Source organism: Pseudomonas sp. SDO5591_S426, assembly GCF_054070755.1.
In genome coordinates this window covers 1-47,450 of record NZ_JBSVXD010000025.1, presented here as the reverse complement: position 1 = coordinate 47,450, position 47,450 = coordinate 1, and the positions used below count along the sequence as shown (strand labels likewise).

Sequence of the window (47,450 nt, the reverse complement as noted above, 5' to 3'; positions counted from 1 at the left end):
CGGCCTACCTGACAAACCGAGGTGTCTGCATCGCTGGCAAGCCAGCTCCCACAGTGTTTTGTGGTGCAGCAAACACTGCATTCAGCCGCGACAAATTGACCCGATAGACAAAAGGCTGACCTGCAACCGTGCCTTTTGCGTCCGGCTCTGAGAAAATGCCCGCACTTTTTTTCCGGATGCCGACATGACTGCCCTGAAGAACGACCGTTTCCTTCGCGCCCTGCTCAAGCAACCCGTAGACGTCACCCCCGTGTGGATGATGCGTCAGGCCGGTCGCTACCTGCCGGAATACCGCGCCAGCCGCGCCAAGGCCGGCGACTTCATGAGCCTGTGCATGAACCCGGAGTTCGCTTGCGAAGTCACGATGCAACCGCTCGATCGCTACCCGCAGCTGGACGCGGCGATCCTCTTCTCCGACATCCTGACCATCCCCGATGCCATGGGCCAGGGTCTGTACTTCGAAACCGGTGAAGGTCCGCGCTTCAAGAAAGTCGTCAGCACCCTGGCCGACATCGAAGCCCTGCCGATTCCTGATCCACACAAAGACCTCGGCTACGTGATGGACGCGGTCAGCACCATTCGCCGTGAACTGAACGGTCGTGTACCGCTGATCGGCTTTGCCGGCAGCCCATGGACCCTGGCGACCTACATGGTCGAAGGCGGCTCGTCGAAGGACTACCGCAAGACCAAAACCATGCTCTACGACAACCCGCAAGCCTTGCACCTGCTGCTGGACAAGCTCGCGCAGACGGTCACCAGCTACCTCAACGGCCAGATCATGGCCGGCGCGCAAGCGGTGCAGATCTTCGACAGCTGGGGCGGCAGCCTCTCGGCGGCGGCGTACCAGGAATTCTCCCTGGCCTACATGAAGAAAATCGTCAGCGGCCTGATCCGCGAGCACGAAGGCCGCAAGGTTCCGGTGATCCTGTTCACCAAGAACGGCGGGCTGTGGCTGGAAAGCATCGCCGACGCTGGCGCGGATGCTCTGGGCCTGGACTGGACCTGCGACATCGGCAGCGCCCGCACCCGTGTCGGCGACAAGGTCGCCCTGCAAGGCAACATGGACCCGACCGTGCTCTACGCGAAACCAGAAGCGATTCGCACCGAGGTCGGTCGCATCCTCGCCAGCTACGGCAAAGGCAGCGGCCACGTGTTCAACCTGGGTCACGGCATCACTCCGGAAGTCGATCCGGAACATGCGGGTGCGTTCTTGCGCGCCGTGCATGAGTTGTCGGCGCAATATCACGAGTAACAGATTTCTGATGTTGCCAAAGCCTGTCCGGCATGACGCTGGACAGGCTTTTTTTATGCTCTTTTTTCTTGTTTAGGGGTGGCGCCACAGCTTGTAAGAATTCTCTCATCCATTGTCGGAGAAAGAGCTGAAGAGACTGTTCCTGCGGTCAGCAGAGACTTTCCCTACATAGAAAATTCATTCATCCACGTAAGGTTCGGACCCTTGCTCAGCCAGTCGCTGAGCAATATCGCAAACATCGGCGCCAGCGATGCGCGCCTTAAATTTCGATAAGAAGTCTGGAACTCATTTGATGAAAAATACTTCGTACAAGGGAAGTGCGTTTGCTGCGTGCACTTCTTCAATGATCCTGTTATCGGCAATGCTGGCGTCCCAAAGTGCTTCAGCTCATGGCTTCCTGGAAGTGCCACCGTCGCGTGCACTGCTCTGTCAGAAAGGCTTGAACACCAACTGTGGCGGTGCGCAATACGAGCCACAAAGTGTTGGCGAAACCTTCAAGGGCTTTCCCGCCGGTGTCGGTGGCGCTCCGTTGCAGGGGCCGGTCGATGGCAAGATTGCAAGTGGCGGTCACTCGCTGTTCTCGGCACTGGACGCCCAGTCCGCCACCCGTTGGCACCTGACGGAAATCCACAATCGCACTCTGGATTTCCAATGGCACTACACGGCCGTTCATCCAGCCACCAAACATGAATACTTCATCACCCGCAACGGCTGGAACCCGAACGAAGCGCTCAAACGCGCTACCTTCGAGAGCACACCGTTCTGCACCATCGACGGTGGCAATCAGAAGCCGTCCAACAGCGACAAGCACAACTGCACCATTCCCGCCGACAAATCCGGGCATCACGTCATCCTGGGGGTCTGGACGGTTGGTGACACCGACGCCGCGTTCTACAACCCGGCGGACGTGAACATCCTGGCTGAGCCGGAACTGCCGGGTGGCTGGTCCTCCGTCGGCAGCATTGCGCCTTCGACCACATTGCTGGTTGGTGACAAGGTCAAGGCTCGCGCGTTTTCCGCCAACGGCGAAAGCCCGGATTACAGTGTTGAAATTTCTATCAACACGGCCGAAGAAGGCGCACCCAACAATTGGTCGTTCAAGTTGGCAGAGGCGATCAACAAGGCCCATACACTCATCCGCGCGGGCGTCCGTGACGAAGACGGTACGGTCGAGCCGGTCAAGGGCAACAACCGTTTGTACGCGCAAAAAGCGAGCGGTGTAACGCGCTACGAAGTGCAATTGAACATGCAGGAAGATGCCGCGGCTCGCCTGTCGGTGGCATCCCAGCAAGCTGAATATGTGCTGGAAAAAGGCTTGGCCAAGGTTGATTTCGGCATTTTGTCCAACCGCAAAATGAACGTCGAAGCGACCCTGTTCAACGAGAACAACAAGCCCGTCGGCTCCACCTCTGCACAAGTGGACAGCGGCTCGAATTGGCTGGCGATCGATGTGCGCGGCAATCCTGGTGCACATACGCTGACCCTGGTCGGCACCACACTCGATGGCCGCACTACTCGCCAGGATACCCAGACCACGCAACTGACGGGTGAAGGCGCTGGCGCTGACTACGAGTTTGTGTTCCCGGAAGGCATCAGTGGCTACATCGCTGGTACCAGAGTGCTGCAACCGAAGATCAACAAGGTCTTCGAGTGCAAGCCATTCCCGGAGTCGGGCTACTGCAAGCAATACAGCCCGACTGCCAACGGATTCGAACCTGGCGTCGGTGCGCATTCGCACATGGCGTGGAACGAACTCTAAGTCCTCCCGCAGCACTTCAGGCGACCTGAGAAGGGTCGTCTGAAGACGGGGCCTTTCCGTTGAGAATCGAGTGAACCCATCGTGAAACTTTCACTGAAGGTGCTGACCTGTTTCGGCCTGCGCCGGATCACGGCAGGCCTGCTGATTTTGCCGGTGGGCTGCGCCGTTTTTGTCGTGTGGCAGGAGCGGATTTTTCGTGAACAGTTCACCCGGGCATTACCGGCGATGGTCGCTGTTATCCCCGAGCCTGCCCGCGTGCCACTGGATGCGACGGCGTTGGCAACGGTATTTGGACTGGCCACAGACGACACCCCTCGAACCAGCGCCGAGCCCTTGACCTTGCAGGCCAGTTTTGTCGTCAGCAATGGTTTGTCCAGAGCATTGCTGGCCGATGCACAAGGTTCACGTTTGTACCAGGTCGGCGAACGGTTGCCCGGCGGCAGCGTTCTGCGTCGCGTCGAGACCAACCAAGTGATGCTGTGGAACAAGGGGCGCGAAGAACTATTGACCCTGCAAACACCTGCCGCGCGTTTTCTGCGCCGATTCGAATCTCCAACCGAGCCTCGAACTCCCGTTGTATCAGTGCGTTATCTACGCCCGTTTTCCGGGCCGTCAGAGTGATCAGACCATGAACAGCTTCACTGGCGCGCAGGCCTTGCGCTCCATGCTTCTTCTTGCCGTTCTGGTGACGGCAAGCCTTCCGACTGTGCTGTCTGCCGCAGAAGAAAAATGGCAGTTGGCGATGAACAATGCCGAGCTGCGCGACATTGTCGAGGAAATTTCCAGCATTCTCGGGACCACCGTGGTGCTCGATCCCAGAGTCTCCGGGCGCATCACGGTCATGTCTCGGCAAGCCCTCGATCGAGAGGGTGTTCGTCGTTTGTTTTACTCAGTGCTCGACGCCCATAACTTCACGGTGATCGACGAAGGTGACCGGATTCTGATCACGCCGGTGACCGAAGCCAAAACCCGCGCCGGCAACGGTCCGGCAAAAAACGCCACGCCTTCGCAGTTCGTCACCCGGGTCATCGAGCTGAATACCAGCAGCGCCACTGATATTGGCGGGCTGGTCAGGCCGTTGGTATCGGTTAATGGCTATGTCGGCCCGTCGGTGTCGGCCAATGCGCTGGTGGTCACCGACACGGCGGCTAATGTGCAACGAATCACTCAGGTGGTGCGCCAGCTGGATTCGGGGCAGGGCAACATGCACGCCGTGGTTCAACTGCGCCACGCCCAGGCCAGCGATGTGGCCCCGGTGATGGAAGCCTCACTGGGCAAACGCAATGCCGACACCACCATCCAGGTGCTGGCCGACAGCAGGACCAACCGCTTGATCCTCATCGGCCCGCCCGCGGTTCGCCAACGCCTGGCCGAACTGGCTCGCGGCCTCGATATCCCGACCACGGTGACATCTGACAATGCCCGCGTAATCCGCCTGCGTCACAGCGATGCCAAGCAGTTGGCTGAGATTCTGGAAAGCATGGGGCAGGGCAGAAAAGTATCGCCCGCCATTGGCACCAGCAAAGACACAGCGGCCGGCGCTACCTTCATGATCAAGGCCGACGAAAGCCAGAATGCGCTGGTGCTGATCGCCGAGCCGGCGCAGGTGCGAACCATCGAAAGTATCGTGCGTCAGTTGGACCAGCCTCGTGCGCAAGTGCTGATCCATGCCGCCATCGTCGAGATTTCCGGGGACATCGCCGAAGCCGTTGGTGTGCAATGGGGCCTGAACACCGGCGACGCGAAAGGCTTCATCAACTTCCCCGGCACCGACATCCCGATCGTCGGCGGCCTGACATTTGACGAGAACAAGTCGGCGCCGGAAGGCGCACTGCTACGGCTGGGCAGTGACCGTTTCGGCGCATTGATTTCGGCGCTGGCCAGCAACACCCACAGCAACCTGCTGTCCACGCCGAGCCTGTTGACCCTCGATAATCAAGAAGCGGAAATCATCGTCGGCCAGAACGTGCCGTTCAAAACCGGTTCTTACGCGACCAACAGCAGCGGTGCGGACAATCCGTTCACCACGGTCGAGCGCAAGGACGTCGGCATCAGCCTCAAGATCAAGCCCTACATCAATGAAGGCTCGACGTTGCGACTGGAGGTCGAGCAGGAAGTCTCGGACATTGCGCCGTCGGTTTCCGGTATCGATTCCTCCGACCTGATCACCAACAAGCGCGCGCTCAAGAGCACCATTCTGGCCGACGACGGCGAAATCATCGTCATCGGCGGTTTGATCCGGGACAGCGTGCGCACGCAAAAAAGCGGCGTGCCGTTGCTGCGCGATATTCCCTACCTCGGCGCGCTGTTTCGCTGGACCCGCGACACCCAAACGAAAAGCAATCTGATGGTGTTCTTGAGGCCGACCATCGTGCGCAGCAAGGAAGACCTGGTCGACGTCAGCCAGCAGCGTTACAACGCGCTGCGCGATTTGAGTCAGCAGGGCGCGGCGGGCAACAATTCGTTGCTGCTGCCAGCGGATGCACGCCGCTTGTTCGAGCCGGGTTCCGATGCGCCGGTGTTTGATCTGCGCCAGCCAGTGCCCCATACGCCATGAACCACACGAGCGTTTTTTACGAGCCACTGCCCTTCGGTTTCGCCCGGCGCTTCGGCGTGCTGCTGGAGTGCGAGGGCGGGGAATGGAGCCTGGCGATGCGCGCCGATACGCCGCTCACGGCCCTGGCCGAAGCGCGCCGGATGTGCGGCCGGGCGCTGCCGTTACGGCTGCTGTCAGCGGACGTGTTTGCCTCGCGACTGGCCGCAGCCTATCGCGAAGGGCAGAGCGCCGCTGAACAGGTCGCTCAAGGGCTGGACGAAGAACTGGACCTGCTCAGCCTGGTGGATCAGGTTCCGCAAACCGCCGATCTGCTGGAGCAGCAAGGCGATGCGCCGATCATCCGCTTGATCAACGCGCTGCTCAGCGAAGCCGTGCGTGAACAGGCCTCGGACGTGCACCTGGAAACCTTCGAGCAATACCTGTCGGTGCGCATGCGGGTCGATGGGCAATTGCGTGAAATGCTTCGACCACGGCGTGAATTGGCGACGCTGCTGGTGTCGCGAATCAAGGTCATGGCGCGGCTGGATATCGCTGAAAAACGGGTGCCCCAGGATGGTCGGATAGCCCTGCGGTTGGCCGGGCATGAAGTCGATGTGCGGGTTTCGACCTTGCCCTCGGCCCACGGCGAACGAGTGGTCTTGCGCCTGCTCGATAAACAGGCCGGGCGCCTGGAGTTGCAACGTCTGGGCATACCGGAAGACACCCTCGCGGACCTGCGCCAACTCTTGGGCAAACCCCACGGCATTCTGCTGGTCACCGGCCCGACGGGCTCCGGCAAGACCACCAGCCTGTACGCCGCGCTGAGTAGCCTGAACGACCAGACCCGCAACATCCTGACGGTCGAAGACCCCATCGAATATCACTTGCCCGGCGTCGGGCAGATGCCGGTCAACCCGAAAGTCGACATGACTTTCGCCCGGGGTTTGCGGGCGATTCTGCGTCAGGACCCGGACGTGGTGATGGTCGGTGAGATCCGTGACCGCGAGACCGCGGAAATCGCCGTGCAGGCTTCGTTGACCGGCCATCTGGTGCTGTCGACGTTGCACACCAACAGCGCGGTTGGTGCGGTGACGCGTCTGGTGGACATGGGGGTGGATGCGTATCTGTTGGCATCGTCGCTGGTGGGCGTTTTGGCCCAGCGGTTGTTGCGTACTTTGTGCCCGCATTGCAAGGCACCGTACAGCGCTGGTGCGGCTGCCTGCCAGCGTCTGGGGCTCGACACTGGCGCGTCGTTGCAACTGTTCAGAGCGGTGGGTTGCGAACAGTGTCAGCACGGTTATCGCGGGCGGATCGGGATCTATGAATTGATCAGCGTGACGCCGGCCATCTCGGCGCTGATTCATCAGGGCGCCGGTGAGCAGGCATTGACCGCCGAGGCACGCAAGGTGTCGCGCAGCCTGTTTCAGGACGGCCGGCAACGGGTGATCGACGGGCAGACCAGCCTCGACGAGTTGCTGCGCGTGACGCGGGAGGACTGAGGCATGCCGACATTCGACTATCGCGCTGACGATGCTCAGGGTCGCCGGTGCAAGGGACAGCTGGAGGCCGACAGCGACCGTCATGCGCGGCAACTACTGCGTGAACGCGGCTTTTGGCCGCGCAGCGTGAGTGCGGTCCAGGTCGCGGATGGCGTGAATGCACCACGGGGCGCCGGACGGTTGAGCGCCGCCGATCTGGCGCTGCTGACGTTGCAATTGTCGACACTGGTGCAGGCCGGTTTGCCGTTGGAGGAGGCGCTTGATGCGGTGGCAAAACAGAGTGCCAAACGGCGGGTCGCGGGCCTGCTGTCGGCGGTCAGAAGCCGGGTGATGGAAGGGCATGCTCTCGCCACGGCATTGGCGCAGTTTCCCAAGGCGTTCCCGGAGTTGTTCCGCGCCACCGTGGCTGCCGGGGAACGTTCCGGGCATCTGGGCCATGTGCTGGAACAACTGGCCGCCTACACCCAGGCCCGCCAGGCGTCACGGCAAAAGATCCAGATGGCCTTGGTGTATCCGCTGATCCTGATGCTGACCAGCATGGTGATCGTCGGTTTTCTGCTCGGTTACGTGGTGCCGGACGTGGTGAAAATTTTCGTCGACAGCGGCCAGCCATTGCCGTGGTTGACCCGGGCGTTGATCAGCGCCAGTGACGGCCTGCGCAACCATGGTCTGTTGCTGCTCGGCGCGTTGGCGATGGTGGTTGGCCTTTGGCGCTGGAGTTTGCGTCAGCCGGTCTGGCGGCTGCGTTGGCATCGTCTGGTGCTCGATGTGCCGGTCTTTGGTGAAGTGCTGCGGGCGATGGAAGCCGCACGTTTCGCCAGCACCCTGGCGATCCTCGGCAAAAGTGCGGTGCCTTTGGTAGACGCGCTGGAGATCGCCGCCGCCGTGATAGGCAACCTGACCATTCGCGCGCGTATGGCCGATGTCGCCCGCTCGGTCCGCGAAGGGGGAACCCTGACCCGTGGCCTGGAACTCGGCGGCGACATTCCGCCGATGATGCTGCACATGATCGCCAGCGGCGAACGCGCCGGTGAGCTCGACCGGATGCTGGCCCGCGCCGCCGAGCAACAGGAAAGCAGCCTGGCCGCGCGTATCGCCCTGGTGGTGAGCCTGTTCGAGCCCGCCATGCTGGTGCTGATGGGCGGCGTGGTGCTGCTGATCGTCCTGGCCATCCTGCTTCCGATTCTCAGCCTCAACCAATTGGTGAATTGACCCATGAACACTCCCCGTCGCAGAACGTCCCAACGCGGTTTTACCCTGATTGAAATCATGGTGGTGGTGGTCATCATCGGCATTTTGGGGGCCATCGTGGTGCCGCAATTCATGAGCCGCCCCGACCAGGCTAAGGTCACCGCCGCCAAAGTCGACATCCAGGCCATCTCTACTGCGCTGGAGATGTATCGCCTCGACAACTTCCATTACCCCTCGACGCAACAGGGGCTGGAAGCCTTGAACAAACGCCCGTCCGGCCTGCCGGCGGCGCGGAGCTGGAACCCCAACGGCTACCTGAAAAGCCTGCCCGTGGACCCATGGAACACACCCTATCAATACCTCAATCCCGGCGTGAAATCGGCCGATGGCAGCTACGACTTGTATTCCCTCGGCTCCGACGGCGTGGTGGGCGGCGAAGGGCATGCGGCCGACATCGGCAACTGGGGCGGTTGATTCATGCGGTGTCGTTGTCGGGGGTTTACCTTGCTGGAACTGATGATCGTGATCGTGTTGATCGGCGTGCTGGTGGGCATGGTGAGTTTTGCCACCGGCATGAATCCTGCCCAACAGGCCCGACAAGAAGCAGCTGCTCTCGCCGGGGTGATTCGACAGTTACGTGAACGGGCGGTGCTTGAAGGCCAGGAATACGGCGTGCGATTGAGTGTCGACGGCTACCGGGCGATGCGCCTGGATGTGCGTGGCTGGGAGTCGCTCACGGCCCTTTATCGATGGCCCGATCACCTGCGGCTGCGTCTGAAGCACGATGGCTATTCCGTGACACTGGGCGCTGACGCAGGCCCGCCTCAGTTGCTGATGCTCAGCAGTGATGAAACCAGCACCTTCACGCTGACGTTCGAGACCCGGGACAGGATCTGGTCGAGCCTGTCCGCCGATGGCATCGGCGAGGTGGTGATCGATGGTTAGGCTGCAACGCACGCCCCAGATGGCCGGCTTCACCCTGCTGGAAATCATGGTGGCGCTGGCGATTTTCGCGACCCTGGCGACCGCTGTGTTGTCCGCCAGCCAATACGTGCTGAAGCAGACTGTTGCCGTCGAGGAGCGACTATTCGCGGCGTGGGTGGCCGACAACCAATTGAACGAGTTGCGCCTGCAATCTGCTCCAGCCGATGGGCAATCGCAATACGCTGTGCACATGGCAGGTCGTGATTGGCTGCTGCGTGAGCGTATCAGTGCCACCCCTGAGCCGCGTTTGCAAAAAGTCGAGATGGAGGTCAGCCTGGCCAATCGCGACCAGCCCCTGCACCGCGCCAGCGGCTGGATACTCAACTCCGATGAATAGGCAAACCGGTTTCACCTTGCTGGAACTGGTGATCGCCATTGCGATATTCGCCTTGCTGGGACTGGCCAGCTGGACGCTGTTCGAAGGCGTGATGCGCGTGCAACAAGGCAGCATGGCCCACGAACGTGAATTCAGAAACCTGCAACGTGCCATCGCGGTGGTCGAACGCGACTTGCTGCAGATCACGGAACAGGCTCTCGTGTTGGAGCAGACGCAGCTGCAATGGCAGCGCGGCAATTGGCGCAACCCGCTGGACCTGCCGCGTAGCGAGCGACAAACGCTGACCTATCGTCTCGACAACGGTGTGCTATGGCGAGACAGCCGGGCAGAAGGCTCGCCAATCGTGCAGCGGCAAATACTGCTCGGCGATGTTCGCGACTTGCGCTGGCGGCTGTTCGACGGTCGCACCGGTTGGCGTAGCGACTCGCCGACCGGGCAAGACGCGAAGGCACCGCTTGCGGTGGAGATGCAGCTGTCGGCGGGACGCTACCAGGCAATCCGTCGAGTGATTTTGCTACCAGGGGCACTGCTGTGAGAGCGCGCCAACGCGGTGTGGCGCTGGTCAGTGTGTTGCTGGTCATGAGCCTGGCGCTGTTGATCATCGGCGGGGTGCTGCGCAGTCATCGGCTGTTGCTGCAAAGCAGTGGGCAACAGCTACAGCAACTGCATCTGCGTCAACTCGGCATGGCCGGGGAAACCTGGGCTTTGTCATTGCTCAAGGCGCAGCAAAAAGACAGCGACCGGATACCTGATCCGGCCCCGGACTTCGATGTGGAAGACGCGCAAATCCACATCAACATCGAGGACCTTGCCGGGCGCTTCAATCTCAATTCCCTGTTGATTGAGGGGCAAACTGATCAGGTCACGCTCAAGCGCTGGGCGCGCTTGCTGGCGCTGCTTGAACTGCCGGATTTGCAACTGGAGCAAGTGGGCGCTTTGCGAGAGCTGAGTCAGTTGCGCCTGCTGCCCGGTGTTGACGGTGAACGCCTGCGTCGGCTGGAACCCTGGGTCGCATTATTGCCCGCAAGCGCCGCACTGAACATCAACACGGCCCCGGCGCTGATTTTGCGCACACTCGATGGCATCGAAGCAGTCGAGACGGATGCCCTGTTGCGCCAGCGCTCAACGGCGCCATGGCCGAGCGTTCAGGCTTTTACCCAAGACCCGTTGTTATCCGGCAAGGGCTTGAGCAGCCACGGCTTGGGCATCGACAGCCGTTGGTACCGGATCACAGTTCAGGTGACGCAGGGGCAGCGCCGTCTGCGTTTGGCCACTGATGTCGAACGCGATGCCAAGACACGCCAATGGAACATCCTGCAACGACGCGTTCTGCCGTCGAACAGCAACGAGATCGCGCAATGAAAAACTGGCTCTACCTGACGGCCGACGGCTTGGGCACCGTGACGTCCGACTGGCCCTGCTGCATGTGGTCACCGACCGGTCATCGACAGCGCATGCCATTGCAGCAAGCGGCGCAAGCGTTGAACGGGCAAGCAGTGGATCTGCTGTTGCCCATGGAACTATGCAGCTGGTTGCGCAGCGAACCGTGGCCTTCCCGGCGTCGACCCGATAGCCAAACCATTGCGTTCGCGGTTGAGGAACAATTGAGCGAACCACTTGAGAAGCTGCACCTATGCGTCGGCGCTCGCGATGCGCAGGGACGCTATCCGGTAGTGGTGATTGATCGAAAGCGATTTGCGAGCGTGCTTGAATTGTTGGCCGGGGCGGGCATTGAAGTACGCTCGGTTTACGTCGATGCCGATGTGTTGCCATCCGGTCAGCCGTTGGCTGTCTGGTGGTTCGGTCGATGGCTGCTGGGTGGCGGGTTATCCGCGCGCCTGACGCTGATGGAAGACGAGGTGGCCTTGCTCAGGCCGGGCTTGTCGCAGGATATCCAGTGGCGCGACGAGCGTCAGTACACTGTCGGGTCCGACCAGTGGCTCAACGGTACTCACGAGCACGCAATCGATCTGTTGCAAGGTGATTTTGCCCCCCGCCGAAAACGCCTGCCGTGGCGCCTCGGTGGCATGGCGATGTTGATGGTGTTGCTGCTGACTTGGGGAGCGAGTGAAACGCGCATCCGATTTCTCGACCATGAAAGTCGTCAGCTCTACAGCCGCAGCGAGCAACAGTTCAAGACGCTCTACCCGGAGCAGACCCGCATCGTTGATCTCGCGGCGCAACTCAAAACCCTGCAAAGCCAAGGTTCGGAGCCGCAGGGCGGTCGTATCGCCGGTTTGGTCAACCTGGTCGAGCATGTCATCGGCGCCAGCAACGTCGAGGTCCAGCGCATCGAATTTCGTGAAGGCGATGGCTGGAAAATCCAGCTGACCGCCAACAGCTTTGCCGAGCTGGAACTGCTGCGTGAACGTGGACGACAGCAAGGCATCGCAGTGCGGCTCGACAGCTCTAACAAGGACCGCGACCGAGTGCAGGCAACCCTGACCGTGGAGCAGGGCACATGAAGTTGATGGGGTTGAAATCGGTGGTCGTGAAGTTTCAGAGTCTGTCCCGGCGGGAGCAGCGATTGCTGCTGGCGCTGAGTGTTTTTGTTCTGAGCGTTATGGCATTTGCGCTGATCTGGCAGCCGACGCAACAACGGTTGGCGACAGCCGAGCGCCAATATCAACAGCAACTGGCACTGGCCACGCAACTGCAACAGGCGCGACCGCGCAGCCATATTCCCCAGCCGCTCGACCAGCCACTGTCTTTGCGTATCAGCGAAAGCGTCGTAACGGCGGGACTTGAACTGCATCAGATGGACAGCGACAACGAACTGCTGCGCCTGACCCTCAGCGGCGACGCCATGGCATTGCTGCCATGGCTGGACCGTATTGAACGCGAGGGCATTGCCCTGCAATCACTGACCCTGGAAAAACGTGACGCGGTGCTGGAGGCGCGGGTGGTGCTCAGATAGTCGTGCCGCTTCCCGGCAGTGGCGGCAACTTCGCCAGTTTCAACGCCACGAGCAGCGCCACCACCAGCAATGCGCCAATGAACAGACCGATGCCATTCCAGCCACCCAGGTGCCAGAACACGCCGCCCGCCGTACCGGCGATGCTCCCCCCGGCGTAGTAGCTGAACAGGTACAAGGACGATGCCTGGCCCTTGGCTTTGGTGGCGCGGCGGCCGATCCAGCTACTGGCGACCGAGTGGGCGCCGAAGAAGCCGAAGGTGAAGATCAGCATGCCGATGATCACCAGCGGCAACGGCGTGAACATCGTCAGGGCGAGGCCGCTGATCATCAGCGCGATGGTGCTCCAGAGCACTTTGCGACGGCCGAGTCGGTCGGCCAACGAGCCGATTTTCGCCGAGCTGTAGATGCCCGACAGGTACACCACCGAGAGCAATCCGACGAAGGCCTGTTCCATGTGATACGGCTCGGCCAGCAAGCGATAGCCGATGTAGTTGAACAGCGTGACGAACGCACCCATCAACACAAAGGCTTCGAGGAACAGCAGCGGCAGACCGGCATCGCGAAAGTGCATGGTGAAACCGTCGACCAGGCTGCGCGGGTGCAGCGAGCGGGGGCGGAAGTTGCGTGATTCAGGGAGGATTTTCCAGAACACCGCTGCCGCAATCAGCGCCAGGCCGCCGATCACCAGCATCGCTGTGTGCCAGCTGACGAAGTCGATCAAAACGCCGGTGATCAAGCGACCACTCATCCCGCCAATCGCGTTACCGCCGATGTACAGACCCATGGCGAGGCCGATGTGCTGGGGGTGAATTTCTTCGCTCAAATAGGTCATCGCAACCGCCGCCAGGCCGCTCAACGACAATCCGATCAGCGCACGCATCGCCAGCACGCCGTGCCAGCTCGGCATCATCGCGCTGGCCATGGTGCACAGTGCGGCGGCGAACAGTGCCGCCACCATCACCGGTTTACGCCCGATGCGGTCGGAGATCGGACCGGTGATCAGCAGGCCGATGGCAAGCATGCCCGTCGCAATGGACAGGATCAGGCTGCTTTGCGCCGCGTTGATGGAATATTCGTGGGACAGCAGCGGCATCATCGGCTGCACGCAGTAGAGCAGGGCGAACGTCGCGAAGCCGCCGCAGAACAGTGCCAGTACCGTGCGCATGAACGCCGGCGTGCCTTTTTCGATGTAGATCTCCGCCAGCTCAGCGACGACATCGCCCTGTGCGGCGGGTGGAACTTCATGGGCAAGTGGGGCGACAGCAGTTTTCACGGGGGACCTCGGAGGAGCGCGGCCGGTCAGGCAATGAAAAAAGCATATAGCCGGCTAATGATTCAATCCAATATATTGTTCGACCTGTTTGATAGCTTTTACGACCTAATGGGGATTTCATGGAATTGCGTCATCTGCGCTACTTCATCGCCGTCGCCGAAGAACTGCATTTCGGCCGCGCCGCACAGGTGCTGGGCATCTCTCAGCCACCTCTGAGCCAGCAGATTCAGGCGCTGGAGCAGGAAGTCGGCGCGCGTTTGTTCGAGCGTACCAATCGTCGGGTCGAACTGAGCGAGGCCGGTCGGCTATTCCTTGAAGAGGCGCGGCTGGTGCTGGCGCAAGTCGATAAAGCGGCGGATGTGGCACGGCGGGCGCAGTTGGGTGAGCTGGGCGAACTGAAAATCGGCTTCACCTCGTCGGCACCATTCAACTCGACCATTCCCCAGGCTATTTTTTCGTTTCGCCAACGCTTCCCGGCGGTGCACCTGAACCTGCGGGAAATGAGCAGCACCCAGGTGGCCGATGCGCTGGTGGATGAGTCGATCGAGGTCGGCATCATGCGCCCGCTTGGGCTACCGGATTGCCTTGATGTGGTTGAGCTGATGCGTGAGCCACTGGTCGCCGTTCTCAGCTCCAAGCATCCGCTGGTCAACGGCAGTGAGGAAGGTTTGTTCCTGTCCGCGTTGGCCCTCGAACCTTTCGTGTTTTTCCCGCGCAGTTACGGCAGTGGGCTTTATGCACAATTGCTGAGCCTGGCCCGAGATGCCGGTTTCAGCCCGCACTTCGCTCAAGAGGCGGGCGAGGCGATGACCATCATCGGTTTGGTGGCAGCGGGACTAGGTGTATCGGTGCTGCCTGCGTCATATCAGCGGATGCGCATTGATGGCGTGGTCTATCGGCCGTTGCTTGATCCGGCGGCGGTGTCGGCGGTGTGGCTGGTGCAGCGCAAGGATCAGAAGTCGGCGATGGCCAAAGCGTTTGTGGAGTTGTTGACGAGGAAGGTCGAGCCGCTGAAACCGTGACGGCTGCGCAGCCAATCGCGAGCCTGCTCGCGAAAGCGTCCGAGAGAACGATGAAGACATTTCAAGTAACGGATTCGGCTTAGGGGCTGGTCCGAAACTTAAGCAGAATCAATTTCTTTCGGCGAGTGCCATGGATGCCACTTCTATACCAACCAAGGGAAGGCAGCGTTTTGATTTGTGATTTCAGGGGCTATGAATTGCCTGAAATGGTCAAGGTCAGGTCTGTCGTCGTGATTCGCAAACACCGAACCAACAGCTTATTGGTAACGGTCGTACCGCTTAGTACTACCGCTCCGGCTCAAATGCTTGAACACCATCTGGAGCTTCCAAATCATCTGCACGGAGCCAGTCCGACTTGTTGGGCAAAATGCGATATGGTTGCCACTGTGTGTCTTGCCAGGCTCGACCGGATCAAGAGCAGAGATCGTCGCGGCAAGCGTATTTTCGTTGTTTCACAACTTGAAATAGACGAGTTTGATGCGGTCAAGGTCGCAGTGCGTAAGGCTTTGGGTCTTTAGACGCAGCAAAGATGATCAGCTGGGCCAGCTGCCACCTGTTGTTTACAAAATGATTTCGGACAATACTGGCCGCGTTCCCGAAAGGGGCTTGTGAGACTCTTAGGATCCTGGGTAACCAGCCATCGTAGAGCCAGACAGGTATAGGGCGATGACAAGCCGACCTGTTTGTGAAAGGGCGCCGAAAGGCGCCCTTAGTCGTTTTTGGCGCTACGACCAGCGCTTGAAAATAAGCGAAGTATTTACCCCGCCAAACGCAAAATTATTGTTCATCACGTACCGATTGCTCATCTGCCGAAACTCGCCACGCAAGTAATCCAGCTTGCCGCAGTGGGGGTCCACTTCGTCGAGGTTCAGGGTGTGCACGTACAAATCGCGGTTGAGCATTTCGATGCTGAACCAGGATTCCAGTGCACCGCAGGCGCCGAGGGTGTGGCCGAGGAAGCTTTTCTGCGAGCTGATCGGCATGTGTTCGCCGAACAGGCTGCTGGTGGCCTGGGTTTCGGCGATGTCGCCCTGTTCGGTAGCGGTGCCGTGACCGTTGACGTAGCCGATGTCCGACGGTTGTAGCCCGGCGTCTTCCAGCGCCAGTTCCATAGCCCGGCGCATGGTGACTTGTTCGGGACGGGTGGTGTGCTGGCCGTCGGCGTTGCTGCCGAAACCGACGATCTCGGCGTGGATGTGCGCGCCGCGCGCCAAGGCGTGTTCCAGTTCTTCAAGCACCAGCATGCCGCCGCCTTCACCAATCACCAGGCCATCGCGGCCGCTGTCATAAGGGCGTGGGGATAGCTGCGGGGTGTCGTTTTTCAGGCTGGTGGCGTAAAGCGCGTCGAAGACCATGGCTTCGGTCGGACACAGCTCTTCGGCGCCACCGGCGAGCATCAGCGGCAGGCGGCCGAACTTGATCGCTTCGTAGGCATAGCCGATGCCCTGGCTGCCGCTGGTGCAGGCGCTGGAGGTGGGGATCAGTCGGCCGGTGAGACCGAAGAAGATGCTGATGTTCGCCGCCGTGGTGTGCGGCATCATGCGTACATAAGAGTTGGCGTTCAGGCCCTCGGCCACCGAGTTGAGCAGCATGTTGCCGAACGCCTTGATCTCGTCGGTGCTGCCGGTGGATGAACCACAGGCGACGCCCATGCGTCCGTCCTTGATCGATTCGTCACCGATCAGTCCGGCGTCGGTCAGGGCCTGTTCTGCCGCGCCGACCGCCAGTCGTGATACCCGGCCCATGCTGCGCAGTTGCTTGCGCGTCCAGTGGCTCGGCACCTTGAAGTCATCGATAGGGCCGGCCAGACGGGTGTTGAGTTCGGTGAAGCGATCCCACTCGTCCATGCGGCGGATGCCGCTGCGGTTGGCCGCAAAGTTGCCGACAATGGTGTCCCAGTCGCTGCCCAGTGAGGTGATGCCGGCCATGCCGGTGACGACGACGCGCTTCATCAGCACAGGCCTCCATTGACGGCCAGAACCTGCCGGGTGATGTACGAGGCTTCCGCCGACATCAGGAAATTCACCGCGCCGGCCACCTCTTCAGGGGTGCCCATGCGTTGTGCAGGGATCATTTTCATCAGTTCTTCCACCGGCACGTTTTCGTCGAGCATGGCTGTGTCGATCAGGCCGGGGGCGACACAGTTAACGGTGATTTTGCGCTTGCCCAACTCGATCGCCAATGCCTTGGCCGCGCCGATCAGCCCGGCCTTGGAGGCGCTGTAATTGACCTGGCCACGGTTGCCGATCAAGCCGGACACCGAGGTGATGCAGACAATTCGCCCGGCGGCGCGACGACGGATCATCGGCATCATCACCGGGTGCAGGACGTTGTAGAAACCGTCGAGATTGGTGCGCATCACCACATCCCAATCATCCTCGCTCAGCGCCGGAAAAGCACCGTCACGCGTCAGCCCGGCGTTGAGCACCACGCCGTAATAGGCGCCGTGGGTTTCGACGTCGGCTTCGAGAATGGCTTTGCAGGTGGCGCGGTCGGAGACGTCGAACTGGAGGATGCGCGCTTTGCGTCCCAAGGCTTCGATTTCGGCTTGTACTGCCGTGGCCTCGGTCAGGCCGCTGCGGCAATGCAGCACGATGTCATGCCCGGCCTGGGCCAGACGCAAGGCGATGGCGCGGCCGATGCCACGGCTGGAACCGGTGACCAGTACGGATTCAGTCATGGCTGGGCTCCTTGTGAAGAGCTGAGGGGTTCATGAAGATAGTGGGCCGCCTGAGGTGGGCGATACACGTTCAGACGGGCGGTGGCGTGAATGCCCGGCGCGTTGATGTGGCATTCGAACACGCCCATGCCGTTGTCGTCTTCCAGCGAGCGGATGCCGTGGATGGTCAACTCAGTGCCGGCCGGAAAACTTTCGACGTTGCATTCGAACTTGCGGCTGCCGAGCAGGAAGCCAAGTTCCACCGCATCGCCGCGCTGGCGCGCATGGCAGCCGGCGAAGGCGGCCACGCTCTGGGCCATCAGCTCAATACCGACCCAGGCCGGCAGGCTGCCATCGGGGCGACTGAACAGACCATCGGGTTTGACGGTGAGGCGGGTGTGAATCTGCTCTTCATCGAACGCCAGGATCTGATCGATAAAGATCATGTCGCCAGCGTGGGGCAGCAGTTCGGCGAGCGGCCAGTCAATCATGGGGCGTCTCCGATAATCAGGCTGACGTTGTTGCCACCGAAGGCGAAGGAATTGCTCATCAGGTAGCGAGGTCTTGTGGACGCCATGCGATCGGCTGGGGTCACCCATTTCAGGTCCGGCAGTTCGGGGTCTGCATGACCGTCCCAGATATGCGGCGGTAACGCATGCTCGAAGTTGTCTGCGCTCAGGCTCAACCAGCAGAACGCAGCCTCCAGCGCTCCAGCCGCGCCAAGGGTGTGGCCGGTCATGGGTTTGGTCGACGAGCAGGGCACACCGGCCGGAAACAGTGCGGCCACTGCCTGACTTTCCATGGCGTCGTTGTGCTGGGTGGCGGTGCCATGCAGGTTCAGGTAGGCGATCTGTTCAGGTTGCAGACTGGCCCGGCTCAACGCCTTGCGCATCGCCTGTTGGGCGCCACGACCCGTGGGCTCCGGCGCAGAAATGTGGTGCGCATCGGAGCTGGCGCCGCTGCCGAGCAGGGCGATCGGTGGGTTGTCGCCCGCCTGCTTGCTCATCAGGAACAGCACCGCTGCTTCGCCGATGTTGATGCCGTTGCGATTCACAGAGAACGGATTGCAGCGCTGCCCGGACACCGCTTCCAGCGCCGAGAAACCATTGAGGGTCAGCTTGCACAACGTATCGACACCACCGCACAACACCACGTCGCACATACCCAGATCGAGCAGGCGCTGGGCGCTCATCAGCGCACGGGCGCTGGAGGTGCAGGCAGTGGAAATCACATACGCCGGGCCGCTCAATTGCAGCCAGTCGGCAAGGAAGTCCGCCGGTGCGCCGAGTTCCTGTTGCTGATAGTCGTACTCTGGCGGGAATTGGTGTTCACGAACGTAATGGGCCAGGCCCTGGCTGGCTTCGTCGATGCCAGAGGTGCTGGTGCCGAGCACGACGCCGATGCGATGGCGACCGTAAGTCTGAATCGCTTGGTCGATGTCCTGACGAATTTGCAGGGCGGCTTCGAGCAACAGTTGGTTGTTGCGGCTGCGTTGTCGGGTCAGCTCGGCGGGGATCGCCGCCAATTCGCCATCCACCGCGCCCACTGGCAACGACCGGTCCGGCACCCAACCGGCTTCGCTGCGCATGCCGGAGCAATCGCCGGCAAACAGGCTGCGCGCGACTTCCTGTTTGTCGCGACCCAGGGAGCAGATCACCCCGAGGGCGTTCAGGTAGGCCGTCATGGGGTGTCACCGCTCAGGGGTGTGATTTGATAATTCGGGCCTTTGGGCAGGTTCAACTCGAAGCTCAATGGTCGTGAGTAATGAACGTCCCAGCGCTCTGGCAGCGAACGTTGCATCCCGTGTTGCCAGGCGGTGGGGTAGTTGCCTGACAGTTCATCTTGTGGAGTCAGCGCAAACAGCAATGCTGCGAACAATTCCCGGGCTTCCGGATTCGGCGGCAGCAGGCCATCAGCCTTCCATTGGTTACCCACCAGTTTCTGGCGTGCCTGCGGAATACCCAGCAAGTCCATCATCGACCAGCGAATGCCAGGTTCTTCACGCTGGATGACCAGCACCCAGTCCTGACGCTGTTCGGCTTGCAGGCGCTGGATGTGCAGCTGCAACGGCAACGACAGGCTTGGCGTTTGCTCGGGCAGCGGCGGCTGGCTGGCGCAGGCGCTGAGCAAAAGAACGATGCCGAACAACAGCATGCCGGTGATCCAGGTGGGAGCGGGCTTGCTCGCGAAGACGGCAGTGCATTCAACATTGATGTTGACTGACACACCGCTTTCGCGAGCAAGCCCGCTCCCACAGGTTGGGTACTTTGAGTGACTGGCAATGAGCATCACACAACACCTTCCAACGGCTTGCGCGCCACCACATTGACCAGGGTTTCTTCCCGCTGGCCAAAGGGTTTCGGCTGGCGCAGGCCCAAGCGTTCGAGCAGGCCGAAATCCTTGGCGCGGCTCCACCACAAGTACGGATAAGACACGTTTTGCGCGCTGAATTCGAAACCCTGGTGGCGAATCATTTCCAGATACTGCGCGGCACTTTTCTGCACGTGCATCGGATGACGGAAAAGCCAGCGAATCACCCAGGTATCAATGTAGGCCTCGGTGGATTCGGCGAACAGCAGATAACCGCCGGGCTTGAGCACGCGATAGAACTCGGCGAGTGCCTGTTCCTGCTCGACCAGATGATGGAACGTCTGATGACAGAACAGCAGATCGACGCTGGCGTCGGGTACGGCAAGCGTCGCGCAATCGCTGCCGATCAACTCCACAGCAATACCCTGATTGACCGCTTCTTCGCCACTCTGGTTCAGGCTGTGCGGGTCGGCGTCCACGCCGATCAGACGCTCGGGCATGAAGGTCTGTTGCAGATAGCGGAATGACTTGCCCTGACCACAACCGGCGTCCAGCAGCACCGGGCTACTGGGCAGCGTTTCGCTGAACAGGCTGCGCAAATCGTTGATCGCCACGCGCAGCACGTGATGCTGCCAGGTGTGGCTGCGCAGGAACCAGAGGCCGAAGCGAGTCTCTTCGACGTAAGTGTTGCTCAAATAGCTCATGTGGCATCCCTTGCACAGAGTTCCGACAGCATCCGCAGTCGGCGTTTGGGTTCGGCGACGAACGGGTTGCGCTCATCCCAGGCATAACCGGCGAGGATCGAGCTGATCATGCGGCGGATGTCAGCGGTACTTTCCGGATAAAAAATCACGTCCTGAAAGGTCCCGGCGTACCAGCCTTCGACGTAGCAGCGGAAGGTGTCGACGCCACGCTTGAGCGGTTCGGCGAACTCGCGTTGCCAGTCGACCGTTTCACCTTGCAACTGGCGGTGTAAAACCCCGGCAGCCATGCTCGCCGAACGCATGGCGATGGTCACGCCGGAGGAAAACACCGGGTCGAGAAACTCCGCCGCATTACCCAGCAAGGCGAAACCCGGCCCGTGCAGGGTTTTGACGTTGGCCGAGTAACCGCCAATGGTGCGTGCCGGCGTATCCCAAAGGGCATTTTTCAGTACGCCTGCAAGGCTGGGCGTTTCGGCGATGAAGCCGCGCAGGCAATCGTCCAGATTGTCGGTGCGGCCCTCGAAATGCTCCGCTGCCGCGACCACGCCGACCGAGCAGCGGCCGTTGCTGAAGGGGATGGTCCAGAACCAGACATCGCGCTGGGTCGGATGGGTGGTGACGAGGATTTTGGTGCGGTCGAAATTCGGGTTGTCGATATGGTCTTCGACATGGGTGAACACGGCCTGACGCACCGGGAAATTCGACGGCGCCTCCAGGTCGAGCAAGCGCGGTAAGACGCGGCCATAGCCACTGGCGTCGAGCATGAAGTCAGCTTCGATGCGGTACTCGCTACCGTCTTCGCGCTGAACACCGAGCAGCGGTCTGGCCTGATCGATATCGACACTGACGATGGTTTCGCCGTAGCGAATTTCCACGCCTTGCAGCGCAGCCTGATCAGCCAGCAGTTTGTCGAAGTCGGCGCGCTGCACCTGAAAAGTCGTCGGCTTGCCCTGAGTGAATGTGTCACCGAAATCGAAGGTGCTATAGCGCTCGCCCCAGACAAACGCGGCCCCGGTTTTCACCTGAAAACCCGCGGCGTTGACGGCGTCGAGCATGCCCGCTTCTTCGACGAAATCCAGGCAGTGCGACAGCAGACTTTCACCGATGGAAAACCGTGGGAAATGCTGACGCTCGATCACCAGCACGTCGTGCCCTTTGCGCTTGAGCAGTGCGGCGGCGATGGCTCCGGAAGGACCGGCCCCGATGACCACGATCGTGCGGCGTTGCATTTCAACGGTTGGCATGGGGGCTCCTTGCCGGGGCGGCAGCTTTCAGGGGAATCCGGTGCATGCCGGCGATTGCCGGCAGCAGTGTCGCGATCAGGCCCATCAGCATCAGCGCAAAATACAGCGCCGGGCTGATCAGCTGTTGTTGCAGCAGCAGGTTGAGAAAGACGATCTCGCTCAAACCGCGAATGTTCAGCAGCACACTTTCGCGCCAACGACTGGCGCCCTGGAACGAGGCGCCGGCCCAGCCGAGGCCGATCCAGTTGCCCAGCAATTTGCTGGCAATCGGCAACAGCAGCAGAGCTGTCAGTTGCAGCCAGCCGAGGCTGTCCATCGCGCTGTGCACGTTGATCTGCACAATGCCGAAGGTGAGGATCAGCGGAATGGCAATGTACGTTTGCAAGCGGCTCATCCAGATCGCCGGCAGCGGCAACACCAACGGTGCCTTCAGCGCGGCCATGATCAGCACATAACCGATGCCGAAAATCAGCGCATTGAGCTTGTAGTGTTCAGCGACCACCAGCAATGCGAAGAAGCCCAGGCTGTACAGCCACAACTGGCGCAGGCCGAGCAGTCGCAGCAGCACCGGCAGGCACGCGCCAACCAAGGGCAGCAACAAACTGCTCAGGTGCAGGCTGCCTTGGGCCAAGGCGAACAGGGTCCAGCAGACGAGGTCGATCAGGATCGCCGTTTGCACCAGTCGCCGGGTGGCGGCGGGCGGGTAATCGATATGCCGCAGGTACAGATACAACACCGGGATCGCGGTAATGGCGAACAGCAGGCCGACCGCCAGCGAGCTGATCCACGGTTGCGGCGGCAACAGCCAGACCGCCGTGACCAGGCCGCAGGCAAACGGAATGCAGAAACTCGGCAGGGCGATTTTCAGGCTCTGGCGATCCAGTTGCAGGTCGATCACGTCGCTGAGGATGTAGCCCAGCAGCAACGCGAAACTCAGGCTGTAGAGGTTTTTCAGCCAGTCCGGCGACACCAGTGTCGCGCCGCTCAGTTGCCATTGCGGTTCGATCCAGAAGTACATCAACAGCGGCAATCCGAGGGTCGCCAGCAGCAATTGGCTGACGATCGGGATCAGGCCGATGTGGCGGCCAACGCGGGTCGCCACCGCGAACAGTGCCAGGGCCATCGCCCAAAACAGCGCGATCATCATGCTGCCGGCTCTGTGACGGGGAGTGCATGCACTTGTCGACCGGCCCATGGGGCGAGCAGGAAGCTGAAGATCAGGCCCAGGCTCACCGACAGGCCGAAGTTGCTCACCGCTGGCGTACTTGAGACCGCCAGCAAGCCGAACGACAACCATGTGGTCAGCGCCGCCAGCAAGGTGCCCAGCAGGCTCACGGCGGCGCCGCCGACCTGTTCACGCATGAGAATCGCGTAGTCGACGCTGATTGCCGTCACCAGCAACAGGCCGAACAGGCTGAACAGGGTCACCGGCTGCCCCAGCCAACCAAGGCTGGCCAGACTGCACAGTGCAGCCAGCAGCGGCAGGGACACGATGCGCAATGCGCCGCCAAAGCCGAACGGCAGTATCAGCACCAGCACGATCAGTACGCAGGAGGCGAGTTTCAGTTCAGCGGCGCTGATCTGGGTGGCGGCGAAGACGCTGTTCAGCTCGCCCAGTCGATCCACCAGCACTACGCCCGGCAAATCCTCAGCCTGGACTTGCAGCAAGGTCGGGTTGTTGATGCCTTGCAGGCTGACCATCGCCGCAACGCCGTCATCAGTCGGCCCCAGCCACAACAGGCGATAAGGTTCCGCCAGCGGTCCGGCCAGTGCTGCGTCGATGTCTTCAACAGGCAGTGCCTGAAGCCTGGTCAATTCCGCTTGCAGGGCCTCGACCGGCACGCCGACATCCTGCAGCGGCTGCCAAAACTGTGGCAGCTTGCCCAAGGCTTCGCGGACTTGTTGCTGATCGCTTGGCTGGTTGATCAATTGGTTGAGCGACAGGTAGCCCTGAAGTTTTTCCAGGTTGACCAACTGATCCAGACGCTCACTCAAGGCGCTCGATCGTTCGAGCAATTGCTGTTGGTTGGCGCCTTGCACCAGGAAGAATTGGCTGGTGGGCTGATAACCGGTAATCCGCGCGATGGTCTGCGCTTCGTCGGTCAATTGCTGTGGAGCGCTGACCCACTGGCGGATGTCGTTTTTCGTTTCGAGCTGCAAAAGTCCACCGATGCAAAAGGCAATCAGCAGGGCCAGCAGGACCGGTGTACTCAGGTATTTGAGCAGTGCTTCGCGGCGCCCCAGCAAAAACTCGGAAACCCGCAGCGGCCATTGCGCCGGACGTAGATCGGCGCCTTTGAGCAACGCTGGCAGCAGGCATACGGCGGACAAATAAGCACCGAGCAAACCGGCAGCGGAGAACACCGCAATCTGCGTCAGCGCCGGGAACGGTGTCCAGGCCAGGGCCAGGTAACCGATGGCGCTGGTGATCAGGCTCAGGGTCAGGCCCGGCAAGGTCAGGCGCAGCGCCGGCCAGGCGTGCCAGGGTTTCAGGCTCCAGCTTTTGGACAGGTAATGCAGCGGGTAATCCACGGCAACGCCGATCAGGCTCGAACCCAGCACCAAAGTCATCACATGCATGTGGCCGAACAACGCCACGCAGGCCACCGCGCCAAACAGCATGCCCACCAGCACCGGAACAAACGCCAGCAACACACGCCAACGACGGAAGGCCAACAGCAGCAACAACAGGATGCCGACAGTGGCGCCGCCGCCGACCCAGGTCATTTCGCGGGACGCTTGTCGCTGGCCGTTGGCTGCGTAGAGCAAGCCGCTGGCAGCCATCAGTTGCACGTCAGCCTTGGCTGCTTCTTCGCGACTGAGCTGGAGCAGGTCGGCCACTTGCAGCGGCAGGTTCATGTCGAAGGCGTTACCGGTGGTTCGTGCGCGCAGTAGCACCCAGCTCTTGCCGTCGGCATCGGCAATCAACGCGCCGCTGCCGATGTCCAGTTGCACCGCGCCGTGCTGCGGCTGGCTGTTCTGGATGCGTCCGGTCAGGCCCAGCCAGTCATCCTGGCTCGGCACCAGGCTGAAACCGGTGAAGGGATCGAACAGCGCCTGCACCCGTTGTTGAATAAAGGCGTCGGGATGCTCGATCAGCTGCTGCCGATCGTCCGCCGAAAGCATTGCCAATCGACCTTGCAGCAGTTGCGTGCGCAGTGCCGGCAAGTCGGCTTGCAGGTTCCACTGGACCTTTTCGAACAGGCCGCTGGCTTGCCATTGATCGCCCAGCTTTTGCGCCATGGCGATGGCTTGTTCACGACTCTTATGGCCGACCAGCACCAGCATTTCGCGGTTCAACGGCTCCTGCATGCGCTGTTCGGCGCGCAGTTCCAACGCGTCCGGCGCGGTGCCGGGGACCAGTTCCATCAGGTTGGCCGACAGCGGAGCGCCGTTACGCCATTGCCAACCGGCGAGCGCCAGCACTGCCAGCAGCAGGATCAGGAACAGCCACGGCAGTCTGCGTTCACTGGGCAAAGTCATGTTGCTCCGCGTCGCTCAGCGGTTGGGCGCTGGTGCTGTCCTGCATGCGCAACAAGGTGCTGTCGCCCTGGGTTTCCAGCAGTTCGATGCTGTGCACCAGTTCGCCACCGGTAATGTTGATCTGGTTGAACACTTGCTTGAGCAACATTGAGCGCGGCAGCAACGTCAGTTTCCAGTTCTGTGCGTCGCCGCTCAGCGACAGTTCGAAATCCCGTTGCAGGCCGCTGCTGTCGCCTTGCAGCACGGCGAGGAACAAGCGGTTCTGCTCGGCGCCGGCGCTCTTGCCCGGGAGCATTTGCCAACCGGCGGCATCCCGCCGGGCAATGCCTTTGTCGGTAATGCGGTAATCCTGTTGCAGCGGTGTTTTCAGCAGCCACAGCAGACCGTGGTTTTTCGCCAGGACGAAAGTGCCTTTGCTGGTCAGCGGCTGGGGCAGGGCGCGCAGGTGTTTTTCCTGGATGAAGCTGCCGCGGATGACATCGGGCTTGGCCAGTTGATCGCTGAGTTGTTGCAGGTCGAAGGCTTGAGCGATGGAGGACAATCCGAGTAGCGCCAAAGCGCCGAGACATTTGAATATCCGGTTCATGCGAGCATCCTTTCGACCGCATCGGTGAAGACCTTCGGCGAAGCCAGTTGCATTTCGCGGTTGCTCATGTCGACCGCGACCTGTACGGAAACAGCACGGGTCAGGCGTTCGCCGGTTTGCAGGTCGCTGATCAGGTAGTTGATCTTCAACCGGTTCTCCCACTCCACCAGATTGGCGCGCACGTTCAGTTTCTGGCCGAACACTGCGCCGCGCACATAGCGCAGCTGCAGGTCGATCACCGGCCAGGCGTAGCCCGACTCGGACATCGCGCTGTAGTTGTGGCCGATCTTGTCCAGTAACGCGCAGCGGGCGATTTCCAGGTATTTGACGTAATGGCCGTGCCAGACGACGTGCATGCTGTCGACGTCAAAGAACGGCACGAGGATTTCCGTATCGGTGTGCAGCACTCCCTTGCTACGCATGCAGCCTCCAGTGTTGTTTGGCGATTCGTTGCAGGCACAGGCGCAGTTCGCCTTCCAGCGCGCGGTCTTCGATGACCGGGGGGAAGTCCTTGCCCAACTCTTCATGCATGGCCGCGAGCGCTGGTGGCAACGGTCGCGCATCTTCGGCCTGACCGCGCAGCCATACGCCTTGGTTAGCGGCGAGCAACGTGGCGGCGGCGACCTGTTCAGTCAGCTCCAAAACACGAATCGCATCGCGCGCGGCGATGGTACCCATGCTGACCTTGTCCTGGTTGTGGCACTCGGTAGAGCGCGAGAAAACGCTGGCCGGCATGGTGTTTTTCAGCGCTTCGGCGGTCCAGGCGCTGGTGCCGATCTGCACGGCCTTGAAGCCGTGATTGAGCATGGCGCGCTCGGCCGTTGCGCCGGACAGGTTGCTCGGCAAACCGTGGTTGTAACGCTCGTCCACCAGCAGCGCGAGCTGCCGGTCCAGCAGGTCGGCGACGTTGGCCACAAGGTTTTTCAGGCTGTCCATGGCGAACGCGATGTGGCCGCCGTAGAAGTGCCCACCGTGCAGCACACGTTCGGCTTCGGCGTCGATGATCGGGTTGTCGTTGGCGCTGTTGAGTTCGATCTCGATGAACGAACGCAGCCAGTTCAGGCTGTCGGCCAACACACCCAGCACGTGTGGCGCACAACGCAGGGAGTAACGGTCTTGCAGGCGATGCAGCGGCGCGGTTGGCGCATCGATCGCCAGATCCTTGCGCAGCCACGCGGCGACTTGCATCTGCCCCGGATGCGGTTTGGTGGCGAACAGGCGCTCGTCGAAATGCTCCGGGTTGCCCTGCAGTGCGACCACGTTCAGCGCGGTGATGCGCGTGGCCAGTTGCAGCAAATAATCGGCGCGGGCGAAGGCAAGGCAGGCGAGGCCGGTCATCACGGCGGTACCGTTCATCAGCGCCAGGGCTTCTTTCGGACGCAGCACCAGCGGCTGCCAGCCGAGTTCGCGATGCACGTCGGCAGCCTGGCGGCGTTCGCCGCGGAACATCACTTCGCGTTCGCCGGACAACGTGGCGGCGACGTAGGACAGTGGCGTCAGATCACCGCTGGCACCCACCGAACCCTCTTCCGGAATCAGCGGCAGAATGTCGTGTTCGAGGAACGCTTGCAGGCGTTCCAGCAGCTCCACCCGAACCCCGGAAACGCCGTGGCACAGCGACTGCAAACGCGCCGCCAGCACCGCACGGGTGGCTTGGGCATCGAGCAGTTTGCCCAGCCCGCAGCCGTGGAACGTGTACAGGTGCTGCGGCAGCGCCTCGACGTGATGCAGCGGCACTGCCACCACGCAAGAATCGCCATAGCCGGTGGTCACGCCATAGATCACGCCTTCCTTGTCCAGCAGGGAATCGAGGAACCGTGCCCCTTTGGCAATGCGCTCGCGGTACGCAGGGTCGCTCTGCAACTGCGTCGGCGCCTGACGGTTGGCCAAGGCCAGCACGTCTTCGATGCGCAAAGGGAGTTCGCCGAAGGTTACCGGCTCAAGCGTTGGCGTCGTCATCGGTCTTCCAGAAAGGGTAAAAGTTGAACCATTGTTGGGGCGCGTCGAGGCAATAGTGACTCAGGCGCTCGGCATAGCGGGAAGCCCACTGATGAATGACCTGCTCGCGGTCGCTGCGCTTCCACGTTATCGCGTCCGCGAACGGCTCAATGGTCAGGCGATAATCACCGTCGGGCTTCTTCAGGCACATCAGCAGGTTGATCGGGCATTTCAACAGGCCGGCCAGCAGCCACGGCCCCTGCGGAAATTTTGCCGGGTAACCCAGGAAGTCCACGGTCACGCTGCGCCCGCCATGCAGCGGCACGCGGTCGCCGGCAATCGCCAGCCACTCGCCGCGCTTCAGGCGTTCGTGCAGTTGCAGCATGATCACCGGGTCCAGTTCGCTGACCTGGATCAGGCGCAGATTGGTTGCACCAGCCTCGCCCAGCAAACGGTTGAACTGTTCGGCGTGCTTGGTGTGCACCAGCACGTTCATGGTGACCTTTTCGCCGATCTCGGCCAGAGCGCGGCAGACTTCGAGATTGCCCAGGTGCGCGCCCACCAGCATCTGCCCGCGTGTACCGCGCAACTGGTTGCGCAGCAGCGCCGGGTCGATGATTTCGATTTGCTCGATGCTCAGCTTGCCGTTCCACACGTCTAGCTTGTCGAGCATGGAATCGGCGAAGGCCATGAACTGGCCGAACACCCGCCAATGGGTCGGGCGCAATTCGCTGCGACCGCTCCAGTCGGCGAGCCGTTGCTGGTATTGCCAGGCGCTATGGCGGGCGCTGCGGCCGAACAGGAAAAAGTACAGGACGATGCCGTACAACAACGGGCTCAACAGCCGGCGACCGAGCACTTTGGCGGCGAGCGCGGTGAACTTCATCAGCCAGAAACTGCCGCGTTCCTCGCGATCGGCCCAGTGTTGCTTTTCTGCGTTCATGCGCGCCACCGTCGCCAGAGGATCATCGGCGAGCGCAACAACATGCCGAAGAACAGTCGGGTGTGCATGCTCGAAATCAGCACGTTGTCGTGGAACATGCGGAAATGCGAAACACCGTCCAGCGGGTAATGAACCTTGGTTTGCAGCCACTGCATCGGCTGCCCGCGCCAGGCCAGGCGCACCAGAATGTCCGAGTCGAAATCCATGCGTTTGCCGATCTTCGCGGTGTCGATCAACGCCAGAACCGGTGGCAACGGATAAACACGGAAGCCACACATGGAATCGCGAATCTGCAACGACAGGGTGTTGATCCAGACCATGACGTGGGTCAGGTAGCGGGCGTACAGGCGACCCTTGGGCACGCTGGTGTCGTACTGCGGATAGCCGCAGATCACCGCGTAAGGGTGGGCGCGCGAGTGCTCGATAAACCGCTGCACGTCGTGCAAGTCATGCTGGCCGTCGGCGTCCACCTGCAAGGCGTGGCTGAAACCCAGGCGCGACGCTTCGCGCAGGCCGGTCATCACTGCTCCGCCCTTGCCTTCATTCGCAGCAAGACGGATCAGGTAGACCATTTCGCGTTGGGCCAGTCGATCAAGCTCTCTGGCGCACGCCGGGCTGCTGGCGTCGTCCACCAGAATGCACGGCAGGTTGCTGGCGATCAGCGCGTCGACCACGGTGGTGATCGCGGTTTCGTGGTTGTAGACGGGGATGACTGCGCAGGGGCTATGCATGCGCAGCCTCCAGCAAGATTCGTCCGCTGGAGCAGGTGGCGGTTTCGTTGCGATAGGCGAAATACAGCTTGCTGCGAACCGGGTCGAAGCGCAGGTGCAGCTGGACTTCATCGCCCGGACGCACCAGTTGCTGGAACTTCAGCACTTCCATGCCGGCAAATTTTTCCGGCAGGTTCATCAAATGCTGGCCGAGGTTCAGCGCCCATTCCACCTGCACCACACCGGGCAAAACCGGGGCGGTGGGGAAGTGGCCGCTGAAATAGGCAAGATCCGGCGGCACAGCCAGTTGCAGGCTCCACTCGCCTTCGGTTTCGGTCTGTTCCAAGACCTCCGGCGCCTTGGGGCGTGGCGCCAGCAGCAGCGCTTCGACGTCGGTCTGGGGCAGTTTGCCTTGGGCGTTCAGCGGCATTTGCCGCAGCAAACGCCAGCGTCTTGGCAGGGCCAGCGCTTCACAATGCTGGCTCAGGTGTTGGCGCAATTGTTCGGTGAGCGTGCGTCGACCCTGATTGCGCAGGGCATGCAGGCCCGCGTCGCTCAGGACCAGCAACGCTCCCAGAGAGGCGCGGTTTTCCTGGACAACGCCAAGCCGCGCTTCGGCGACCCAGTCGTGGGCTGTCAGCGCCTGCTCCAGCATCGGCAGCGAGATGCGTTTTTCTTCCAGTTTGACGATCCGGTCCAGCCTTCCAAGCAGCTCGAAACGCCCGTCAGCGGCGATCCGTGCAGCATCGGCGGTATGTTCGATATGACCGGAGGGCAAGTACGGCGAGGCGATAAGCAGCGCGCCATCGCGGTCCTGACTCAGTTCTACATCCGCAAATGGCTGCCAGAGCGTTTCGCCCTGGCGCCAGGCAATGCCGCCGGTTTCCGAGCTGCCGAATATTTCGGTCGGCCATTGATGCAGGCGTTGGTGCAGGCTCTGCGCGGCTTCGGTCGGCAACGCGCCACCAGAAGAAAATACCCGGCGCACCGCGCTCAGGGCTGGCCAATCGAGATTGTCGCCCATACGCTTGAGCAGCGCCGGGCTGGCAACCCAGGCGAAGGCAGAATGTTCGCGGCTGGCGCGTTGCAGGTCTTCGGGGAAAGCCAGTTGCTTGCGCACAAACGGCCGCCCGGCGCACAGCGGCCACAGCACCCGAAACAGCAAGCCGTAGATGTGTTGGGTGGCGACGCTGCCGATGATGCACGCCGGACCGAGATCGGCACCCCACAGCTGTTCCAGGGCGTCGACTTCATCGGCCAGTTGCCGCAGGGATTTCTCGATGCGCTTCGGCTCACCGCTGGAGCCGGACGTGCACAGGCTCAGTCGACATTGATCCAGATCCAATGCAACGGCACTCAGCGGTGAATGCCGATAGTCGCTCAGCTGCGCATCGTCAGGCTGATCGGTCAGCCACACATCCACTTCGCTCGACCAGCGTTGACGGGTCTGTGGTTGCAGGTCGGCCGGCAACAACACGCTGACCCCGGCACGCCAGGCGCCCAACAGGGCAATCGCCAGATCGGCGGCGTCTTCAAGGTGCACGGCAATACGCTGCGCTCCCTGGGCTTGCAGGCCGGCTGCCAGGCTCAGGGCCTGCTCGCAGAGCTGCGTGTGGTTCAACGCCGGTTCGGCCGTTACGCCGCGTTCCGGCTCGGGCTTGAGCAACAAATGCTCAAGTTTTATCCAATTCATGGGCGGCCTCGTACCCGTTGTCGTATCAGCCATTCAATGGCAAACATCAGGCCTATCAATCCGTAGGAAATCAGGCCGGTGTACAGCATCCACCAACTCAGCGGCGCCCACAGTGTCAGGGCAGCAGCACACAAACCGTTGCAGAGAAAAAACACGCTCCAGGCGATGGTCACCTGGCGTGTATAGCGAATGCCCTTGGCCGGCAAATCCGGCTCGCGCAGGCGGGCCAGGCGCTCGACCATGGGTGGGCCGTATTTCAGGCTCAACCCGAACAATGCCAGCATGAAACCGCTGATCAATACCGGATACCAACGCAGCAGCACCGGACTGTCGAACAGCGCCAGCAGCAGGCAGAAAACGATGGCGACAGTGGCCATCCACGAGCTGCCCGGACGGTGCCGGCCGGTCAGCGCACGGGCCAGCCACAGGCTGCCCAGCAGCAGGCCGAACTGCCACGGCGCAAAGTGCTCCATGCCGAAATACACCGCGAAGGGGTACAGCAGGCCCGCCAGCAGCAGGCCGAGGCCGATCAATCGGCTCATGCGGCCGGTTGAACCAGACGGTAGACCGCCTCGACCACGTCGCTGACGGTACGCACCGATTTGAATTCTTCGGCGGCGATTTTCTTGCCGGTCTGGCGTTTGATGTGATCGATCAGGTCGACAGCGTCGATGCTGTCGATTTCCAGGTCCTGATAGAGGTTGGATTCGAGGCTCACGCGCTCGGGGTCCAGTTCGAACAGCTCGACCAAGGCATCGCGCAGTGTGTTGAAAATGTCGTCACGAGTTTGCATGGTCCGGTCTCAAGCTGCCTGTTTTGCAGTGACGAACGCCGCAAGGCTCGCCACGTTGCTGAAGTGGTTGCGGGTGTCTTTGGCGTCGGCATCGATTTTGATGCCGTACTTTTTCTGGATGGCCAGGCCCAGCTCCAGTGCGTCCACCGAGTCCAGGCCCAGGCCTTCGCCGAACAGCGTCTGGTCGTTGCCGATGTCTTCGGCGCTGATGTCTTCGAGGCCCAGGGCGTCGATGATCAGGTCTTTGATTTCACGGTGCAGATCGCTCATCTTCGGCGAGCTCCTTGATAAAGTAAGAATGCAGATAATCGTTGAGCTTGCGCGAGGCCTGTGGGGCTGGGCCCAGCGCGGCGAAGGCTTGTGGGTCTATATCGGCCCCGACGCGGAAACTGAAGTGCACGCGACGCTTTGGGATCCGATACCAGGGCTCGGCCTTGGTCAATGTGGTCGGACTGACCTTGATCACCACGGGGGTGAGGATTTTCGCACCCCGCACGGCAATTGCCGCTCCCCCCCGATGAAAGGCCGGCGCCTGGCCCGGCTGGGTGCGGGTGCCTTCGGGAAAGATGATCAGGGTTTGACCCTCTTTGAGGGCGTCGGCGGCGGCATCGAGCATGTCCATGCTGCCGTCGTTGCTGATGTATTCGGTGCGCCGCAGCGGGCCGCGGGTGAAGGGGTTTTCCCAGAGACTCTGCTTGACCACGCAGTTGGCGTGACGCACCAGCCCGATCAGGAACACCACGTCGATCAGCGACGGGTGATTGGCGATGATCATCTGTCCCGGGCGCCCGAGTTTCTCGGCGCCTTGAATGTCATAGGTGAGCACGCCGGCGCGGTTCATGAATTGCACGAAAAACCAGAAGCAGCGGCTGACCGTCTGCCGCGCGCGCAGCCGGTGGGTCCGGGCATCGCCCGGCAGGCAGGCGAGCAGGGGGAAAACAACCACGCGCAGGCACAACCCGCCAAGCCCGAACAGGGCGAAGCTTGCGGCGGTGGCCAGCAGGCGCCAGTAATAGGCGTCGCGGTTCTTTTCGGTCATGGGTTGCGTTGCCAGGTCCATACACGATTTTTCCAGGCATGTTGGCAGGTGGTTTGCTGGCCCAACAGCGCACTTAACAGATTCAGTGCGTGGGGCCAACGGGGTTTGGACAACGCATCCGTGGGGCTGTTCAGGGACAGCTGCCAGTCATTGCCGGGTGTGATCAGCAGCCCGACTGCGTACGGGAACGGCACGTCATCGATCCACGTCGAGTAAGCCTCGGGCGGTTGTTCTTCGGTCACCACCAGCAATACGGCTGGTGCGCCTTCGTTGAGCAGGGCTGCTGCCTCCAGCATGCCGTGTTCAAGGCCATCCCCAGCGGCGGCGAGGGCGGTCATTTCGCTGGTTTCGCCGCGCATGATCGACCAAAGGCCAATGATCGCGTTGTGCACTGACAGACTGAACTGCGTCGGCGACAGCGGCTGTTCGACGGCCAGATCGCTGAGAATGTCAAAGGTGCGCGGCGTTTCACCGTGCCGGGAAACAAAGACCAGCGGCAGGTCCTGGCGGCCTTCGGCCAGGGGCCAGCCGACATAGAACGCCATTCGCGCCAGTCGGCTCAGGCGCCGGCGTTGCATCGCGGGCAGGAACGATACGTCAGGAGCGGCATCGCTGGCCGGCAGTACGACCGGCTGTCGACTCCAGGCTTGCCAATCGTCCACGCTTTCGAGCCCCGGGGCCCACGCGCGCCACTGGGCGATGTTGAAATTGATCACAGACATTCATCCCGCCCCTGCGGGCTCCGTTGACGCGGTGAGTGGCGCAAAATGCACGGCACACCTACGTGGCGCTGGGCGCCGAGTGGTGCGCATTATCCCGGTGCCGGGAACGTGTAGCAAATGCTGGTTACATTTTGCTCAATGAGATGTACCGGTTAGTTCGCAAAAATTGAACGTTTGGCAATTATTCACGTTTTCATCACCCCGTCTGTCGGTTCTGGTTGCGATTGAGCGGGATGTTTGCCGGTTTTTTCGCAAGAGATGACGACTGACCGTGTAGTCCCATGCCTGCGAGGTAGCTAAGCAGCGCTGTGGAACACTACACTCGGTCATTCTTTGGTACACGGAGGTTTTGACATGCGGCGCGTGGTGTTCAATCAGAAAGGTGGCGTGGGCAAATCCAGCATTGCCTGCAATCTGGCGGCGGTCAGCGCCAGCGAGGGCTTTCGCACCTTGTTGGTGGATCTCGATGCCCAGGCCAACTCCACTCAATACCTGACAGGGCTCACCGGCAGTGACATCCCGATGGGCATTGCCGATTTCTTCAAGCAGACCCTGTCGTCCGGGCCGTTCTCCAAGAAGAATCAGGTCGACATCTACGAAACCCCGTTCGACAACCTCCACGTCGTGACCGCTACCGCTGAGCTGGCTGACTTGCAGCCAAAGCTTGAGGCCAAGCACAAGATCAACAAGCTGCGTAAGTTGCTTGAAGAGCTGAGCGAAGACTACGACCGGATTTACCTCGATACGCCGCCTGCGCTGAACTTTTATGCGGTTTCAGCGTTGATTGCCGCCGATCGTGTGCTGATTCCCTTCGATTGCGACAGTTTCTCGCGTCAGGCGCTGTACGGCCTGCTGGCGGAAATCGAAGAACTGAAGGAGGACCATAACGAAGGGCTGGAAGTGGAAGGCATTGTCGTCAACCAGTTTCAGGCCCGTGCCAGCCTGCCGCAGCAAATCCTCGACGAACTGATCGCCGAAGGCCTGCCGGTGTTGCCGGTGTATCTGGCAAGCTCGGTGCGCATGCGCGAATCTCACCAGGCCAACACACCGCTGATCCACCTCGACCCACGACACAAGCTGACCCAGCAATTCGTCGAGCTGCATAACCTGCTGGAAAATGCCTGAAAACCTGTCAGGGCGACTCAGATGCCCTGACTGCGCAACCAGCTCATCAATTGCGGTAACGGGAAGGCCCCGCTCTGGCGTGCAACTTCCCGGCCGTTCTTGAACAGAATCAGGCTCGGAATCGAACGAATCCCCAGCTGTGCCGACAGCTGCTGATTCGCCTCGCTGTCCAGCTTGGCCAATCGGCATTTGCCCGCCAGTTGCGCCGCCGCCTGCTCAAACACCGGCGCAAACGACTTGCACGGCCCGCACCAGTCCGCCCACACGTCCACCAGCAACGGCAGGTCGCCCTTGATCTGGCTGGCATAGTCGCCCTGTTTCAATTCGAAAGGCTTGTTCAGCAGGACTTCGGCCTTGCAGCGTCCGCATTTTGGATGGTCGTTGAGGCGCTCGGCGGGAATGCGGTTGAGGCCGTTGCAGTGGGGGCAGGGGATGAGCAGTGGGTCAGACATGTAGGTGGTCCTGTGAAGAATCCGATTAGTCCTATTTGGAGACGTCTGCTCACATTTTCAATCGTGCAGGGGGCGGCGATAAAACTAGGCTGAGTCCTACTCGATCAGGCCACTGGTCTTGTAGTGGATATCGCAACTTGCGATATTTTTGATCTGTGATTAACTCCCCATAGCAGAATGCGATAAGGATGTTGCATGCATGTCATCACCGAAAAACGAATACGTGAAGCCGCTACCAAATGGCCAAGGGCAGCTACTGCACTGGATCATTGGTATCAATTGGTCAAAGGAAGTAAGCCGCAGGATTTTGCGGCGATGAGGGCCTTGTTTCCTGCCGTCGACAAGGTGGGTGAGTTTCATGTTTTTGATATTGGTGGCAACAAGCTGCGGCTGATCGCTTTTGTCAGGTATCGATCGCAAAAGCTTTATATCAAGCATGTGCTGGATCACCGCGAATATGACCGCGGAAAATGGAAGGAGGAAAGAGCATGAGTGTCCTGATTAAGAGAGCTGCGGAGCATTGGGAGTTCGTTTCGCCGTTACTTCGTAAACCGAAAAACGAAGACGATTATGACTTGCTGGCGCAGGCGCTGGACGAGTTGCTTGAGATGACCGGCGATGATGAGTCCCATCCGCTCATGAGTCTGGTGGATATCATCGGTGACTGGATTGAGGAGTGGGATCACAAACATCACCCTATGCCGAAGCCCAGTGGGGCCGACATTCTTGGCTACTTGATGCGCGACCACGGTCTGACCCAAAGCGACTTGCCCGGTGTCGGCACCCAATCGGTGGTATCCGAGATTCTGAGCGGCAAGCGTCAGCTCAACCTGCGGCAGATCCGCTGGTTGGCCGAACGCTTTGGTGTGTCGGTGGAAACCTTCATCTGACCGGATTCAGGAAGAACAACTGATCTCCAGATGCTTGCCCCACTCCGGCGGCCGTTCGGCATAGCTTTCCATTCCCGGCTGTTCCTCGAACGGGTTGCTCAGCACGGCATGCAGGCGCCGAACCTCCGAGTAGTCGCCACTCTCCGCCGCATCGATAGCCTTTTGCGCCAGGTAGTTGCGCAGGATGTACAGCGGATTGACCGCGTGCATCCGCTCGCGACGCTGTTCCTGATCCAGCTCGCCTTCGCGGGCAACCCGGTCGATGTAAAGCTCGCCCCAGGCATCGAAGCCCTTGATATCGACGAAGTCATCGCGCAAGCGAGCGATAGCGGCTTGGGGTGATTCCTCGCCAAGGCGACGGAAGAACAGGCTGTAATCGACGCCGCTGTTCTGCATCAGTTGCAGCAGGTGTTCCAGCAGTTTCTGGTCGTCGTCTTCGGCGGTGGTCAGGCCCAGCCGGCGGCGCATCAGGTCCAGGTAATGAGCCTGGAACAGCGGCAGGTACAGGCCGAGGGTTTCGCGCAACGCTTCGACGCTGATGAACGGCGTCAGGGATTGGGCCAGGGCGCTGAGGTTCCATTGGCCGATCGGCACCTGGTTGCTGAAGGAGTAGCGGCCCTGATCATCGGAGTGGTTACAGATGAAATTGGCGTCGAAGTCGTCGAGGAAGGCGAACGGGCCGAAGTCGAAGGTGATGCCGAGGATCGACATGTTGTCGGTGTTCATCACGCCGTGGCAGAAACCGTAGGCCTGCCATTTGGCGATCAGCTCGGCGTTGCGCTCGACGATTTCGTGGAACATCGCTAGATACGGTTCCGGTTGCTCCAGGCATTCGGGGAAATGGTTGGCCAGCACATGATCGCCGAGTTCTTTCTGCTTCTCGGGGCGTTTGGTGTAGTAGAAATATTCGAAATGCCCGAAGCGCACGTGGCTCGGCGCCAGGCGCAGAACCATGGCGGCGCGTTCCTGTTTCTCGCGCCACACCGGGGTGTCGGAGCCGATCACGCACAATGCCCGGGTGGTCGGGATGTTAAGCGCATGCAGGGCCTCAGAGGCGAGGAATTCGCGAATCGAGGAGCGCAGCACCGCGCGGCCATCGCCCATGCGTGAAAACGGCGTCTGGCCGGCACCCTTGAGATGCAGGTCCCAATGTTCGCCGGCTTCGTTGTAGACCTCGCCGAGCAGCAGGCCACGACCGTCGCCCAACTGCGGGTTGTACGAGCCGAATTGATGCCCGGAATAGACCATCGCCCGCGGAACCGCGTCGGCCCAGAGCTTGTGGCCGCTGAACAGCTCGGCGAACTCCGGTGTTTCGGCCACGGCCGGGTCGAGATCCAGCAGCGCCATGGCGGCGGGACTGGCGACTACGAGGCGTGGGTTGTCGATCGGCTCGGGCAGCACGTGGGCGGAAAACGTATCGCCCAGGCGGTCGAAGCGGTTATCGAAGGTCAGTTCGTCGAGGGCTTTCAAGGGCCGGCTCCAGCAGAATGTCCGAGCATTCTGCTGGGGAAAGGCCGGTTAGTCGAGCTTGGCGGCGGGGGGCATTTGCGGCGGTTGTTTGCCATCCGTCAGCGGCACGATGGTTTTCGTTTCCGGTTCGATCGGCACCATCTTGTATTCCTGGCCGTGGAGGTTCTTGAGGTAAACCTCCATCTGCCGGAACGAGATGTTGATGTGCTGCTTCTTGAACTCGCGGTTGATGAAGCGGTTGACCTCATCGAGTACCGGGTTGCGGTCGCCGAGATCGCGCACGTGCATGCGCAATTCGTGGTCGAGAGTGCTTTCACCGAAGTTCAGGAAGTACACGTGAGGTTCCGGATCTTTCAGCACACGTGGGTTATCGCGCGCTGCCTTGAGCAGCAGTTCTTTCACCAGATCCAGGTCCGAACCGTAATCGACGCCAAGCTTGAGGGTCACCCGGGTGATGGTGTCGGTCAGCGACCAGTTGATCAGTTGGCCGGTAATGAACGTCTTGTTCGGGACGATGATGTCCTTGCGGTCGAAGTCGGTGATGGTCGTGGCGCGGATGCGGATCTTGCTCACGGTGCCCGACAGGTTACCGATGGTGATGGTGTCGCCGATCCGCACCGGACGCTCGAAGAGGATCATGATGCCGGAGATGAAGTTGGCGAAGATCTCCTGCATGCCGAAGCCGAGGCCGACCGACAGCGCCGCCACCAGCCATTGCAACTTGTCCCAGCTCACGCCGAGGGTCGACAGGGTCGAGACGAAACCGACACCGGCAATCACATACGACAGCAACGTGGTGGTGGCGTAGGCGCTGCCCTGGGCCAGGTTCAGCTTCGATAGCACGAACACTTCGAGCAGACCGGGCAGGTTGCGCGCCAGGGCGAAGGTGATGCCGATGATGATCAGCGCGCCGAGCATGTCGCCGATGCTGATCGGCACCATGCTCATGTTGGCGCCGGTGCCGCTGGTGTATTCGTAGAGGGTCACGTTGTCCAGGTACGAGAACACGGTGATCAGGTCGGCCCAGACCCAGTACAGCAACGCCATGAAGCCACCGAGCAGTGCCAGGCGAATCAGGCGCAGGGACTGTTCGTTGACCTTTTCGATGTCCATGGTCGGCTCTTCGATCACCGCTTCGCCATCGCCGGCCTCTTTCGCCGCCTGACGTTTGGCGAGGGCGCGCTGGTAGGCCAGGCGCCGTGCCGCCACGCTCAGGCCGCGGACGAACGTGGCTTCGATCACCAGCCAGAACATCAGCAGGTACAAGGTGTTGATCAATCGGTCGCTGAGTTTCAGCGCGGTGTAGTAGTAGCCGAAGCACACGGCCACGAACAACGCGACGGGGAGGGCGGTGAACATGATGGCCATGAACTTGCGGAACAGCGGCGTGCTGTCGTGGGTCGGGCTGCTGATCAGCAGGCGACCGAGCAGCCAGGTCATCATCGCGTAGCAGGTCAGTACCACCGGCATGCCGAGCACGTCGTCGGCCAGTGTTGCCGGTTGCAGTTCGGCGACCGCAACCACCGCCACCAGCGCCATGACCACGATGCCGAGGCGACGGATCCAGCCTCGGAGGAATTCGACCTGAGGCTTTTCCCAACGGAAATGCAGTTCCGCCACGCCACCCGGCGCCAGAATCCGATACGCGGTGTAGAACACCAGCCAGGCCTGGGCCATTTGCAGCAGGGCCGCGCCCATGTTCGCGTTTTGCCCCCGGGCGTCGATTTGCAGAGCCAAGCCGCACAGGGCCAGGCCCAGCGCCACCGGCATCGCCAGCAGGATGTTGATCAGAATTGCCTGCGGCGTGTGCCACTGGCTGTCGCGCTTGAAGTGGCCGATGTCCTGGTGAACCTTGTTCAACCGGGCATACAGACTCTTGCGACGCCACAGCAACGCACCGATCAGCAATGCCAGCGGCAGGAACAGCAGCGGCCGCTGGGTCAGGCCGTCAGTCAGTTCGCTGAGGCTGGAAGCCCAAGGCAGTGTCGTGACCTGACGTTCCAGGCGATCCGGCACGGCGCGTATCCATTCCAGGTCCAGCGGTTTGTTGCTGGGGATCCAGAACATCTGTTCGTCCAGCGTCGCCCGCAGGCTTTGCGCGGTGCTGAGCAGTTGTTTCTGGTTCAGTTGCAGGGTGATGGACTCGTTGAGTACCGCGCTCAATTCGCGGTTCAGGCGCTCCAGCAGGTCGGCGCGGGTGGTCGCCAGCTCCAGCAGGCTCTTGCGTAGCTGCGGAGTGACCTGCTCAGGCGGCTGGGTCGACAGCAAATTGTCGACGTAAGTAGCCGGGTTGCTGAGCAACTCCCGTTGCTGGCTGACTTCGAACTGATACAGGCGAATGTCGGCGATCTGGTCGGCCAGGTCGCGGTCGACCTTGAGACGCGGCAATGCCAGTTTCTGTTTATAGAGAATCTTCGAGAGCAGCAGGCTGCCCTTGAGCACGTTGATCTGTTCGTCCAGCGCCGCATCGCTTTGCGTCACGCTGTCCAGCTGTTGCTTGGTCTGCAGGTTCTGCTGGGTGACTTCGTTGAGGCGGTCAGTGCTTTTGAGCAGGTAGTCCGAGAGCTTCAGGTTGGCCGCGCTTTCAGTGGCCAACAGGCTGCTGCCACCGGCCTTTTGCGCTTCGATCGACTGTTGGGTAACCGTTTCCTGGGACTGCGCCAGACGCTTCTGGTTGATCAGGTTTTGCAGGTCCTGGATTTCCTGGTCCAGGCGGTCGGATCGTTCCGACAACAGGTCATGCTGGCTGTTGCCCAGGTCTTGCAGCTGGGTATTGCCGGCCAGTTCCTGGCGACGCAGCGGAATCAGTGCGTTGAGTGCCGCCAGCTCGGCGTTGAGCTGGTCGCGCTGCTCGGCGCTCAAGGTCTTGCCGGCGTCTTTGCCGGTCTTGAGGATGTTGTTGATCTGCTGGATGCGTGTCTGGCTGGCGGAGATTTCGGCCTGGGCGCGTTCGGGGCGGGTCTGGGCGGTGATGATCAGGCTGTTGGCGTCGGCCAGAGCTTTCTGTAGATCGCTTTGCTGGGTCGAGCGCTCGGTGAGCATTTGCTCGAGCTGCTGAATCGACTCCTTGGTAAAGCGTTGCGCCACCGGCACCACGGCACTGGCCTTGAGACGCGTCAGCTCACGCTGGTTCTCGATGGTTTGCTTGGGCGCCGTGGCCAGTTGTTGCTTGAGGTCGCTGAGTTTCTGCTCGTAGTCACGCTTGTTGTTGAGCTGCGTCAGCGTGCCTTGCAGAACGGACTGCAAAGCCTTTTGATCCGCCTCCGGCAGTTTGCGGTCAGCGATCTTGTCCAGACTCGTCTGTACGGATTCGCGGGTGGGCGGTTCGGCGGCTTGCAAGGTGCCGACAGAGAGGCTCAGGCCCAAAAGGGCCATGATGAAAAAGGTGCGCAGGCTTGACATAAAGACCGATCAAATACGAGGCGAAGAATGGAGTTTAGAGGAACAAGCCCGGACCCGGGCGACTTCCTTCGGGGAATCTGACGCCCACTTTGCCGATCTTGTTCCCTTCCATGACCGCGACGGTCCAGATGGTGTTGTTCCATTCCACCTGGTCGCCGACTACCGGAGCACCCCCCACTTTCTGGGCAATGAACTTGCCCAGGGACATCTCCGGATCGATGCCTTCGACCTTTAACCCGTACAGGGCAGCAACTGCGGCCAGCTGGGCGTCTCCTTCGAGTACGAAGTCGCCGAAGAAGCGCAAATCGAGGCCCCGTTGCGGCGCCTGGCTGAATAGCTTTCCGAGGGCCGGAAGGTTGTGTTCGTGGCCGATAACACACAGCAAATCATCGACTTCCAGCACCGTACTACCCGACGGATGGAGCAGTTGTTGGCCACGAAACAGGGCCGCGATACGGGTGCCTTCGGGCATTTTCAGTTCGCGAAGGGGCGATCCGATGCACCATTTTTCGGCACCGAGGCGATAAACGAACAGTTCCCACTCACTGGTGACATGCACTTCGAGAGCGGATCGGGAGATCGGCGCGGGCTCCGGCGGCACCGTCACCTTCAGCAGCTTGGCGACCCACGGCAGGCTTGTGCCTTGCACCAACAGCGACACCAGCACGATAAAGAAGGCGAGGTTGAAATACAGTTGGGCGTTGGGCAGGCCGGCCATCAACGGGAACACCGCCAGGATGATCGGGACCGCGCCACGCAGGCCAACCCAGGAAATGAACGCCTTCTCGCGGCCATGGAACGCCTTGAACGGCAGCAAGCCAACCACCACCGACAGCGGCCGGGCAAACAGAATCATCCACAGCGCGAGCGCCAGTGCCGGCAGGGCAATCGGCAGTAAGTCATGGGGCGTGACCAGCAGCCCCAGCACCAAAAACATGCCGATCTGCGCCAGCCAAGCCATGCCGTCGAGCATGTGCAAGATGCCGTGACGGCTGCGCACCGGGCGGTTGCCGATCATCAGGCCACACAGGTACACCGCGAGGAAGCCGCTGCCGTGCAAGGCGTTGGTCAGGGCAAACACCACCAGACCACCGGCGATGACCAGGATCGGATACAGGCCGGTGGCCAGGTTGATTCGGTTGACCAGTTGCAGCATCAGCCAGCCACCGCCCAGACCGATGACGCCACCGATGCCGAACTCGCGCAGCAGGTGCGTCAGCAGGCTCCAGTGCAGGCCGGTCTGGCCGCTGGCGAGCATGTCGATCAGGGTCACGGTGAGGAACACCGCCATCGGGTCGTTGCTGCCGGATTCGATTTCCAGGCTGGCGGTCACCCGTTCGTTCAGGCCTTTGCCGCCCAGCAGCGAGAACACCGCCGCGGCGTCGGTGGAGCCGACAATGGCGCCGATCAGCAGGCCCTGAATCAGGTTCAGGTCGAACAGCCAGGCCGCGGCCATGCCGGTCAGCCCGGTGGTGATCAACACGCCGACCGTGGCCAGCGACAGTGCCGGCCATAACGCCACGCGGAAACTCGACACCCGCGTGCGCAAACCGCCGTCGAGCAGGATCACCGCCAACGCGAGGTTGCCGACCAGATAAGCCGTTGGGTAGTTATCGAAAATAATGCCGCCGCCATCGACGCCTGCCGCCATGCCAACGGCCAGGATGATCACCAGAATCGGGATGCCGAGGCGGGACGAAAGTGAACTCACCAGAATGCTTGCACCTACCAGCAACGCGCCGATCAAGAACAGGCTGTTGATGGTCGTCGCATTCAAAGGCAGTACTCCAGAAAGCTGAAAGGCGGGCACAAACTGACCATGCAGTCTGCGTGCCAGCGATTCTAACCTGTTGAAATGTGATGCTGTCAAAAAGCTTTTGCAGGACTGTAGGAGCGAGCTTGCTCGCGATGGACGTCAACGATAACGCGAGCAGTCTGGTTCGGCGCGTTGTTATTGAAATCATCGCGAGCGAGCTCGCTCCTACAGAGAGCGGTTACAGGCTAAACCGTCCAACCATGGTGTTCAGGTCCACCGCCAAGCGCGACAACTCATTGCTCGCCGCGCTGGTCTGGTTGGCGCCGGTGGCCGATTGCACCGACAGATCACGAATGTTCACCAGATTGCGATCCACTTCGCGGGCCACTTGCGCCTGCTCTTCGGCGGCGCTGGCGATCACCAGGTTGCGCTCGTTGATTTCGACGATGGCGCTGTTGATGGTGTCCAGCGACATTCCCGCACCACGGGCGATGTTCAGGGTCGACTCGGCGCGCTCGGTGCTGTTGCGCATCGAATCCACGGCGTGTTCGGTGCCGCTCTGGATGCTGCCGATCATGCGTTCGATTTCGCTGGTCGATTGCTGGGTGCGATGGGCCAAGGCTCGAACTTCGTCGGCAACCACGGCGAAACCACGACCGGCTTCACCGGCACGCGCCGCTTCAATCGCGGCGTTGAGAGCCAGCAGGTTGGTCTGGTCGGCCAGGCCGCGAATCACGTCCAGCACCTTGCCGATGTCGCGGGACTCGTTGGCCAAGTCACCAATCAAAGTCGCAGTGCTCTGCACATCGGCGCTCATGCGCTCGATGGCGCTCACGGTTTCCTGCACCAGGTCGCGGCCGTCACCGGCGGATGTGGTGGCGTTCTTCGAGGCTTCGGAGGTGCTGACCGCGTTGCGCGCAACTTCTTCCACGGCGCTGGTCATTTCGTTGACCGCCGTGGCGGCCTGTTCAATTTCGTTGTTCTGCTGGGTCAGGCCACGGGCGCTTTCGTCGGTGACGCTGTTGAGTTCTTCGGCGGCGGAGGCCAACTGCGTGGCCGAACCGGAAATCCGTTGCAGGGTGTCGCGCAGCTTGTCCTGCATCTTCGACATCGCCAGCAGCAAGCGACCGGCCTCGTCTTCACCGTCGACGGTGATCGGGCGCGTCAGGTTGCCTTCGGCGATCTGCTCGGCGGCATTCAAGGCATTGGCGATCGGTTTTGTGATGCTGTTGGTCAGCAGCCAGGCGAACAGAATGGTCAGGCCGGTGGCGATGACGAGCAGGGTGATCACCAGATTGAAGGCCGAGTCGTATTGATCGGCGGCTTGCTGGTTGGTGTCGAGAGTCTGCTGGGTGTTGATCTCAAGCAGCTTGTTCAGCACCGCATTGACCGCCTCGGAGTTGCTCAGCAGGTCGGCGTTGAGCAGGCTGCGTAGTTCGTCAACCTGGTTGTTGCGCGACAACGTCTTCATCCGGTCTTCGATCTGGCGGTATTGCGCCAGCAACTGCACGTATTGATCGTAGGTCGCACGTTCCTGCGGACTGCTGATCAGTTTTTCGTAGGTGGTCTGGGCGGCGCGGATCTGCTGGTTGCGCATCTCCAGCAATTCCATGGTTTTTTGCTGAACGTCCGGCTCGCGATTGACCAGCAAACGGTAGGACAGCACGCGCAGGCGCAGGGTCAGTTGGGTGAATTCGTCGAGGCTCTTGATGCTCGGTACGCTGCTGACGGTGATGTTCTCGGCGGCGTCGCGGATCTTGCTCATCTGGTTCAGGGCAAACACGCCCAGAAGCATCATCAAACCGCCAATCAGGGCAAAACCGAGGAACGCTCGCGGCGCGATATTCATATTACGAAGGGACATGGTGTTTACCGAAAAGGGCGCACCAGAGCGGTGGCGAGGCTGACGTATGAATGACTTATCGGTCATGCGACTAAAGTCTTGAGGCCCTGCGCGGTTTTGCCGCACAAACGCCATGGCGACGAAGTGCAGGAACCAGATGGGCCGATCACAGTCTCTACAATTCGCAAGAACGGTCACTCGTCAGGAAAATCAAGGCCTTGCGCCCGTATAACCCTGGCATCCACGGTGACTTTTCTTTATCGTACGCGCCCTTTGAAAATGCCTGGAAAATCAAAATGTTGGAAGCATCCCTAAGCCAATTGGAACAGCTGGTCAGCGACCTGGTACAACAGAACCAGACCCTGCTCGGCACCAACCAGACCCTGAGCGCCGAACTGGCCCAGGCCAAGGATGAAAACGAAAGCCTGCAATTGAGCCTGATGGAGCAGGAAGAGAAACAAGGCGCCACCGCCGCACGTATCCAGGCCCTGGTTGAGCGTGTCAGCGCTGGCCCAGTCAGCGCATGAGTTACGGCCCGGGTGTGAAAGTCGTCTCGATCCTGGGGGAGGACTATTCGATCAAGGCTCCGGCCGGGGAAGAGCAGACCCTGCTGGACGCGGCCATGATGTTGAAGGCTGCCCTGGCCGACACCAAAAGAAAGTACCCGACGCTGATCGGTGACCGACTGCTGGTACTGGCCGCGATGAATCTGTGCTCCCAGCAGATCGAAATGCAAAAGCAGCACAAGCTCGAACTCGACCGTTACCAAGAGCAAGTCAGCGCCACGGTTGAAGTGATCTCCAAGACGATCAATCAGGCCTGATCGGCTTTGCGCACAACCAAAGAATAGATTGTCGGTTGCGTTGTATACAATCGGCACGGCTGTTGCAGTGTTTCAGCCTCTTATTCTTTGGGGGTGCTCCATGCAGTTCTGGCGACGCAGTATTCAATGGCAGTTGATCCTGAGTATGGGCACCGCCCTGCTCGTCAGTATTCTGATCGTGGTTGGCATTTATACCCTTGTGGTCAACCGCCTCGCCCAGAGCTATCTGGTCGAGCAAGCCTTGCCGTCGAGCATCGAAGCGATGCGCAACGACATCGAGCGCATCCTCGTTCAACCGCTCACTGCCGCCAAGGACATCGCCAGCAACAGCATGGTGCGCGACTGGCTGGCCGAAGGTGAAAACAGTGCCCAGATTGGTACGTTTACCACCTATCTCGAAGGCATCCGCGCCGAGCACAAGGCCTTTACCGCGCTGATTGTCGGCACCGCGTCCAACCATTACTTCACCGAGAAAGGCCTGGACCGGACCCTCAGTCGTTCCAACCCCAAAGATGCCTGGTTCTACGCATTTCTGGACAGCAACCAGCCGCGCACCCTCAATATCGACAACGACACGGCGACCGGAGAATTGGCGCTTTTCATCGATCTCAAGGTCGAGCAAGCCGGCAAAATTGTGGGTGTAGCCGGGCTTGGCCTGAGCATGAAAGAGCTTTCGGAGCTGATCCACAACTTCAGCTTCGGCGAGCACGGCAAGGTCTATCTCGTGCGTTCCGACGGTTTGATCCAGGTTCATCCTGAAGCGCAGTTCAGCGGTAAACGCACCTTGGCCGAGCAAATCGGTGCAGATGCCGCACAAGCGGTCATGGGTCAAAAAACTGCCATCAGCAGCGGCTTCCAGCGCGACGGAGAAGATTTCCTCGCCCTGAGCCTGCCATTGCGCGATCTAGGCTGGACCCTGGTGGCCGAAGTGCCACAGTCGCAGATCTACGCCGAAGCCCGCCGCGCCATGTGGATGAGCAGTGGCATCGGCCTGGCGGTGGCATTGGTTTGCCTGTTGCTGGTGGTGTTGCTGGCTCGTGGGCTGGTGCGACCGATTCGTCAGGTAACAGCGGCGCTGGTGGCCATCGGTAGCGGTGGTGGAGATTTGACCCACCGGTTAGATTCCAGCCGCGCCGATGAGCTGGGCGATCTGGCGCGCGGGTTCAATCGCTTTCTCGATAGTCAGCGAGACATGATTGGCGAAGTGCTGACCACCAGCGAGCGTCTGCGCATCGCGGTGGGCCAAGTGGCCAAGGTTGTGGATAACACCGCTGAACGCTCCGGCCGCCAACAGGAAATGACCGACATGGTCGCCACCGCCGTCCACGAAATGGGCCTGACCGTGCAGGAGATTGCGCAGAACGCCGGCAATGCGGCGGTCGCTTCGCAAACGGCTCGGGATGAAGCGATGCAGGCACGGGAAGTGGTGGGCGGTTCGATCCGGCACATCGAAAGCATGTCCGAAGAAATCGGCATTGCCGCCACTGCGGTCGGCGAATTGGCCCATCAGGTGGCGTCCATCGATCAGGTGCTGGCGGTGATTCGCGGGATTTCCGAGCAGACCAACTTGCTGGCGCTCAATGCGGCCATTGAAGCGGCTCGGGCCGGGGATATGGGACGTGGGTTTGCGGTGGTTGCCGATGAAGTGCGGACCTTGGCGCGGCGTACGCAGTCGTCCACGGATGAGATCCAGCAGATGATCGGCAGCCTCAAGCAGGGCGCGGAGAATGCGGTTTCATCGATGCACAGCGGTCAAGCGGCAACCGGCACAGGCGTTGAATCGAGCCAGCGCACCGGAGCTTCGTTGACTGCGATTACTGGACAGGTTGAGCGTATCAGCGACATGAACCATCAAGTGGCCACGGCCACGGAAGAGCAGTCGGCGGTGACGGAAGAGATCAACCGCAATGTGCAGGGGATTTCCGATCTGGCTCGGGCCACGGCCGGAGAGGTGAGAGTCTGCCGCGAAGACTGTCAGACGTTGCAGCGGTTGGCGGATGATCTGGCGCGGCAGATGGGTGGGTTTCGGTTGAGCTAAAAGATCAAAAGATCGCAGCCTTCGGCAGCTCCTTGTATCTCGACTATCGCTCCATCA

At 60.9% G+C, this 47,450-nt stretch carries 47 protein-coding genes and 2 pseudogenes; 22 read left to right on the top strand and 27 right to left on the bottom strand.

Annotated elements, in window-relative coordinates:
* The first annotated feature begins 184 nt into the window (after positions 1-184).
* The 13 genes from hemE to gspM all read left to right on the top strand — a co-directional run bounded on the left by hemE (position 185) and on the right by gspM (position 12,475).
* Positions 185-1,252: a uroporphyrinogen decarboxylase gene (gene hemE / locus ACW9JC_RS08185; RefSeq protein ID WP_338584314.1), complete on the top strand. Its 1,068-nt coding sequence runs from the start codon at positions 185-187 to the stop codon at positions 1,250-1,252.
* A gap of 292 nt (positions 1,253-1,544) precedes the next feature.
* Complete coding sequence (gene gbpA, locus ACW9JC_RS08180; RefSeq protein WP_457454583.1) at positions 1,545-3,011, top strand: N-acetylglucosamine-binding protein GbpA; 1,467 nt, start codon at positions 1,545-1,547, stop codon at positions 3,009-3,011.
* Between the two features lie 81 nt (positions 3,012-3,092).
* Entirely contained in the window at positions 3,093-3,632 is a 540-nt protein-coding gene (locus ACW9JC_RS08175) for a type II secretion system protein N (protein WP_457454581.1), read from the top strand.
* A gap of 7 nt (positions 3,633-3,639) precedes the next feature.
* Entirely contained in the window at positions 3,640-5,568 is a 1,929-nt protein-coding gene (gene gspD, locus ACW9JC_RS08170) for a type II secretion system secretin GspD (protein ID WP_457454580.1), read from the top strand.
* A complete protein-coding gene (gspE, locus tag ACW9JC_RS08165; RefSeq protein ID WP_457454578.1) occupies positions 5,565-7,046 on the top strand; it encodes a type II secretion system ATPase GspE in 1,482 nt (493 codons plus the stop codon). Before gspD ends, gspE begins: the two co-directional genes overlap by 4 nt.
* A gap of 3 nt (positions 7,047-7,049) precedes the next feature.
* A complete protein-coding gene (gspF, locus tag ACW9JC_RS08160) occupies positions 7,050-8,258 on the top strand; it encodes a type II secretion system inner membrane protein GspF (protein ID WP_457454576.1) in 1,209 nt (402 codons plus the stop codon).
* Between the two features lie 3 nt (positions 8,259-8,261).
* Positions 8,262-8,711, top strand: a complete 450-nt coding sequence (gspG, locus tag ACW9JC_RS08155; RefSeq protein WP_338584321.1) for a type II secretion system major pseudopilin GspG — start codon at positions 8,262-8,264, stop codon at positions 8,709-8,711.
* 3 nt (positions 8,712-8,714) lie between these two features.
* Complete coding sequence (gene gspH, locus ACW9JC_RS08150; RefSeq protein WP_338584322.1) at positions 8,715-9,182, top strand: type II secretion system minor pseudopilin GspH; 468 nt, start codon at positions 8,715-8,717, stop codon at positions 9,180-9,182.
* Positions 9,175-9,558, top strand: coding sequence for a type II secretion system minor pseudopilin GspI (gene gspI / locus ACW9JC_RS08145; RefSeq protein WP_457454574.1), 384 nt, complete (start codon positions 9,175-9,177; stop codon positions 9,556-9,558). Before gspH ends, gspI begins: the two co-directional genes overlap by 8 nt.
* Positions 9,551-10,093, top strand: a complete 543-nt coding sequence (locus ACW9JC_RS08140; RefSeq protein ID WP_457454572.1) for a type II secretion system protein GspJ — start codon at positions 9,551-9,553, stop codon at positions 10,091-10,093. The genes gspI and ACW9JC_RS08140 overlap by 8 nt, the downstream gene beginning before the upstream one ends.
* Positions 10,090-10,920, top strand: coding sequence for a type II secretion system minor pseudopilin (locus ACW9JC_RS08135; RefSeq protein ID WP_338584325.1), 831 nt, complete (start codon positions 10,090-10,092; stop codon positions 10,918-10,920). Before ACW9JC_RS08140 ends, ACW9JC_RS08135 begins: the two co-directional genes overlap by 4 nt.
* Positions 10,917-12,023: a type II secretion system protein GspL gene (gspL, locus tag ACW9JC_RS08130; protein ID WP_457454571.1), complete on the top strand. Its 1,107-nt coding sequence runs from the start codon at positions 10,917-10,919 to the stop codon at positions 12,021-12,023. Before ACW9JC_RS08135 ends, gspL begins: the two co-directional genes overlap by 4 nt.
* Complete coding sequence (gene gspM / locus ACW9JC_RS08125; RefSeq protein WP_457454569.1) at positions 12,020-12,475, top strand: type II secretion system protein GspM; 456 nt, start codon at positions 12,020-12,022, stop codon at positions 12,473-12,475. The genes gspL and gspM overlap by 4 nt, the downstream gene beginning before the upstream one ends.
* Here the strand turns inward: gspM and ACW9JC_RS08120 are convergent.
* Entirely contained in the window at positions 12,468-13,748 is a 1,281-nt protein-coding gene (locus ACW9JC_RS08120; protein WP_457454567.1) for an MFS transporter, read from the bottom strand. The genes gspM and ACW9JC_RS08120 overlap by 8 nt on opposite strands.
* 119 nt (positions 13,749-13,867) lie before the next feature.
* Between ACW9JC_RS08120 and ACW9JC_RS08115 the strand changes: the two genes are divergently transcribed.
* Both ACW9JC_RS08115 and ACW9JC_RS08110 read left to right on the top strand, forming a co-directional pair.
* The gene (locus ACW9JC_RS08115) at positions 13,868-14,770 is read left to right on the top strand and encodes a LysR family transcriptional regulator (RefSeq protein ID WP_150703438.1); all 903 of its coding nucleotides are present in this window, start codon (positions 13,868-13,870) and stop codon (positions 14,768-14,770) included.
* A gap of 134 nt (positions 14,771-14,904) precedes the next feature.
* Positions 14,905-15,288 carry a type II toxin-antitoxin system PemK/MazF family toxin gene (locus tag ACW9JC_RS08110; protein ID WP_457454566.1) on the top strand — a complete coding sequence of 128 codons (384 nt, stop codon included), beginning with the start codon at positions 14,905-14,907 and terminating at the stop codon, positions 15,286-15,288.
* A 207-nt stretch (positions 15,289-15,495) separates the two neighbouring features.
* Here ACW9JC_RS08110 and ACW9JC_RS08105 read toward each other — a convergent pair whose 3' ends face one another.
* Genes ACW9JC_RS08105 through ACW9JC_RS08010 form a run of 20 tightly spaced genes read right to left on the bottom strand, consistent with a single transcriptional unit; the run spans position 15,496 to position 33,594 of the window.
* Positions 15,496-16,722, bottom strand: coding sequence for a beta-ketoacyl-ACP synthase (locus ACW9JC_RS08105; protein ID WP_457454564.1), 1,227 nt, complete (start codon positions 16,720-16,722; stop codon positions 15,496-15,498).
* On the bottom strand, positions 16,722-17,450 hold the full coding sequence (gene fabG, locus ACW9JC_RS08100) for a 3-oxoacyl-ACP reductase FabG (RefSeq protein ID WP_448106064.1): 729 nt from the start codon (positions 17,448-17,450) through the stop codon (positions 16,722-16,724). Before fabG ends, ACW9JC_RS08105 begins: the two co-directional genes overlap by 1 nt.
* Positions 17,447-17,920 (bottom strand): hotdog family protein, encoded by a 474-nt coding sequence (locus tag ACW9JC_RS08095; RefSeq protein WP_338584333.1) that lies wholly within the window; start codon positions 17,918-17,920, stop codon positions 17,447-17,449. The genes fabG and ACW9JC_RS08095 overlap by 4 nt, the downstream gene beginning before the upstream one ends.
* On the bottom strand, positions 17,917-19,113 hold the full coding sequence (locus ACW9JC_RS08090; RefSeq protein WP_457454562.1) for a beta-ketoacyl-[acyl-carrier-protein] synthase family protein: 1,197 nt from the start codon (positions 19,111-19,113) through the stop codon (positions 17,917-17,919). The genes ACW9JC_RS08095 and ACW9JC_RS08090 overlap by 4 nt, the downstream gene beginning before the upstream one ends.
* The gene (locus ACW9JC_RS08085) at positions 19,110-19,718 is read right to left on the bottom strand and encodes a hypothetical protein (RefSeq protein ID WP_457454560.1); all 609 of its coding nucleotides are present in this window, start codon (positions 19,716-19,718) and stop codon (positions 19,110-19,112) included. Before ACW9JC_RS08085 ends, ACW9JC_RS08090 begins: the two co-directional genes overlap by 4 nt.
* Positions 19,718-20,443, bottom strand: coding sequence for a class I SAM-dependent methyltransferase (locus ACW9JC_RS08080; protein ID WP_457454558.1), 726 nt, complete (start codon positions 20,441-20,443; stop codon positions 19,718-19,720). The genes ACW9JC_RS08085 and ACW9JC_RS08080 overlap by 1 nt, the downstream gene beginning before the upstream one ends.
* On the bottom strand, positions 20,440-21,687 hold the full coding sequence (locus tag ACW9JC_RS08075; protein WP_457454556.1) for an NAD(P)/FAD-dependent oxidoreductase: 1,248 nt from the start codon (positions 21,685-21,687) through the stop codon (positions 20,440-20,442). The genes ACW9JC_RS08080 and ACW9JC_RS08075 overlap by 4 nt, the downstream gene beginning before the upstream one ends.
* Positions 21,674-22,834, bottom strand: a complete 1,161-nt coding sequence (locus ACW9JC_RS08070; RefSeq protein ID WP_457454554.1) for a sodium:proton antiporter — start codon at positions 22,832-22,834, stop codon at positions 21,674-21,676. Before ACW9JC_RS08070 ends, ACW9JC_RS08075 begins: the two co-directional genes overlap by 14 nt.
* Positions 22,831-25,170 carry an MMPL family transporter gene (locus ACW9JC_RS08065; RefSeq protein ID WP_457454553.1) on the bottom strand — a complete coding sequence of 780 codons (2,340 nt, stop codon included), beginning with the start codon at positions 25,168-25,170 and terminating at the stop codon, positions 22,831-22,833. The genes ACW9JC_RS08070 and ACW9JC_RS08065 overlap by 4 nt, the downstream gene beginning before the upstream one ends.
* Positions 25,154-25,756, bottom strand: coding sequence for an outer membrane lipoprotein carrier protein LolA (locus ACW9JC_RS08060; protein ID WP_457454551.1), 603 nt, complete (start codon positions 25,754-25,756; stop codon positions 25,154-25,156). The genes ACW9JC_RS08065 and ACW9JC_RS08060 overlap by 17 nt, the downstream gene beginning before the upstream one ends.
* Positions 25,753-26,178 carry an acyl-CoA thioesterase gene (locus ACW9JC_RS08055; RefSeq protein ID WP_457454549.1) on the bottom strand — a complete coding sequence of 142 codons (426 nt, stop codon included), beginning with the start codon at positions 26,176-26,178 and terminating at the stop codon, positions 25,753-25,755. Before ACW9JC_RS08055 ends, ACW9JC_RS08060 begins: the two co-directional genes overlap by 4 nt.
* Positions 26,171-27,715: an HAL/PAL/TAL family ammonia-lyase gene (locus ACW9JC_RS08050; protein ID WP_457454547.1), complete on the bottom strand. Its 1,545-nt coding sequence runs from the start codon at positions 27,713-27,715 to the stop codon at positions 26,171-26,173. The genes ACW9JC_RS08055 and ACW9JC_RS08050 overlap by 8 nt, the downstream gene beginning before the upstream one ends.
* Complete coding sequence (locus ACW9JC_RS08045) at positions 27,696-28,637, bottom strand: LpxL/LpxP family acyltransferase (RefSeq protein ID WP_457454545.1); 942 nt, start codon at positions 28,635-28,637, stop codon at positions 27,696-27,698. Before ACW9JC_RS08045 ends, ACW9JC_RS08050 begins: the two co-directional genes overlap by 20 nt.
* Positions 28,634-29,368: a glycosyltransferase family 2 protein gene (locus ACW9JC_RS08040; RefSeq protein WP_457454543.1), complete on the bottom strand. Its 735-nt coding sequence runs from the start codon at positions 29,366-29,368 to the stop codon at positions 28,634-28,636. The genes ACW9JC_RS08045 and ACW9JC_RS08040 overlap by 4 nt, the downstream gene beginning before the upstream one ends.
* Positions 29,361-31,040 (bottom strand): AMP-binding protein, encoded by a 1,680-nt coding sequence (locus ACW9JC_RS08035; RefSeq protein ID WP_457454541.1) that lies wholly within the window; start codon positions 31,038-31,040, stop codon positions 29,361-29,363. The genes ACW9JC_RS08040 and ACW9JC_RS08035 overlap by 8 nt, the downstream gene beginning before the upstream one ends.
* Entirely contained in the window at positions 31,037-31,582 is a 546-nt protein-coding gene (locus ACW9JC_RS08030) for a COG4648 family protein (RefSeq protein ID WP_338584347.1), read from the bottom strand. The genes ACW9JC_RS08035 and ACW9JC_RS08030 overlap by 4 nt, the downstream gene beginning before the upstream one ends.
* Entirely contained in the window at positions 31,579-31,833 is a 255-nt protein-coding gene (locus ACW9JC_RS08025) for an acyl carrier protein (RefSeq protein ID WP_007992314.1), read from the bottom strand. The genes ACW9JC_RS08030 and ACW9JC_RS08025 overlap by 4 nt, the downstream gene beginning before the upstream one ends.
* Before the next feature lie 9 nt (positions 31,834-31,842).
* Complete coding sequence (locus tag ACW9JC_RS08020; RefSeq protein ID WP_448106079.1) at positions 31,843-32,103, bottom strand: phosphopantetheine-binding protein; 261 nt, start codon at positions 32,101-32,103, stop codon at positions 31,843-31,845.
* Positions 32,084-32,893, bottom strand: a complete 810-nt coding sequence (locus ACW9JC_RS08015; RefSeq protein WP_457454539.1) for a lysophospholipid acyltransferase family protein — start codon at positions 32,891-32,893, stop codon at positions 32,084-32,086. Before ACW9JC_RS08015 ends, ACW9JC_RS08020 begins: the two co-directional genes overlap by 20 nt.
* A complete protein-coding gene (locus ACW9JC_RS08010) occupies positions 32,869-33,594 on the bottom strand; it encodes a beta-ketoacyl synthase chain length factor (RefSeq protein ID WP_457454538.1) in 726 nt (241 codons plus the stop codon). The genes ACW9JC_RS08015 and ACW9JC_RS08010 overlap by 25 nt, the downstream gene beginning before the upstream one ends.
* 354 nt (positions 33,595-33,948) lie before the next feature.
* Here ACW9JC_RS08010 and ACW9JC_RS08005 point away from each other — a divergent pair, with 354 nt between their 5' ends.
* Positions 33,949-34,719 carry a ParA family protein gene (locus tag ACW9JC_RS08005; RefSeq protein WP_416127310.1) on the top strand — a complete coding sequence of 257 codons (771 nt, stop codon included), beginning with the start codon at positions 33,949-33,951 and terminating at the stop codon, positions 34,717-34,719.
* 17 nt (positions 34,720-34,736) lie between these two features.
* On the opposite strand, the gene trxC is transcribed toward ACW9JC_RS08005, so the two are convergent.
* The gene (trxC, locus tag ACW9JC_RS08000) at positions 34,737-35,171 is read right to left on the bottom strand and encodes a thioredoxin TrxC (protein WP_416127309.1); all 435 of its coding nucleotides are present in this window, start codon (positions 35,169-35,171) and stop codon (positions 34,737-34,739) included.
* A 195-nt stretch (positions 35,172-35,366) separates the two neighbouring features.
* On the opposite strand from trxC, the gene ACW9JC_RS07995 reads away from it, so the two are divergent.
* Together ACW9JC_RS07995 and ACW9JC_RS07990 are read left to right on the top strand one after the other, a co-directional pair.
* Entirely contained in the window at positions 35,367-35,663 is a 297-nt protein-coding gene (locus ACW9JC_RS07995; RefSeq protein ID WP_457454535.1) for a type II toxin-antitoxin system HigB family toxin, read from the top strand.
* Positions 35,660-36,061 carry a helix-turn-helix domain-containing protein gene (locus ACW9JC_RS07990; RefSeq protein WP_416127307.1) on the top strand — a complete coding sequence of 134 codons (402 nt, stop codon included), beginning with the start codon at positions 35,660-35,662 and terminating at the stop codon, positions 36,059-36,061. Before ACW9JC_RS07995 ends, ACW9JC_RS07990 begins: the two co-directional genes overlap by 4 nt.
* A 6-nt stretch (positions 36,062-36,067) precedes the next feature.
* Here the strand turns inward: ACW9JC_RS07990 and selO are convergent, their stop codons facing one another.
* From selO to ACW9JC_RS07965, 5 genes and pseudogenes are all read right to left on the bottom strand, one after another.
* Positions 36,068-37,531 (bottom strand): protein adenylyltransferase SelO, encoded by a 1,464-nt coding sequence (gene selO, locus ACW9JC_RS07985; protein ID WP_457454533.1) that lies wholly within the window; start codon positions 37,529-37,531, stop codon positions 36,068-36,070.
* Positions 37,532-37,579: 48 nt separating this feature from the next.
* Positions 37,580-40,933 (bottom strand): mechanosensitive channel MscK, encoded by a 3,354-nt coding sequence (mscK, locus tag ACW9JC_RS07980; protein WP_457454531.1) that lies wholly within the window; start codon positions 40,931-40,933, stop codon positions 37,580-37,582.
* Positions 40,934-40,967: 34 nt separating this feature from the next.
* A complete protein-coding gene (locus ACW9JC_RS07975) occupies positions 40,968-42,710 on the bottom strand; it encodes a potassium/proton antiporter (protein ID WP_338584355.1) in 1,743 nt (580 codons plus the stop codon).
* Positions 42,711-42,927: 217 nt separating this feature from the next.
* Positions 42,928-43,791, bottom strand: coding sequence for a methyl-accepting chemotaxis protein (locus tag ACW9JC_RS07970; protein WP_371850925.1), 864 nt, complete (start codon positions 43,789-43,791; stop codon positions 42,928-42,930).
* Positions 43,783-44,538: pseudogene (locus ACW9JC_RS07965) on the bottom strand (MCP four helix bundle domain-containing protein); the annotation flags it as partial. The gene ACW9JC_RS07970 and the pseudogene ACW9JC_RS07965, both read right to left, overlap by 9 nt.
* A 290-nt stretch (positions 44,539-44,828) precedes the next feature.
* Here ACW9JC_RS07965 and ACW9JC_RS07960 point away from each other — a divergent pair.
* From ACW9JC_RS07960 to ACW9JC_RS07945, 4 genes and pseudogenes are all read left to right on the top strand, one after another.
* Positions 44,829-45,059 carry a hypothetical protein gene (locus ACW9JC_RS07960; protein ID WP_008149645.1) on the top strand — a complete coding sequence of 77 codons (231 nt, stop codon included), beginning with the start codon at positions 44,829-44,831 and terminating at the stop codon, positions 45,057-45,059.
* Positions 45,056-45,355, top strand: coding sequence for a cell division protein ZapA (locus tag ACW9JC_RS07955; protein ID WP_338584357.1), 300 nt, complete (start codon positions 45,056-45,058; stop codon positions 45,353-45,355). Before ACW9JC_RS07960 ends, ACW9JC_RS07955 begins: the two co-directional genes overlap by 4 nt.
* A gap of 100 nt (positions 45,356-45,455) precedes the next feature.
* Positions 45,456-46,529 (top strand): annotated as a pseudogene (locus ACW9JC_RS07950) (HAMP domain-containing protein); the annotation flags it as partial.
* An 18-nt stretch (positions 46,530-46,547) separates the two neighbouring features.
* A complete protein-coding gene (locus ACW9JC_RS07945; protein WP_457454585.1) occupies positions 46,548-47,393 on the top strand; it encodes a methyl-accepting chemotaxis protein in 846 nt (281 codons plus the stop codon).
* Positions 47,394-47,450: the final 57 nt, after the last annotated feature.

Excerpts from the sequence above, each read along its gene's own strand:
- hemE (WP_338584314.1), top strand. The coding sequence starts at position 185 with ATGACTGCCCTGAAGAACGACCGTTTCCTTCGCGCCCTGCTCAAGCAA.
- gbpA (WP_457454583.1), top strand. The coding sequence starts at position 1,545 with ATGAAAAATACTTCGTACAAGGGAAGTGCGTTTGCTGCGTGCACTTCT.
- gspD (WP_457454580.1), top strand. The coding sequence starts at position 3,640 with ATGAACAGCTTCACTGGCGCGCAGGCCTTGCGCTCCATGCTTCTTCTT.
- gspE (WP_457454578.1), top strand. The coding sequence starts at position 5,565 with ATGAACCACACGAGCGTTTTTTACGAGCCACTGCCCTTCGGTTTCGCC.
- gspF (WP_457454576.1), top strand. The coding sequence starts at position 7,050 with ATGCCGACATTCGACTATCGCGCTGACGATGCTCAGGGTCGCCGGTGC.
- gspG (WP_338584321.1), top strand. The coding sequence starts at position 8,262 with ATGAACACTCCCCGTCGCAGAACGTCCCAACGCGGTTTTACCCTGATT.
- gspH (WP_338584322.1), top strand. The coding sequence starts at position 8,715 with ATGCGGTGTCGTTGTCGGGGGTTTACCTTGCTGGAACTGATGATCGTG.
- gspI (WP_457454574.1), top strand. The coding sequence starts at position 9,175 with ATGGTTAGGCTGCAACGCACGCCCCAGATGGCCGGCTTCACCCTGCTG.
- ACW9JC_RS08140 (WP_457454572.1), top strand. The coding sequence starts at position 9,551 with ATGAATAGGCAAACCGGTTTCACCTTGCTGGAACTGGTGATCGCCATT.
- gspL (WP_457454571.1), top strand. The coding sequence starts at position 10,917 with ATGAAAAACTGGCTCTACCTGACGGCCGACGGCTTGGGCACCGTGACG.
- gspM (WP_457454569.1), top strand. The coding sequence starts at position 12,020 with ATGAAGTTGATGGGGTTGAAATCGGTGGTCGTGAAGTTTCAGAGTCTG.
- ACW9JC_RS08115 (WP_150703438.1), top strand. The coding sequence starts at position 13,868 with ATGGAATTGCGTCATCTGCGCTACTTCATCGCCGTCGCCGAAGAACTG.
- ACW9JC_RS08110 (WP_457454566.1), top strand. The coding sequence starts at position 14,905 with ATGCCACTTCTATACCAACCAAGGGAAGGCAGCGTTTTGATTTGTGAT.
- ACW9JC_RS08105 (WP_457454564.1), bottom strand. The coding sequence starts at position 16,722 with ATGAAGCGCGTCGTCGTCACCGGCATGGCCGGCATCACCTCACTGGGC.
- fabG (WP_448106064.1), bottom strand. The coding sequence starts at position 17,450 with ATGACTGAATCCGTACTGGTCACCGGTTCCAGCCGTGGCATCGGCCGC.
- ACW9JC_RS08095 (WP_338584333.1), bottom strand. The coding sequence starts at position 17,920 with ATGATTGACTGGCCGCTCGCCGAACTGCTGCCCCACGCTGGCGACATG.
- ACW9JC_RS08090 (WP_457454562.1), bottom strand. The coding sequence starts at position 19,113 with ATGACGGCCTACCTGAACGCCCTCGGGGTGATCTGCTCCCTGGGTCGC.
- ACW9JC_RS08085 (WP_457454560.1), bottom strand. The coding sequence starts at position 19,718 with ATGCTCATTGCCAGTCACTCAAAGTACCCAACCTGTGGGAGCGGGCTT.
- ACW9JC_RS08080 (WP_457454558.1), bottom strand. The coding sequence starts at position 20,443 with ATGAGCTATTTGAGCAACACTTACGTCGAAGAGACTCGCTTCGGCCTC.
- ACW9JC_RS08075 (WP_457454556.1), bottom strand. The coding sequence starts at position 21,687 with ATGCCAACCGTTGAAATGCAACGCCGCACGATCGTGGTCATCGGGGCC.
- ACW9JC_RS08070 (WP_457454554.1), bottom strand. The coding sequence starts at position 22,834 with ATGATGATCGCGCTGTTTTGGGCGATGGCCCTGGCACTGTTCGCGGTG.
- ACW9JC_RS08065 (WP_457454553.1), bottom strand. The coding sequence starts at position 25,170 with ATGACTTTGCCCAGTGAACGCAGACTGCCGTGGCTGTTCCTGATCCTG.
- ACW9JC_RS08060 (WP_457454551.1), bottom strand. The coding sequence starts at position 25,756 with ATGAACCGGATATTCAAATGTCTCGGCGCTTTGGCGCTACTCGGATTG.
- ACW9JC_RS08055 (WP_457454549.1), bottom strand. The coding sequence starts at position 26,178 with ATGCGTAGCAAGGGAGTGCTGCACACCGATACGGAAATCCTCGTGCCG.
- ACW9JC_RS08050 (WP_457454547.1), bottom strand. The coding sequence starts at position 27,715 with ATGACGACGCCAACGCTTGAGCCGGTAACCTTCGGCGAACTCCCTTTG.
- ACW9JC_RS08045 (WP_457454545.1), bottom strand. The coding sequence starts at position 28,637 with ATGAACGCAGAAAAGCAACACTGGGCCGATCGCGAGGAACGCGGCAGT.
- ACW9JC_RS08040 (WP_457454543.1), bottom strand. The coding sequence starts at position 29,368 with ATGCATAGCCCCTGCGCAGTCATCCCCGTCTACAACCACGAAACCGCG.
- ACW9JC_RS08035 (WP_457454541.1), bottom strand. The coding sequence starts at position 31,040 with ATGAATTGGATAAAACTTGAGCATTTGTTGCTCAAGCCCGAGCCGGAA.
- ACW9JC_RS08030 (WP_338584347.1), bottom strand. The coding sequence starts at position 31,582 with ATGAGCCGATTGATCGGCCTCGGCCTGCTGCTGGCGGGCCTGCTGTAC.
- ACW9JC_RS08025 (WP_007992314.1), bottom strand. The coding sequence starts at position 31,833 with ATGCAAACTCGTGACGACATTTTCAACACACTGCGCGATGCCTTGGTC.
- ACW9JC_RS08020 (WP_448106079.1), bottom strand. The coding sequence starts at position 32,103 with ATGAGCGATCTGCACCGTGAAATCAAAGACCTGATCATCGACGCCCTG.
- ACW9JC_RS08015 (WP_457454539.1), bottom strand. The coding sequence starts at position 32,893 with ATGGACCTGGCAACGCAACCCATGACCGAAAAGAACCGCGACGCCTAT.
- ACW9JC_RS08010 (WP_457454538.1), bottom strand. The coding sequence starts at position 33,594 with ATGTCTGTGATCAATTTCAACATCGCCCAGTGGCGCGCGTGGGCCCCG.
- ACW9JC_RS08005 (WP_416127310.1), top strand. The coding sequence starts at position 33,949 with ATGCGGCGCGTGGTGTTCAATCAGAAAGGTGGCGTGGGCAAATCCAGC.
- trxC (WP_416127309.1), bottom strand. The coding sequence starts at position 35,171 with ATGTCTGACCCACTGCTCATCCCCTGCCCCCACTGCAACGGCCTCAAC.
- ACW9JC_RS07995 (WP_457454535.1), top strand. The coding sequence starts at position 35,367 with ATGCATGTCATCACCGAAAAACGAATACGTGAAGCCGCTACCAAATGG.
- ACW9JC_RS07990 (WP_416127307.1), top strand. The coding sequence starts at position 35,660 with ATGAGTGTCCTGATTAAGAGAGCTGCGGAGCATTGGGAGTTCGTTTCG.
- mscK (WP_457454531.1), bottom strand. The coding sequence starts at position 40,933 with ATGTCAAGCCTGCGCACCTTTTTCATCATGGCCCTTTTGGGCCTGAGC.
- ACW9JC_RS07970 (WP_371850925.1), bottom strand. The coding sequence starts at position 43,791 with ATGCAGGACAAGCTGCGCGACACCCTGCAACGGATTTCCGGTTCGGCC.
- ACW9JC_RS07960 (WP_008149645.1), top strand. The coding sequence starts at position 44,829 with ATGTTGGAAGCATCCCTAAGCCAATTGGAACAGCTGGTCAGCGACCTG.
- ACW9JC_RS07955 (WP_338584357.1), top strand. The coding sequence starts at position 45,056 with ATGAGTTACGGCCCGGGTGTGAAAGTCGTCTCGATCCTGGGGGAGGAC.
- ACW9JC_RS07945 (WP_457454585.1), top strand. The coding sequence starts at position 46,548 with ATGATTGGCGAAGTGCTGACCACCAGCGAGCGTCTGCGCATCGCGGTG.